The following is a 57,671-nucleotide window of genomic DNA, read 5'->3' as shown; positions in this document are numbered from 1 at the left end:
CTGCGACGATAAATGAGGCAGTGTTTGTAATGCGGCGACAATATCTGGCAGTAAATAAGGGTGTGAACCGCGGATCTCTAATGTGAGTCCAGCTCGGAGTTTTTCAAGCGCATCTTCCGCCGAAGTTAATTCGTGATCGGAGGTGACGCCTGCAGCTAGATAAGCTTGTAAATCTGCGCCTTTTAATCCCCTAGCATGACCTTCAATGATTTTTCCGGAACTTAAGCCAGCATCGAGGATCTCTTCCATGCGTTCACTACCATTGAGTACACCGAACATGTCCATGACTTCTGCAACCCCACGAACTTCCGGCCAACTCAGCATGGTGGTCATCTCTTGTCCGGCAAAGTCTGCCCCCGACATTTCTAATCCGGGAGTTGAAGGAACAGAAGAGGGAGCTGCAACCATCACGTCTAACGGGAGATTACGACTGGAATCAATGGCATAACGAACGCCCTCTAAGCCCAGCACATTCGCCAATTCATGGGGATCCCAGAATACGGCGGTGGTTCCTTGAGTGAGCACGATTTCGGCATAGCGAGCTGGGGGCAGATGAGAACTTTCTAAGTGAACATGGGTATCAATAAAGCCAGGCGAGAGATATAAGCCGGATAAATCATGGGTTTCATGGCTATCATCGCGGCTACCTGTAGGGTGAACACTGGCAATAAGGCCATCGGTAATACCGACATCAGCAGGACGAATTTCCCCAGTCACCATGTCAATAATATTGGCTTTAGTGAGTAACAGGTCAAAAGGAATTTCGCCTTTAGCTGCCTGTATAGCACGACGTCGAGTTTGCGTTGTTAGCTTCATAAAATACCATCACTGCGGATTAATGTTGGTTACTTTATGGGGTGCGCAAACGTTTGCCAAGATGATAAAATTTATCACATCATAAAGAGAGGTTATAATAAGCTCCATCATCATAATAAAAACAAACAGATTCAATGGGGATATCAGTATGAGTCAGCCTTGGCAGCGTCTTCCTGCACTTACGTTAAAGCAGCTCCAATACTTTGTGACGTTAGCTCACTTGCGTCATTTTACGGAAACAGCTAACCGTCTTGCGGTCAGTCAGCCGGCTCTAAGTAGCGCATTGCGACAAGTTGAAACCATCATTGGAGGTAGGCTGATTAATCGAACCGCCGCATCGGTTACGCTCACTGAGTTAGGTGCGGCTATTTTGCCTCACGCAGAGCGAATTTTAAGTGTGTCTCAGCGTGGGTTTAGTGATATCCAAAAAATTATCGAAGAGGGGGGAGATGGAACATTACGTATTGGGCTAGTTCCTTCCGTGAGTTCTCTGCTGTTTCCGTTAATTCCGCAGCAACTTAGCCAGCATTTTCCTCGACTCAATGTGGAATTCTATGATCAAACCAATGACTCGTTGATCAATAAGTTAGTTAACAATGAAATCGATTTTGGTATTGGCGTTATGGATAGTTCGGTACCTGCGGAGTTAACGTTATATCCATTGCAAGATGACCCATTTGTTGTGGTCGCTCATCGAGATGAAATTCTGACGGAGAATGAGTTTCATCTACCTTGGAAGCATTTAAATCATCGAGATATTGCGATATTTTCCAAAGGCAATATTAACCGTTTGGTGACGGCAACCATTGAAAGTAATCGGCTTAATACTCGCATTCGCTATCAAGTCGACTATATTGAAACCTTGTATGGATTAGTGAGATCAAAACTGGCTATCGGAATTTTACCTCAGTTATATACGGTACATTTGCGGGATCCAGACCTTAACGTTTTACAGTTGCAGCAGCCTGCATTAACGCGATCAATATCATTAATGCGCAATAGTCAGATACTGACACCCATGATGGAATCTGTGTTTCAGTTATTATTAAAAGTGTTACGCAGTAATCACACGGATAAGCCTTAAATTAAGCTAGTTTATTAGTTAGTTTTCATATTTATCTATTATTATTTAGTTTTACAATGATAAAGAGTTGAAAGCACTTATAGTAAAAATAATTTTATTAAAATGAATAAGATTATTGCCCTTGACTTATTGTATCTATTTTATTGAAAAAATTAATGGGATGTTGGGGGGATTAATGAAAACTATATTGAAAATAAGTTTCTTCACGGCGGCAATGATGTTGCTAACCGCGTGTGATGGCTTCGATATTGTCGGGAATAAAGGGAAATTTTATTATAGTAATCCAACAGAGCAGGCTTTTTCATTTAAAGTAGATGGCAAAGATTATCAGGTGGAGCCACGCCAGTTTGGGACTATAACGTTAACGAGTGGCGAACATCGATTGGAAGACGAATCCGGTAATGTCACCCAATTTATGGTATATGAACATAATTCTGGTGGGATTTTAAACCCTCATCATGGGGTCTATTATGCCTTATCAGAAGTCTATTCTAATGATGAAAAAAATAAAGGTTATCAACCTGCTAGCCGCGATGTAACCATCTATGGTCATGAGTTAAATTTGCCCATTAAAAGCACGAATGCCACGGTGATTGATGGCAACATATTAAGATGTACTTATCCCATTGGAAAGCCATACCCTGAGCCTAAAAATAATCCAAATAAACAAGAAGATATTAAATCTAAATGTTTTGATCAGGCAGAATTAATTGAATATTTTGCAAATGTATACGATAAAAATTTAGTTCCAAAAACAGAGTTTAATGAAAACAATAATTCGCTAAATATTAATTTAAGTTACCAAATTCCTGATGTGAAATTTGAAGATCCGCAAGTTCAGTCTATTGCTCAAAATATTATTGATTTAACTCAGCAATTGAAACAGTCAAATAAAGTCGATATTCATCAGGATTTAAATAAACAATATCACCAGCTGATTGTGAGTTTAGTGGAAAGCTATTCGGAAAGTCCATCCAGTAACGTACCGACTGAATACATCAAGCTAAATGAGTTTATTCAAGAGATAAATCAACTTCGTAACTATGGTGTTTGGGTGAAGTAGGTCTATTGATGTAATCCCCTTCAGTATGAATAAATTTAAGAATTTGCTTATAAAACAAACAGAGTAATCTTATTTGATATCCCGCATAAACAAGGAAGATAGAGGATAATTTCATCGAGATATTATCATAAGGGGCTAGCTGATGAGTTTATCTAAGACGTCATTTTGGACAGTGATATCGACCGCTTTTTTATTACTCTTTTCTAGTGTATCAAGCAGTAAATCCATAGTTGAACCTAAGAAAGATTCTGAGGTTTTAGATTTAGTGTTCATCTTGGATAAAAGTGGATCAATGTCCGGCTTCGAATCAGACACCATTGGTGGATACAATAGCGTATTAACCGAAAACAGAAATAAATCAAACAAAACATTTATCACCACCATTTTATTCAATAACAAAACTAGCTTGCTACATAATAGAGAACCTATTGATAAAGTTAAAAATATTACGCTTGATGATTATCAAGTCGGTGGAAATACAGCGTTATTAGATGCGATCGGGAATAGCATTGTAAAAATGCGCGAGAATCGCAAAATCACGAAGAACAATAATGTGTTATTCGTGATTATTACTGATGGCGAGGAAAATAGCAGCCGTGAATATAGCCAAGAAAAAATTAAATCGATGATTAAGTCTGCCGAAACGGAAGACAATTGGGACTTTATTTTCCTTGGCGCCAATATTGATGCGATTTCAGAAGCGAATAATATCGGAATTAAAAGTTCTAACGCCACCGGATATGTTCAGGATGATACCGGTTACGGTAAAGCCTATAAAGCGGTGAATAAAGCCGTAGAAGCAAAACAGAATGCCGCACCAATATCAGAGGAATGGAAACAGGAAGTTGAGCAAGACGCGAAGGATCGCAAAAAATAATAAGATGTAAACCTAGGAATATTTTATTAACTTAACAAGTCAATAAAGGTCGGTAATCGAAGCCCCAATAGTGATATTGGGGCTTTTTTATAAGCATTATTTCTGTGATTTTAACGACTCAAATAACCCTTTCGCTAGTTGGTCTTTTTCAGATTGAATGCCGGGTAGCACAAAATAATAACCACCGCCAAATGGCTTGATATAACGCTCAAGAGGTTCACCATTAAGGCGTTTTTGGGTATCAATAAACCCCGTTTTCAAGTTTTTTTGATAGGAGACGAAAATCAATCCCATATCAAGTGCCCCATTATCGGTTAATCCTAATGAGTAACTGTAGCTACGGCGTCTGAGTTTAGCCGTATAGCGGCTTGGGTTTCTTGGTTCAGCACGGCGCATGTGGGAATCAAATAGCACGCGATCTCCGTGGGGATCTTTTTCAAACGCGGGGTCATCCATTTCATGTTTCATTCCCATCGGAGCACCGGTTTCTTTATGGCGACCAAAATCATTCTCTTGATCTTCCAATGGGGTTCTATCCCAAAATTCTAGATTAAAGCGAATTAGGCGTACCGCTTGGTATGTTCCACCAATACACCACTCCGGTTCTTTGGCTTCAGATGTGACCCAAATCAGCTCATTCATCAGTTTGCTATCATCCGTTGGCGCATTACCTGACCCATCTTTAAACCCAAACAGATTGATTGGTGTAGAGCGGCGATCAATATCCCGTGACGGTAAGAAGCCGTCGATTTTCCACAGAGGAAACCAAAATGGTGAAGTATGGCGTAGGATATCTCGAAGCGCATAGATTACACTTTCTTGGCTGTTGGCACAGATTTGTAATACCACATCACCCCCACACCATTTATCTTCTAAACGGTCATTTGGGAAGCTGGTCATCTCTACAAGATAACGTGGTTTCAGTTTTTCTAAGCCGAAGCGTGAATCGAATAAGGTATCACCAAGAGACACGGTTACACTGAGTGAATCCGGTTGTGCCAGTGATCCTAAAATCCCAGATTCCGCAGGGGGCATTTTATCATTCTGATTAGGTGTGGTTTTCTGTACTTGGGTTAGATGAGCAATGCGCTGGGTGAGAATGGTAAATAGCGTTTGTAGCTCGTCGATGGATTGTGTGGTGATATGAAAAGCAATAAATGAGGCATTTTTCTGTTCTGGCGTGAGTACCCCAGGTTGATGCTCGCCTAAATAGTTGATAGCTTTATCATAATTTAGCTGACAATCGGCGATAGATGCCTGAGCACTGAGGGCTGGGGCAGCTAAAATTGCTCCGCCCATCGCGAGAGTTTTCAATGCACTACGTCGAGATAAATTCACCTGTTGTACGTCGCTTATTGGTTTATTTTGCATAAAAACATGCCTTAATATTTGTAGTAAACATCAACATCGAGTTGGGCGCGTAAAGTGGCCAATAGCTCCGCTTGTTGAGTTAACAGTGAATAGAGCGTCATTTTATCTTGTCGTTTTAATTGGCTATAAGGCGCATATTGACCTTTAGCTAATTGATATGACTGCACTATTTTATTAATTTTCTGGTCATTTTCTTTTATTTGGTCGAGGGTTTTTATCTCAACAAATGGGCTGATTACTTCAACAATCGCTTGTGAACCTTTCGCGTTGGCGGCGATATCAGTGAGGTCTGATTGGCTATAAATATTCTCTTGTCCCGACAATTTTGTCTCAAGGATCATTTCCATAAAATCAGCGGATGCTTGCACCAACTTGGGTATTTCGATGGTTTCAGTCAAGACTCGCTTATGCAGGTCACGCCCTTTCAATAACAGTTCATCAGCGGCAGGAAGTGCGGCTTTAATATCTTGTTGGGAAAATAATTGGTATTCGACCAAATGGAATCCGGTAAAGCGATAATCTTTTTCTTTATCCAGAAAATAGTCAGCGCGAGGATTAATGGTTCTATCGGTATTCCCAAATAACATAATGATAGGGCGAACGGTTTCATAGTGTTGGTGGGCTTGAATATACGCTGATTTAGCTTGCGCTAAGTGACCTTTTTTCAAACACTGATTGAGAATATCGAGTTGCTCTACCATTTCGCCCAGCTCATTCGTGACAAAGGCTAAATAATTTTGGATTGCGGGCTGGTATTTTTCAGGGGTAGGAATATCCCCTTTCGCAATGACAATATCATCCCCTGTTTGCACAGGGGATCTTAAGGCTTTGCCATGAGCGGTGGATATGATGAATGTCGCTAAAAACAAACTCAGTGTTATTTTGGTCATATTACGCATTTTGTAAACGCTGTTTAGTTGCATGATGTTTACCCCAAGCAAAGAGCGTGATAACCACAACCCAATAGACAACAAAAGTAATGACGCTGAGCCAGATAGGTTGTGAGCGGTAGGCAAAGAATGACGAGATAAAATTGCCTGCTACGCCAGAATCATCAAGAAATGCGGTCGTATCCCAAGCGGGATAAATTAAGAATTCAGGAATGGGGTAATCAAACTCGATCATCAAGTTTGAAATTTCTTCAACACCTTTGAGTAACAAAGAGAGTGCGAGGAACAGTAAAATCACGCCAGTAACTTTGAAGAAGATATTCCATGAAATAATACGGTTTGTGAGAAGAAATGCATACAGGGTCATAGCTGCAATCACAATTCCCGTCGCGACTTCAAAGATAAATTCATTCGAATTTTCTGCGGTCAGGGACATGATGAAACTTGAAAGGAAAACCACAATTTCGCTGCCTTCGCGAGCAATGGCAATCGCAATAATCAATGTTGCTCCCCACCAACTATGGTGCTGAGCGTTACGGTTAATTCCCGATTCAATTTCCGTTTTCATGGATCGACCGTTTTTGTTCATCCAATACACCATTTGGACGATCAATATACAGGCGAGGATCTCCATAAAGATCATGAAAATGGATTGCCCTGTATCATCAAGGACGTTGAATACACCGTAGATTAACAGTGCTAATAAAATAGAGGTAACGATACCGAGAGCGACACCGCCCCACAGATATTTCATCCCATTTTTAGCATCGGGGTGGCGTTTTATCCACGCATAGATGATGCCGATAACTAATAGCGCTTCAAAGCTTTCACGCCAAACAACAAACAGAACCTGCCCCATATTAAATCCTACTATTTAGCAATGATCTCGCCTTTTGGGTGAGAGAGGTGGAAGTCGTCAAAAAAGCTATATGTTCCTGGTTTTAATGGTGCAATCACCACTACCGAGCTAGCTCCCGGAGCTAAAACTTTTTCTTTTCTTAATTGAATGCTTTCGAATTCTGCAGGTTCAGTGCCGGTATTGGTTATTTTGATTCGAATAATGGTTTTGGCAGGGACTTCGAGAACGCGAGGAATTAAATCCCCATTTTTCATTTCTAACTCTACGGTGTATTTTTCAGCACTAAGCGCCGATTGAGGGAGCAATGCACAAACAAAAACCAGTAAAGCGCTCAGTAATGTTTTCATTTTTAGCTCAAATCTTAAAGAATTGGTAAAGACCTATGAGCGAAAAAGGGCTTACGTAGAAGTTTAACCCCACGAAAGCCCTTAATGCATAGGATGTAAATTAGTAACTGCCTTTGCGACCTATGCCTGCATAGTCAAAGTCCCAAGAGACTTCAAACGGCTCAAACCATGGAGCAACGCCAGTTTCTTTATCAATATGGCGTCCAAAAGAGGCTTGTTTATTATGGGAAGGCGGATAGATTTTATACGTTACACGGTATTTACCATTACCGTCTAATTTAATATTTTCGCCATAGTGTGGACCATCACTTGCCACCATTGGCATGAATGTACCCGTTTGAGTTTGTGGCTTATCGCCTAATTTGGTAACGGAATACTCAACGGTCAAGTAAGGCATCCAATCGCCTTCAGCGAATCCATTTGGGTTTTCTTCTACTGCATGAATATCGGCTTCTAAGTGAATATCTGCTTTATCCGCAGCCAGGTGCGCCATTGCATGGTGACCTTCTTCTGTGTCCATGGTGATAGGTTGTAAATAAACACCTTGGATTTCCATCCCATTTTTAATGACTGGGTGACCGAGAGGATACTCTTGAGCAAAAGCGGAAATAGAGAACAGAGCTAAACCTGAAACGGCAGCCTGATACGCAAATTTCATTGTGACATCCTTACCTGATAAAGTTAGAAGCATAATGATAATCATTACTATTCATAAATGACAAGGGGAATATTTTACCTTCTTCATTAATGTTAAAGAATGAATCATTTAAATTTAATATTAATCAATATGTTAATTGGTTCTTTTTTAGAGTTGAAAAATAAGTTAAAGAAAGGTGATTTTGCTCTGGGATAGCATTTAAATTTATCTGGTATATTGAAATAACAAATCGACGGTCTTTCTCTAACTGTAGGTAAAGGGGTTGCCAATGCAAAAACGTTATCTGGATTGCTCTGCATCCGAAATCGCCCAATTAAATAAGAAAGGGTTATTGGAAGCGATTAAGGCGAGTGAAGGGCGCTTATTGGTCAGTGAAACTATCGGAACGCTTCAACCAGTATTAATGACTGTAACCAATGCTGAACTGGCGGCAAGTCAGGGAGCCGATATCCTGTTGTTGAATGTCTTTGATGTGAACAATCCAGTGGTACAAGGGCTACCGGAGGGGACGTTACCAGAAGAGATTATTCGGACGCTAAAGCATTTAACGGGTAGAGCCATTGGCGTCAATTTAGAACCCGTTCCCGCTGGATTTAATAATCCGCACCAAGATAAGCAATGGAAAATATCCGAAGGTCGATTGGCGACGGTAAAAAATGCCCTGAAATTAAAACAGATGGGGGTCGATATTATCGTCCTAACCGGTAATCCCGGTAATGGTGTCACAAACCAAGAGATCAACCAAAGCTTAAAGGAACTCAAAGCCGTGGTGGGTGAGGAGATGGTTTTAATCACGGGAAAAATGCACGCAGCGGGCGTGTTAAATGCTTCTGCTGAGCAATTGATTACCGAAGACGATATTCGTTCTTTTATTAGCAGTGGCGCGGACATTATTTTATTGCCTGCACCGGGAACCGTACCGGGAATTACATTAGAATTTGTGCAGAGAATGGTGAGTTATTGTCACTCTCAAAGAGTGATGACGATGACTGCCATAGGGACGTCTCAAGAGGGGGCGGATACTCAAACGATTCGTCAAATTGCGTTAATGTGTAAAATGGCAGGTACTGATTTACATCATATCGGTGATTCAGGCTACAACGGCATAGCACTCCCCGAGAATATTTTGAATTACGGGATTGTGATCCGTGGAGTGCGGCACACTTACGCCCGCATCGCGCGTTCAATTAACCGATAATCTCTGCAATTTATCTGGGCGAGGTCCTGTTATTATTATGTTTAGGATCTCGCTCGAAATGTTATTTACACCGCTAAAAATTTATACAATTCCCATTATACTTCAGGTAAAATTTCGCCCATTTTTCTAAAAAAATAAAAGAAGTGAGTTATGTCGCAAAATACTAATTCGGTGCCTAAAATTGGCTTCGTTTCACTCGGCTGTCCCAAAAATCTCGTTGACTCAGAGCGCATCTTAACCGAGTTGCGTACTGATGGTTATCAAGTCGTTCCAAGCTACGATGATGCCGATTTGGTGATTGTGAACACCTGCGGTTTTATTGATAGCGCAGTACAGGAATCGTTAGAAGCCATCGGTGAAGCTCTGAACGAAAATGGTAAAGTGATTGTGACAGGATGCTTGGGAGCGAAAGAAAACCAAATCCGTGAAGTTCATCCTAAAGTGTTAGAGATCACCGGACCACATAGTTACGAACAAGTTCTGAACCATGTTCATCACTATGTACCAAAACCTGAACATGACCCGTTCTTGAGTTTAGTCCCCGAACAAGGTGTGAAGTTGACGCCAAAACATTATGCCTATTTGAAAATATCTGAAGGCTGTAATCACCGTTGCACATTTTGTATTATTCCATCCATGCGGGGTGATTTAGATAGCCGCCCAATTGGGGATGTACTCAATGAGGCTAAACGTTTAGTCGAATCAGGCGTGAAAGAGTTATTGGTTATTTCTCAAGATACTTCTGCTTATGGTGTGGATGTTAAGCATCGTACGGGCTTTTGGGAGGGGAAACCGGTCAAAACGAGTATGGTGGGGTTATGTGAACAACTCGCCTCTATGGGGGTATGGGTTCGCTTGCATTATGTGTACCCTTATCCGCATGTGGATGAGGTGATCCCGTTGATGGCTGAAGGGAAAGTCCTTCCCTATTTAGATATTCCACTTCAACATGCCAGCCCGAAAATTCTGAAGCTAATGAAGCGTCCTGGTGCAGTAGAAAGAACATTAGAGCGGATTAAACGTTGGCGTGAGATTTGCCCTGAGCTGACTTTACGTTCTACATTTATTGTCGGTTTCCCGGGGGAAACGGAAGAAGATTTCCAAATGTTGCTCGATTTTTTACAGGAAGCCAGACTTGATCGGGTGGGTTGTTTCAAATATAGCCCGGTCGAAGGCGCAAAAGCGAATGAATTAGCTGATCAAGTCTCTGAAGAAATTAAAGAGGAGCGTTACCATCGCTTCATGCAGCTGCAGCAAGAAATCTCAACGCAAAGATTACAAGAAAAAGTAGGGCGCAAATTATGGGTCATCATTGATGAAGTTGATGATGAGGGGGCGGTAGGGCGCAGTATGGCTGATGCTCCTGAAATCGATGGTATGGTGTACCTTAACGGGGAATTTGACGTTAAAGCCGGGGATATTGTCAACGTGCTTATCGAGCATGCTGATGAATATGACTTATGGGGAAGCCTTGTTCCTGAGTCATTTTAAGGTGATTTTTAGCCTGCTAACGTTATTTTTTAGCAGGCTAAAAAATGGGAATATCATATTTTGATTTCTTTATATTTCGGTAATTTGATCTACATCATCCCGCGAATATCTATCAAATCATAACTTGATCTAGAATATGAAAATTAAATATCAAATAGACATAATCAGGGGTAATACTTATCGATGAATAAGGCTGGTTATGACGATTGACTTCACTATCCCTAAGCTTGCACCGCTTACCGAAAAATCCTCATGCACTATTAGTCTCGATCTATTAACTCAACTTGCAAGCACCACTATCATTGATGGTTTAAAGCCGATCAGTGATCTTAATGCTGGGGCGTTATTACTGAATAGTTATGGGTGTGTTTTATGGTCCAATAATCAGCAAGGAATGCTCGAAAAGGCCTCAGAGTTATTTTTAGCAAAAATGGGGCAAGGTACTCAATCTTTGCAACCAATAGAGCTACAGGGAGAGTTTTACTATTCGGCGCTTATTTATGATGAAAGTCGCTTGTTAGCCGTTGTGATGATTACGGCAAGTCAGATCAAGAGCAATTTATTGTTGGCACTTACCTGTTCTTTGGGACGGGAAATTAGTGAGAAGCTCAAGAGTTACTTTTATTGGCAGAAATTATCAGATAAATCTGAAGAACACACGTTGTTCAATAACTTGAATATTCATGATGTAGAGAAGGCCCTGATCATTGAAGCCGCATTAGCGTTTGGCGGAAAAATACAGGAAATGCACCAAGCCCTCAACATGGGGCGAACGACATTATGGCGAAAGTTGAAGCAGTATCAAATCGATATTCGAGATTACAAACTATAGACCCCTTAGATAAAAAAATCGCTTCTACTATTTTTTGGTAAAAAGTAAAAAAGTTCGAAGCGAGCAATTCACACTACCTTTGCGGTAAGGACTAAGCTTATCTCCTCAGATAAATGAGGAAGGCTTTGTCACGCCTATTGGCGAATTATACGAAAGAGAAAAAATGAAAAGAGATAGGATTATCGTCTATTTAGAGAGATAAGTATGTTGATCTTGGTCTTCATTTTTTAGAATTTCTTATTAATTTTTATTATAGATTTTTATTTTAGAAATGCCCTTTACTCGCAGCAGTAGTAGCACGAATTATGAATCTATATAGTTTTATATTTTTAATTAAAGTAAATTTATTAATTTATTCATTTCTAATAAGTGATTTGTTTAGTTGTTTTCGTGTATAAAATATTTTCATCCTATAAAATCATAGTACGGATTATTTATCTTGCCACTTTCGATTTGAAATTAAGATGTGAGTTCTATAACCTAAATTATGAGGGTTGGCTCAGGTTGAATATTTAAGCTAATATTGAATATGAGATTGGAGTCTATATTTTGTACTGATGTGTTTATTTGGCTATTTTATTTAAGATGACAATCGGATGGTTTAAAATTAAACCATCCGATAAGTGGAGATAGGGGATAATAAGTATTAAGCGTTAGCTGAATAGGTATTGATATATTCATACTCTTGGATTAATTGCGGTAATGATTTTATTCCTAGTTTGGTATAAATATTTGAGCGATGTACTTCTACCGTTCTCGGTGATAAAGATAATTTCTCCGCGGTTTCTCTGCTGGTATTACCGTCTAAAATCATGTCCATGATTTCACGTTCTCTAGCCGATAAACGGTCGAATTTATCTGAAAGGAATACATATTTTTTATGATTTTCATGTGCTTCAGAGAAGTAGATATGAGCACTTTGTATTGCACTCAATAATTCATGGTCATTAAATGGGACCACGTGAAAATCGAATGCACCTGCTTTAAAACAGTCTCTGCATAGTACCGTAGAGGACTCTTCTGAGATAGCAATAATAGGTATAACTCCTAGAAGATGAGTAATATTTTTTAATTTATGAATACGAGCAATATCATTATTTAAAAATAACAAAACACAGTCCGTTGCATTTTCTTCTAACGGATAGGTATAAGTACTAATAAATACCTCTTCGTTATTATAAAATTTAAATATAAAATCAAAAGATTCCATCTTTAATTTCAGTTTATTCTTAAAGACATTATCATTTTCTATAATTACGTGAATGGTGCTGTTCATCACCAAACTCCTGTTAACTGATTTGACATGCAAATTAACGTAATGAAATAAGATTAGAAAATAATTACCAAGCAAAATGGCAATCATATTTCCAATTGTTCTTTCTTCTTTATAATTTATTGCTGAACGTAAAGTATATTAAAATTTGCCTAGACATGATTTTAATATAAAAAAGAAACAAAGGTTAAAGTTTGTGTCAAAACGTAACATTTGATTAATGTTTTGTAACAAGATAGAGATTTAAACTTGTTGCACTATTATTATGTGTATCGATAACATAAAAATAAATGTTATTTTGATAAGTAATAATATCGTAAAAGAGTAATCATAAAAAGCCCATATTGGTAATTTTATGATATTTCCTAATTAAAAATTTAGATTGGTTTGCAGCTTATGAGACGTGAAATTTATTAATATCATGGTAAAATTCCATTTTATACTTAATAGTGAGTGAATATACTTAATGGCTTCTTTAAAAGATGTAGCACAACTTGCTAATGTTTCATTGATGACGGTCTCAAGAGCGATTAACAATCCCGAGCTGCTAAAACCTGAAACATTGAAACAGGTTCAGCAGGCAATTGAAGCTCTTAATTATATTCCCGATTTTTCTGCGCGAAAAATTCGCGGAAAAAATTCTCGTGTTTCTACCTTAGGGGTTTTAGCGCTGGATACAGCCACCACACCATTTTCAGTTGAAATGATCCTGTCAATTGAAGATACCGCCAGAAAATATGGGTGGAGCAGTTTTGTGGTGAACATGACGTCTAATCTTGATCATGACCGAGCTGTTCGTCAATTATTATCACAGCGTCCTGATGGAATAATTTATACCACCATGGGATTAAGGGAAGTGGATATTCCGAGCGCGTTATTTAGCCATTCTGTGGTACTTGCTAACTGCGTAGCGAAAGACGGGAAATTTCCGACATATATTCCTGACGATTTTAATGGGCAATATCACGCAGTTTCTAGATTGATAGAGAAAGGATACCGACGCCCTTTATGCTTGTATTTACCTCAACAAACGATTGCGGGAAAAGTACGTCGAGAAGCGGTGGAAGAAGCATGGAAACAAGCGGGATTACCACTAGAGTCATTAACGCAATATCACCTTGAATGGGGTGATGAACATTATCGGGATGTAGTCGCGCTGATTAATCAACATTTTTCCCCTGAACGTGCTGATTTTGATGTGGTAATTTGCGGTAATGACCGAATTGCTTTTCTTGCTTATCAAGTCTTATTAGGGAGGGGGTTACGGATCCCCGAGGATATCGCCGTGTTGGGGTATGACAATATGATTGGGGTGAGAGATTTATTCTATCCACCATTAACGACGGTCGATTTGCCTCATTATCAATTGGGGGAGCAGGCCGCCTTACATATTATTGAAGAAAAACAAGATGTAGAATGCCATTATATTCCATGTAATCTACTGGAGCGTGATTCTGTATAGTTTGCACGATAGCCTAGGATATTTCATTTATTGGGGTATGATAGATACGAGTTTAATCATACTTTTGTACGGATAAATTATGTTGCTGCGTTCAGGGGTAGCTTTAGCTATCTTTTCTTACATATTATGGGGGATCACCCCGCTATTTTATCGTTTGTTACCTGATGCACAAGCAATGGAGCTGTTGGCTCAGCGGCTTATTTGGTCTATTCCCTTCTTATTTATCATTCGATTAGCGATCAAAAATAAATCCCTATGGAAGCAGGTTTGGGCTGACAAACGTTCAATTCTATTATGTTTATTTAGCTCCTCGATTATGGCGATCTCTTGGACCGCATTTACCTATGCATTGACTCACGGTCAAGTGCTGGCTGCTAGCCTTGGTTATTTTATTAATCCACTTTTTTCTATTTTACTCGGCGTGATTTTTTTACGGGAGCGCTTAGTTTTTTCAGAAAAAATGGCAGTGCTGTTTATTTTTGCCGGGGTGATGTATCAAATTTTTCAATACGGCGAATTACCTGCGCTAGCGTTAGTGATGGGCAGTGCATTTGCGGTTTATGGATTGATCCGTAAATTTATCCGTTTTGATGTTATTACGTCATTATTTATCGAGGCGCTGTGGTTATTGCCATTGGCGATCGGGATTACGTGGTGGCTATCGGCGAATAATATGAGCGCAGTTATGAATGGTGATTGGCAAACTAAAATTCTGTATATGTTGGCTGCGCCAGTCACTATTATTCCACTCTTATTTTTTACGGCTGCTATTAAGCGTACAACGTTAACTGTCATTGGATTAGCCCAATATATCGAGCCGACCATCCAATTTTTGCTGGCAGTATTCCTATTTAATGAATTGTTCGATTGGGTGAAAGGTGTCAGTTTTTCACTGATTTGGATAGGTTTATTATTCTGCATCTTAGCGTTAATTCATAAGCGTTATGCCAAAGGGCATGAGCGACAACCTTATGTGACTGGACGAGATAACCCTCCTAAAATTTAGTCAATAATTTAAATGTATTAGCCTTAATTTATAAAGTCTAGGGGACATATTTTATGTTTCTATTATGGTCAGGGCAAACGATTGCGTATATAATCTCAGCCAGATTTTCACGACACCAAAATTCACCTCTTGGGATATAAGGTCACTATCATGAGCCAATTAGGTACGGCACTTTGTGCTTCAGCGACAAAAGTAATGCTTCTCGGATCTGGCGAGCTAGGAAAAGAAGTGGCCATTGAGTGCCAGCGTTTAGGAATTGAAGTGATTGCCGTTGACCGCTATGACAATGCGCCAGCCATGCATGTTGCTCATCGAAGTTACACCATTAATATGCTGGATGGTGAGGCTATCCGCCAATTAGTTGAACAAGAAAAACCGGATTTTATTGTTCCTGAAATTGAAGCCATTGCAACGAAAACATTGGTGGAATTAGAGCTGCAAGGGCAAAAAGTGGTACCTTCGGCAAATGCGGTATACCTAACAATGAATCGTGAGGGTATTCGTCGATTAGCGGCAGAGGAGCTACAGTTACCGACGTCAGAATATCGCTTTGTTGAAACACAGGATGATTTTATTGCTGCGGCAACTGAAATTGGTTTCCCATGTATCGTGAAACCGGTGATGAGCTCATCCGGCAAAGGGCAAAGTGTGATCCGTTCGGATGAACAGCTGCAAGCCGCATGGAGTTATTCGCAAGAAGGTGGGCGAGCAGGGCAAGGACGTGTGATTGTCGAGAAAATGGTGAACTTTGATTTTGAGATCACTTTGCTAACGGTGAGTGCGGTTGATGGTATTCATTTCTGCGCTCCTGTAGGACATCGTCAAGAAAAAGGCGATTATCGTGAATCTTGGCAGCCTCAAGTGATGAGCGAAAGCGCACTGAAAAAGGCACAAGACGTTGCGGCTAAAATAGTGACCGCACTTGGGGGATATGGATTATTTGGGGTGGAATTATTTGTGTGTGGTGACGACATCATTTTTAATGAAGTTTCTCCTCGCCCCCATGACACCGGAATGGTTACTTTAATTTCTCAAAATTTATCTGAATTTGCGCTACATGTTCGAGCTTTCTTAGGATTACCGATTGGGTCGATTCGCCAGTATGGCGCGAGTGCGTCAGCGGTAATTTTGCCAGAATTACATAGCCACAATGTGGTTTTTTCTGGGCTCAATGAGGCGTTAAGTTCAGATATCCAACTGCGCTTATTTGGTAAACCGGAAATTGCGGGTACCCGCCGTTTAGGTGTGGCTTTGGCGATTGGGAATAATATTGAACATGCGTTAGCGATGGCAAAAACAGCCGCTGCTCGCGTACAAGTTAAAGGCTAAATGCATCCTCAGTAAATTCCCTGCAGGAGTTGGCTATTTTGCAGGGAATTTATTTAGAGTAAAAATAGTTATGTTCTATCTTCAATAATCATTGCGGCAGCGCGTTCCGCAATCATGATTGTTGGCGCATTAGTATTGCCGCTTGGGATTTCAGGCATGACTGAACAATCCACCACACGTAAATTATCAATACCATGTACTCGTAAGCGTAAATCGGTGACTGAATTTTTGGGGTCAGTTCCCATACGGCAGGTTCCCACGGGGTGATAAACTGTTTTACAGAAATTACGCACAAACTCTTCTAACTCAGTATCATCATATCGAACTGGCTCTGGGGGCATTAAAACGTCTTGGCTGACAGCTTGTAAAGATGGGGAATTTAACACATCCAACCCAAATTTTACGGCACGTTTGCAGCCTTCCATATCTTCGGGTGAAGCTAAGTAATTAGCATGGATTTTTAACGGTGCAAGGGGATCTTTGCTACGTAGTAATATTTCCCCTCGAGATTTTGGTTGAAGATAGCCTACCTTTAGTGAAAAACCATGGGTGGCAGGAAGTGGTTCCCCGGGAACATCATCCCAGCTATCTAATATGGGTAGAAAATGAATCTGGACATCAGGGCGGCCTTGACCGCAACTATCTTTAAATGCCGCACCTTCCAGAACGTTATAGGCCAATAATCCGCTACGGAATACCATCCATTCCACCCCGTGCTTTATGGCTGCCAATCCTTGATCTGCACCAAATAAACTCACTGGTTGTTTGGTTGTCACGTTAATTGACATATGCAAGTGGTCGTGGAAATTTTTACCGACAGGCAAGTTAGCGAGCGTATTAATACCGAGGGTTGAAAGGTGCTCCTCAGGACCAATACCTGAGAGCATGAGTAATTTTGCGGAGCCCATTGCACCAGAACAGATAAGGACTTCATCTGTAGCAAATGCTTCAACTTCGTGACCATTTTTCCCTTGATAAGCGATACCCACCGCGCGCCCATCTTGGATAATAATGCGATTAACTTGGGTATTCAGTTTTAATGTGAGTTTGTCGCTATTTCGTACGGATTTGAGATAAGTTTTTGAGGTGCTGGCTCTTTCGCCATTAAGTGTCGTAGTCTGGTAAAAACTGGTACCTTGCTGGCTTTCACCATTGAGGTCGTTGATATAAGGAAGCCCATGTTCTTGAGCCGCACGAATAAATGCCATGGATAATGGGTGTCGGTAACGGTTCTCGCTAACGGGAAGGGGTCCTTCAGTTCCATGGTATTCACCTGTTAGACTTTCATTTCGTTCAGCTTTTTTAAACCATGGCAGCACATCTTTATAGCTCCAGCCTTCACAACCATAATTTTGAGCCCAATTGTCGTAATCCTGCTTTTGACCACGAATATAAATCATGCCATTTACTGAGCTACTTCCTCCAAGAACTTTACCTTGTGCAATTTGCATTTTACGGTTATTGGCGTGAGGTTCTGGGTCAGTTTCATAAGGCCAACTTTTTTGCGCAATAATTTTAGCGACACCCGCAGGCATACGGATAAATAGATGATTATCACTTCCCCCCGCTTCGAGGAGTAAAACACGAGATTGGGTTTCTTTAATTAGGCGAGCGGCAAGAACACACCCTGCGGAGCCTGCACCGACTATAATGTAGTCATATTTTTCAGCATTCATATAGCGCTTTTCTCACTCAATAAAGTAACAATAAATAGTCATTTTATTAACAATAGCGCCTTTGGTTTGTTAATGTATGAATAATATTTTATTAGTGTGATTTGAATCAAAAATAATTTCCAGAGAAACTATTTTTATAATTTAATTGTTATTGTTTATTAAGGAGAAATATTAAGTAACTATGAATTTAATTTATCTCTTTATTTTTGTTAATAAATTAATGTTATTTTTATTAAGTCTTTTTAAAGGGAGTGATGGATCTAAAGATTAGTGACGTTAGCTTTAATCGCTAAAGTTGGTAATTTGTTGTGTGTATTTTTGTATTATTTAACAATAATTACATCTTTTGTTTTAATTTAATATTTACTTAACTTATTGAAATGGCTTTTATTTGTGATGCTAAGCACACTTTTAGAGACTTTATCACCCCATCAAAACCATTCACCGTAAAAAAGTAACCGCTTAATTCTGTATGTCACCGCTTAAGAGAACTTTTCCTTTTATTGAGCGTAATTTCTTACCATAGCCACTATGGCAGATCTCAATTATTGACTAACAAAACAACTCAACCACTGCCTATTAAAAAGTCATTTATTGTCTATCGAAAGCAACCAAAGACAGGGCTTTCAATTTTTAATAAATGGTAACTAAGTATTAATGGCATGTTCGTTTTTACCTCAGAAAGGTGTTCTATGAACAAGAATGGTATTTTAAAGCACGTTCCTTGGATGATCCTTGGGATCATCGGTGCTGTCTGTTTGGGCGTTGTGGCGCTTAGACGTGGAGAGCATATCAGTGCTCTATGGATAGTGGTCGCCTCTGTGGCGGTTTATCTTATTGCCTATCGTTACTACAGCTTATATATCGCGAAAAAAGTGATGAAGTTGGATGAAACACGGGCAACACCAGCGGTCATTAATAATGACGGCTTGAACTATGTTCCAACCAACAAAAATGTTCTGTTTGGTCACCACTTTGCGGCAATTGCGGGTGCGGGTCCATTAGTTGGTCCGGTACTTGCGGCCCAAGTTGGTTACTTACCGGGAACATTATGGTTGCTGGCAGGGGTTGTCCTTGCAGGGGCAGTTCAGGACTTTATGGTACTGTTTATCTCTTCTCGTCGTAATGGCGCCTCATTAGGTGAAATCATAAAAGAAGAGTTAGGACCGATTCCGGGTACGCTGGCATTATTTGGTTGCTTCCTGATTATGATCATCATCCTTGCGGTACTGGCATTGATCGTAGTTAAAGCACTCGCTGAAAGCCCATGGGGGGTATTCACCGTTTGCTCAACCGTTCCGATTGCCCTATTTATGGGGGTTTATATGCGATATATCCGACCAGGTCGTGTCGGTGAAATCGCGGTTATCGGTATTGCATTATTAGTTGCTTCTATTTGGTTCGGTGGTGTTATTTCTCAAGACCCATACTGGGGTCCAGCACTGACATTCAAAGATACAACTATCACCTATGCGCTGGTGGGATATGCGTTTGTTTCGGCATTGCTGCCTGTATGGTTGATTCTTGCGCCTCGTGACTACTTAGCTACCTTCTTGAAAATCGGTGTTATTGTCGGTCTGGCTGTAGGAATTGTGATCCTTAACCCAGAACTGAAAATGCCTGCGGTCACTCAGTTTGTTGATGGTACTGGTCCAGTTTGGAAAGGGACACTATTCCCATTCTTGTTCATCACGATTGCTTGTGGTGCGGTGTCAGGTTTCCACGCATTAATTGCTTCGGGTACAACACCAAAACTGTTAGCTAACGAAAAAGATGCTCGTTACATCGGTTATGGTGCGATGTTAATGGAATCTTTCGTTGCTATCATGGCATTGGTTGCAGCTTCTATCATCGAGCCAGGTCTGTATTTTGCGATGAATACACCGCCTGCGGCTTTAGGTATCACCATGCCTAATCTGCATGAACTTGGTGGACCTGATGGCGCAGCTATCATGGCTCAATTGAAAGATGTTTCTATCCACGCGGCTGCAACGGTGAGTTCATGGGGCTTCGTTATTTCTCCTGAGCAAATCATGCAAACCGCAAAAGATATCGGTGAGCCTTCGATTCTTAACCGTGCGGGTGGTGCACCAACACTGGCGGTAGGTATTGCCTTTGTTTTCCACGAAATTATGCCTGCTGCCAATATGGGCTTCTGGTATCACTTCGGTATTCTGTTTGAAGCACTGTTTATCTTAACAGCGCTGGATGCGGGAACGCGTTCTGGCCGCTTTATGCTGCAAGATTTATTGGGTAACTTTGTTCCGTTCCTGAAAAAAACTGACTCACTGTTTGCCGGTATGATTGGTACTGCGGGTTGCGTGGGTCTATGGGGTTACTTACTGTATCAAGGTGTTGTTGACCCACTGGGCGGCGTTAAGAGCTTGTGGCCTCTGTTCGGTATCTCGAACCAGATGCTGGCAGCAGTGGCGTTAGTTCTGAGTACAGTCGTATTGATTAAAATGAAACGCAGCAAATATATCCTTGTAACGGTATTACCTGCGGTATGGTTATTAATCTGTACTACATGGGCTCTGGGTCTGAAATTATTCAGCGATAATCCACAACTGGAAGGTTTCCTGTACTTAGCGAAATCTTACAAAGAGAAAATCGCCGCAGGTGGTGCAGATTTAACAGCACAAGAAATTACTAATATGAATCACATTATTATTAATAACTACACCAATGCGGGTCTGAGTATTCTGTTCTTAGTCGTGGTTTACGGTATTATCTTCTTTGGTATCCGTGTTGCGATGAAAGCCAGTAAAGACCCAAATCGTACTGATAAAGAAACCCCTTATGTTCCGGTTCCAAAAGAGGGTGTGAAAGTGTCATCTTCACACTAAGGAATCAAAAATGATTCGAGGTTTGTATTACTCGAAACAATAAGGGAAGCCCTGCATTGTGTAGCAATACAATGTAGGGCATTTTACCTTTGGAGAAGGCTATGTTTGGAAATCTGGGAAAGACGGGTAAATATCTCGGGCAGGCCGCTCGGATGTTGGTGGGGATCCCTGACTATGATACCTATGTACAGCATATGAAGGACAACCACCCCGATAAGCCGATGATGACTTATAAAGAATTCTTTCGTGAGAGACAAGATGCTCGCTACGGCGGTAGTGGTAAAGGCGGATTTCGCTGCTGTTAACTGATGAAGTGACGAGGGCAATAATGAAACCAATCAATGTAACGATTTTAACGGGTTTTTTAGGGGCAGGGAAAACGACACTATTAAGCCATATTCTGCATGCAGATCATGGGCATAAAATTGCAGTGATTGAAAATGAATTCGGTGAAGTTCCTATCGATAACGCGTTGATTGGCGATCGTGCCACGCAAATCACCACATTAAGTAATGGCTGTATTTGTTGCAGTCGTTCCAATGAATTAGAAAATGCACTGTTGGATTTATTAGATGGGCTGGACAGTGGAAAATTAGATTTTGAGCGCCTTGTGATTGAGTGTACGGGAATGGCGGATCCAGGGCCGATTACCCAAACATTTTTTTCCCACGAAGTGCTGTGCGAACGTTATTTATTGGATGGCATCATTACGTTAGTCGATGCGGTTCATGCTGATAAACAGTTGGATGATTTTGCTATCGCTCAAGCACAGATTGGTTATGCTGATCGTATTTTACTGACCAAAACGGATATCGAGCCAAATAACGATGCGTTGCTTGAACGCTTACAACGAATTAATGCTCGAGCGCCGATTTATCCTGTGATCCACGGGGATATTAATCTGGATCTGTTGTTAGATATTGAAGGCTTTTTGCTGGATTCAAGATTAAATGTTAAACAGCCAACGTTCCGTTTTGCACCTAAGCAGCAAAATGAAGTGGGTTCTATTGTGTTGGAGTTTGATTACCCTGTAGAGCTGATGGCGGTGTCCCAAGTGATGGAAGACTTACTGCTCGGTTTTGCGGATAATTTATTACGTTATAAAGGTATTTTGTCCATCATCGACGAACCAAAACGCCTGTTATTCCAAGGTGTCCAGCGCCTATATAGTGCAGACTGGGACAGAGATTGGGAGGAAGACGAAAAGCGCAGCAGCGTGCTCGTTTTCATCGGCATCGATCTTCCCGAAGCTGAAATTCGCGAAAAATTCGCCGCGTTAGAAGCCTAAAATTAAAAATCAGAAATCAAAATTAAACTCAAAGTTATTAGCGCTGAAGGAAGGCGACAAACGCCAGCTATCCCTAGGAGCATACAAGAGTATGTGACTAGGGTAGCTAAGAGAAGTCAACGCACCAGCAGCGTTAAGAACGAAGAGTTTTAGAGGACATGATCTCGATGATTTGAATATCCGTATAACGCATTGACCCGGTCGCCAACGAACACAAATTCGCTATCGACTGATCCACATCATCAGACACAATCCCATCGGAACCTCTAACACAGCTGTTATCAAGCGCCATCAATACCGCTTTGTAAGCAGCACTCGCACCTGTCGATACTTTCATTGCACAACTGTTAGATGCGCCATCGCAGATCATGCCGCTAACATCGCCAATCATGCTAGAGATTGCCATCGCAACGACTTCATATCGCGCTTCGAGTAACCACGCAATCCCAGCAGCCGCACCCATTGCTGCGGTCGTTGCGGCACACAGTGCGGATAATGCGGGCAGCTGGTTATGAATATAAATTGCCATTAAATGAGATAGCATCAGTGCACGCGCCAGCTGTTCTTCTGTTGACTGTAGATAGTCAGCGGTCACGAGTACAGGCATTGTGGCTGCAATACCTTGGTTACCTGAACCTGAGTTGCTCATTGCTGGTAATACAGCTCCGCCCATACGTGCATCTGATGCCGCAGAGGTACGGATCATGATGTCAGATAACAAGTCTTTGGATAATAACCCGCGGTCACGTTGAGTTTGTAACGTTTTACCAATATGCAAACCATAGCTATTGCGTAAGCCTTCTTGGGACAATGCATCGTTCAAGTGCGCAGCTTCTAGAATAAAACGAATATCGTCTAATGGTGCTTCAGTTGCAAATTGATAAACCGCTTTAGCAGTGACTTTGGGTAAGCTGACTTCAGTTCCACAATCCACGGGATCACTGGGTTGGCTCTCGCTAACTGTGATATCAAAAAGAACGTCGTCACCATGGATTATTTTTACAATATGGGTATGTGAACCTGCAATCACCACGGTTGCAGAGTCATTTTCGCTATAAACTGTGGCTTCAGAATAAATAACATCATCACAAGGGGATTTAATATCCACGGTGACCAAACCTTCTGCGAGCATTCCTTTACTGCGGGCAATTGCTTCAGGGGAAGCCGCTTTTAGCACTTCCAATCCAGCCTCACCATCACCACCAATAGCGCCCAGAGCAGCTGCAATCGGTAATCCCACCATGCCAGTACCTGGAACAGTTACACCCATCCCATTTTTCATTAGGTTAGGAGAGACAAACGCGACCACTTTTGTGATTGGGTTTTGTAGGTAAGATGCGGCTTTTGCAGCAGCATAAGCGAGAGAAATTGGTTCAGTACAGCCTAATGCAGGCTTAACGTCCTGTTTAACTGCATTAATAAAATATTGCCAAAGTAATGATTGAGTTTCAGTCGCCATGATTGAAGTCCCTAAATGTAATGTGGTGATGGGATTATTTTAAAGAAGAGATGGGAGAAAAACTTCACAATGTTTGACGAGATATTGTGGAGGTGGAGAAAATTAATCTCTAAAATTTAATGATGGAGTAAAAAAATTCTCAATATGATGCTCGTCACAAAAATCCCACCTATAACCCTAGGTGGGATCTGTGTATTAAATGATGAATTAGTTTTCCAGATCGAGGCGTTTACTTTGCCATTTACGAGAGCGCCAACGCCAAGCATTGGTTAACCCGCGAACCCACTCGTCAGCAAAGAAACCGATCCAAATACCCAGTAGCCCCATCTCCATTTTTATGCCGAGGAAATAGCCTAATGGAATAGCGATCCCCCACATAAATAGAATGGCAGTAAGTAGCGGAAATTTGGCATCTCCCGAAGCACGCAAGGCGTTAACCATTACAATATTAATGGTACGTCCCGGTTCTAAAAAGACAGAGAGTAAGAAAATTGGCAGCAATAATTGAATAATGCCTTGGTCATCTGTGAGGCTGTCTAAAATCGGTGAACGGAATAACCAGAAGACGAAAACTACACCGATGGTGACATAGAAGCCCCATTTTAGGCTTTTGAAAGCTCGTCGATAGGCATCTTCAAAGCGTTTTGCACCTACAAGGTGCCCAACCATAATTTCGTTCCCAATACTGATTGAAATCCCAAACAGCATAATGAACAGTGATAACTGGAAATAAAGGGTTTGTGCGGCGAGGGCGGTTTCTCCCATTAAACCAATAAATGCAGAGGCGGTCATAAAGTGTAGGATCCACACTAAGTTTTCACCTGCGGCGGGTAGTCCGATATGCAGAATTTTGTTCAGCATTTTACGGGACCAGCGTATGAGCATCATTGGAACAAATTTAATTCTTAACCCATAGAACAGCAGACCGAACAGTAAAATTACTGCGACAATACGCCCAACAACCGTTGACCATGCGACGCCTTCCAACCCATATTTTGGTAAACCAAAGAAGCCGTATAACACGATCATATTACCAATGACAGTAATGACGTTGGCAATCAATGTCACCCACATCGCAGGTTGTGCTTTACCATACACACGTAAACACGCTGCGAGAATAATCGTAATCGCTTCGGGAATTAAACAGATACCTAAAATATGCAGATAAGTATAACCATCATCCATCAGGTGGGATGGGGTATTCATAATCGCGAGAATTTTATAGCCAAAAAATAGGGCAATTAAGGCGCTGGAAAAACCTAATATAAAGTTAAAGGCGATAGAAATATGAATCGCTTGGCTCGCTTTATCACGGCGTCCGGCTCCTAAATATTGAGCGATAACAACACTACAACCGACACTAATAAAGTTAAAAATAGTAATAAATAGGTCAAATACCTGATTCCCCACCCCCATTGCAGCGAGGTAGGCTGTGGATACATGGCTAACCATGTAGGTATTAATCAATAAGGTGGCCAAATGAAGAAAAATATCAATAAAAATTGGCCAACTGAGGGAATAGAGAGACCTCTCAGTGACATCGGACTGATGCATTAAGAACCTTTATACGCGTTAAATAGAGGAAAAAGACTAATTGGCTGAATTCTACCTCTAATTGCTGGGTGAACCTAGTTATAAAAGCCGGATATTTTTAGATAATTAGGCTTTGTTTAATTTATCTAAATTTGTTATTGATATGTATCTTGTATTGAAAATATGACATCAGAATGACCGAGGAGTAATAATGTCAAAAATTAAAACAGTAATAGTGGGATACGGAAATATAGGCCGTTACGCACTAGAAGCTGTTCAAGCCGCTGATGATTTTGAATTAGTCGGAATAGTCCGTCGTAATACCCAAGATATTCCGGCAGAGTTATCTCATTATATTGTGGTTGATGATATTGAAAAATTAGGCAAAGTGGATGTGGCATTACTGTGTTCTCCAACTCGAGCTATCGGCGATTTAGCAGAGAAAATCCTCAGTCTGGGTATTAATACCGTTGATAGTTTTGATGTGCATTCTGATATTGTCGCGTTGAAACACCGACTCGATAGCGTCGCGAAAAAATATAATAGTGTGTCTATCGTTTCGGCAGGTTGGGATCCGGGTTCTGATTCTATAATGCGTACCTTAATGTTAGCGATGGCACCTAAAGGCGTCACCTACACCAACTTTGGTCCCGGTATGAGTATGGGGCACAGTGTTGCGGCTAAAGCCGTTGAAGGCGTAAAAGATGCGCTGTCAGTGACCATTCCTCTGGGAACGGGCATTCATCGTCGTATGGTGTATGTAGAATTAGACGCTGGCGCGAACTTTGATGATGTGGTGCGTAGTATTAAACAAGATAGTTATTTCTCGTCTGATGAAACCCATATTCGCCAAGTTGACAGTATTGATGGGTTAAAAGATGTGGGACATGGCGTGCAGATGACCCATAAAGGGGTTTCTGGTGCGACACATAATCAATTATTTGAATACTCAATGCGCATTAATAACCCCGCATTAACGTCACAATTTATGGTCTCCGCGGCAAGAGCCACCATGAAGCAGCCCGCAGGTGCTTATACAGTGATTGAAATCCCGCCCGTGAACTTCTTGCAAGGTGATTTAGATTCACTGATCGCAAAATTAGTCTAATTTTAAGTTCTTTCTTAATGGTACGGAAAGTAAAATTTCGTACCATTTTCTTTTCCCACTTTTTTAATTATGACAACCCAGAATAACGCCATGATTTAGGATGGGAACAATGTATTAATTAATGGAGAAGAATGGATGGAGACGCCAAAGAAAAATATACCGAAAGTAAAAAAGAAAAAAGGTGATAAATCTGCGACAGCGAGTTTTTTCCCTAAGAATAAAGCGGTAAAAAAAGGACAAGAAAGTCGCCACTCATTTAGTTTATTGCGTGCCTTTTCTAAACTGGAGTGACAGATAGTTGGATCTTTCAAGAGGAACTTTAAGCTAAATTACGCTATTCTGTTTTTCTTAAGGAAAACACGAAAGGAACCTCGTCATGTCAAATAGAAATATTCCAGAAGTCGGCGAATGCCAATTTGTTTCTTATCATATCCCTAAATGGAAAGAAGACGGAACATGCCATTGGAATGATGTTCAACTTCAACCCAAATCCTTCAATGCCGAAGCGAAGTGTATTTTACCTCCGAGAAAAGTTATTCCTGTTATTTTTCTTCCTGGGATCATGGGAACGAATTTAATGTCAAAAGGAGATGATAAAAAAGAAATGTGGCGAGGGGATGCAGGGTATGAAATTTTTTTACAATGGGCAGAAAGAACCGGCCATGAAAGAAAAAACATATTAAACCCTAAAACAACAACCGTTGATAACAGAGGCTTAGTTGATAAAGAAGTCTATACGCCCTTTTCTGATGATGGATATCTATTTCCCAAACGTCATGATAGAGGGTGGGGAGAAGCACTTAATTATAGTTATGGTCGTTTCTTGAGTGTTTTTCAGGCGGCATTAATTAATGACTGGCAGAGTAATGTTCTTAATTTCGAACGTCTAAGTAAGGGTGATATTAAATTACCATATGTGAGTATTCTAAATGAATTTGTCGAGAAACCACTTGGAACGGAAGAAAAAGAAAATGAACAAACGTTAACCCAAAAAGAGCTTGACCATTTTAATCGCTTTTTATTTCCATTACATGTTTTTGGCTATAATTGGCTTGCTGATAATGCTGAATCAGCATCTAAGCTTGTGGAGTATATAGATAACGTTATTAAATTATATCGTTGTCATGGATATGGTTTAGCAGTGGAGAAAGTTATTTTAGTGACTCATTCCATGGGAGGGTTGGTGGCTCGATATGCAATGAATCCTACCCCTGAGTCAACGTTTGATGGGTGCCAGAATAAAGTATTAGGCGTTGTTCATGGAGTGATCCCTGACTTAGGATCTCCTGCTGCCTATAGACGAATGGGGACGGGGGCGAGTGAGGAAGGTCATACTGCGGGACACATTCTGGGGTGGTCTGCTAAAGAATTAATGCCAGTCCTAGCGCAATCTCCAGCGCCTTTGCAATTGCTTCCTTACCCTTCCTATAAGTCACCGTGGTTATTTATCCCAGAAGAAGGTAGTTATCCTCAAACAATCGATCCTGAAACGGGAAAACCTGATCCGTTCAAAGATATCTATCTTAGAAATGATGTTTGGTGGAAGCTTTATAGGCCGGATATTCTAGATAAGGATTCTGTGGTAATAGATAATAATTGGCTTGCTTATCAAGACATTATGGATGATACGGTTCGTCAATTTATGTATCACCAAGAAAAAAAACTATACCACCCAAATACTTATGTTTTTTATGGTAATCAAGTTGAATCGGATGGCTATCTTGATTGGGTACCAACGAAGTTAACTGTAAGTCCATATGTATTCTCCCAAGGCGAACCTCATTTACCGCCAACAAATAGACAAAAACGAGAAAAAGGTCAACTAGCGAAAGAGCTTAAATTAAATTCATCAAAAACGGCTGGTGATGGCACTGTACCTATCGAGTCGTTTTCGGCTATTTACGCTCATCGGTCAATCAAAAGTATTTTAGCAACAAATGTTGATCATCAAGATGCTTACAAGGTCGATGATATAGTCGATATAAAAAGCAGACCGGCAATTCAATTTACATTGAGAGCGATTATTAAAATGGTTATGGATGTGCCATTAAATGATTAATAAGTATCTAGGCTTACTGATTGGTTTGGTTTTTTTTTCGTTCATTTTTTTAGGCTTGGTTGTTTATGACAAAGAAAGCCGTTTAACTGAAAAGGATTATATTTTGATAGATGCATTCTTTGAAAACGTAAAACCTCAATGTGTTGGGCGATTTGCTATTGATATTCCCATTCCATTTAACAATATGAAAGATAATCAAGTGTTTATCGATGATTTTCATATTGAAAGTAAATTTATTTATCCTCCTGCATTTAAGCAACGAATTGAATTGCGAGAGCAAGAACTTCGCAATGGAAAAACCAGTGAAAAAAATGCGCCTGTATTAAAAGAAATTATCCAATTACCGGATGGCAAAGGTGTTATTTTCGACAGGAATAAATCAGGTTCTGATGACTCTTATCGAACACTAGAGGCCCATGTGTACACTGAAATGATTGCATTTGTTATTACAACAAATATTAGAGACTTTTCTGATAAAAAATATGAAAAGAAGAAAATTGATTTTTTGGCTAGAGGGTTAAGTGAAATTCAGACTAATGAAAAACCGACTAAATTAGCTGCGATGCAATCACTTATATCTCGATTATCGGGACGAAAAAATGAAGATATTCCCGTTGATAAAGGCGTTTGCATTCCCAATGGATTTATTGCCGATGATGGAAATCAACATAAAGAAATTATCTCATTTACTTATGAGAATGATGATTTTATTTTAGGGTTTAGATCCGATAATACGGCTGTTGGTTCTGATGACACGTTGTTTAATCGAAGCCCACAAATCAATGAAGCTATGTCATTAGCTAAGAAAAGTACCATTAAAAAAGAAAAACTCTCACCAAACGGAATTCCATCTCTAGAATGGCTAATGATAGGTAAACAGAATAAGCAAGAAGATACGAATATGTTTGAATTTATTCTGTATTCAAATGAAATGATCGCCGATTCACAAAAACCGTTGCTATATATTGGGTTAAACAATGCAGACAAAAACACCCAATATAGCCAGTGGCAATTGGTTGAAGTTTGGGATCGAATTGTCAATTCATTACGTTATAAACCGAATGCATTTTAAAAATTTAGCTTCCGATGTAAAAAAGTTCCTTTTAAGTAGAAAGGTCGGATAGGCAAATGGCACTAAAAGAAAACATCGCCTTGATACTGTCGCGAAAAAGCAGCCCGCGGGAGCTTATACAGTGATTGAAATTCCACCCGTGAACTTCTTGCAAGGTGATTTAGATTCACTGATCGCAAAATTAGTCTAATTTTAAGTTCTTTCTTAATGGTACGGAAAGTAAAATTTCGTACCATTTTCTTTTCCCACTTTTTTAATTATGACAACCCAGAATAACGCCATGATTTAGGATGGGAACAATGTATTAATTAATGGAGAAGAATGGATGGAGACGCCAAAGAAAAATATACCGAAAGTAAAAAAGAAAAAAGGTGATAAATCTGCGACAGCGAGTTTTTTCCCTAAGAATAAAGCGGTAAAAAAAGGACAAGAAAGTCGCCACTCATTTAGTTTATTGCGTGCCTTTTCTAAACTGATGAATTATGGTTTTTCTCTATTTTATGTGGGCTTTATTATTTCAGTTTGGTTTTTTCCTGAAAACTACAGTGTCGAAATTATTTATAACCTCACTTTGATCCTCATCTTCGAATTTATTTTGGTGCATTCTGGCGTATTTATGTCAGTGTTCCAAAATATCAAAGTGCTTTTAGGCTTTGCATTATTTTACGGTGTCTTTGCTCTGGCGATTAATGCCGCTGTGCTGGGGGACTCTCCGGTGATCCTTTATTTATACAGTGCGACGGTTATCAATCGCATGCTATTTGGGATAACCAGCCGGACCGACAGTGAGCGCCAAGAAAATTTGCTGTATTCTGCCTTAATGGCCGTGAATTTTATGTTTAGTATTTTTTTCACGATGTTTTTATCATGGTTGGTGCCTTATGGTGGGCTTACTCCTGAATATCTTGAATCTATCCATTATTTAAACTCAATTGGTTCGGGTGGGGAATTTCCTGAAAAACCGCATGTTGCTTTTGCCTTTGGTGTCCTTTATTTCTCTTTACCGGTTGTGTTGCCTGCGCTGTTTGGCTGGATAAATTGGCGGAATAAGCGAAAACATTTGGATGTTGAACTGGAAAATTAAAGTCGTGAATCCAGACAAAGAAAAGCGCCTACCGAAGTAGGCGCCCTGGTGTTGGCAAAAAATAAAAAAGAATAAAAAACTAGCGAGTAATTGATTTAAATTTTTGAGTAGTTTCTGTTAATGCAACTTCAGTTGGTAAACGTTCCATAGAACTCGCGCCATAAAAGCCGTGGCAGTCTGGGCAATTTGCTAAAATAAACTCAGCATCTTCAGGAGTCGCAATAGGGCCACCATGGCACAGCACGATGACATCATCGCGTACAGATTTTGCTGCTGTCGCCCAATCATTTATTAGCGCCACACAGTCTTGCAGTGTAACTGCGGTTTCTGCACCAATGTTGCCACCGGTTGTCAGTCCCATATGTGGCACGATGATATCGGCCCCCGCTTCTGTCATGGCAATGGCATCTTCACGGCTAAAGATATAGGGGGTAGTTAATAACCCTTTTTGATGAGCCATGCGGATCATATCCACTTCTAAGCCATAACCCATTCCCGTTTCTTCGAGGTTAGCTCGGAAGTTGCCATCGATTAGACCGACAGTTGGAAAGTTCTGGACGCCCGCAAAGCCAGTCGCTTTGATGTCATCGAGGAATTTATCAAACTGGCAGAATGGATCGGTACCGTTTACGCCAGCAAGGACAGGCGTGTGTTTTACGACAGGTAGCACCTCTTTTGCCATATCCATGACGATTTCGTTGGCATTACCATAGGCCAGCAGACCTGCTAAAGAACCGCGTCCTGCCATGCGATAACGACCTGAGTTATAGATAACGATAAGGTCAATGCCTCCAGCTTCTTCACATTTAGCTGAAAGCCCCGTTCCAGCACCGCCGCCAATAATTGGCTCGCCACGGGCTACCATCGCTCTGAATTTATTCAGTAAATCTTCGCGATTATGTTTCATGTATCAACCTCTACTTATTGACAAATTTCCTGGTGTAATTCAATGACCTGTTCACAAAATTCAGCAGAATTAATGTGATATGGACTTAATATTAATTGACGTTTTTCTGTTGTTATTAGGTTTTCAGTTAATGCGTCGATAAATGCGCTATCAGCTTTGGGATCCCAGAATGGAGCCCCATCAATATCTAAAGCAGAGAAGCCAGCCGTAGGGATAATAAAACGAATTTGTCCCTCACATGCATTCAGTTTCTCTGCAATCCAATACCCCATCTGGCGGTTTTCTTCTACCGTGGTTCGCATCAGTGTGACTTGCGAATTGTGGTGATAAAACTGCCTATTTTTATATTGTTCTGGCACGGAAGATGGGCGACCAAAGTTCACCATGTCCAATGCGCCACATGACAGCACACACGGTGTTTGTGTTCGAGCAATGGCACCAAAACGGTCTTCATCACAAGCCAAAACGCCGCCAAATAAATGGTCACAAACTTCAGTGGTGGTGATATCTAAAACTGAATCCAATAAACGACTATCAATCAGTTTTTCCATCGCTTTCCCACCGCTGCCCGTTGCATGGAAAACTAAACAATCATAGTCGTGCTCTAATTTTGCCGTTAATTGTTGGACGCATGGGGTTGTAACCCCGAACATGGTTAAGGCAATCGCAGGTTTAGACTCGACGGCACTGTCTTCGCCATCATCAAACCATACGGCTCCTGCAATTTGATTAGCTGCATTTTTCAGGACTTTTCGAGAAATGACATTCAGGCCAGAGACATCGGTAACGGAGTACATCATCGAGATATCACTTGCGCCGATATAACCTGAAATATCCCCTGATGCCATCGTGGAAACCATCAGCTTAGGGATGCCAACGGATAATATTTGCATGGCTGGAGTAATTAATGCAGTTCCACCTGAACCTCCCAATCCGATAATGGCGGCAACATCGGTTTGAGCGGCAAGGTACAGGCTAAATGCCTGAGCCATTGCTTCAATAGCTCTACCTCTATCACCACAAAATACCGCATCAGTCCCTTGAGGATGGAAACTCGCGATTTCGGTTGAAGTCACATCAGCCTGTTTTTCTAATTGTGTCGGTTGGGTCGTTAAGTCAACAGTACGTACTGCAAGCCCTGCTTTTTTTATTAATTCACTGACATAAAATAGCTCAGCGCTTTTGGTATCGAGGGTGGTTGCAACATAAATAAAGCCCTGGTGTTTTGGCATAGAAAAATCCTTTTGTGTAGGGTGTTTAGTTGAATTTTTCATCTCATTGAGACTAAAGTATCATTTTTTATTAATTAAAAATGAGACTGTAGTCTCATTATGCTATTTTCTTACTTGGATAATCGGTGCGTGAACTGTATCTTATTGATTAAACATAATAATTATTATATAAAAAAGCATTAAACATAAATTATAATAATGTTTTTCATCAGTTTATATTTTAATATAATAATTTATTGCATTGTATTTATAGCTTAATTTTATAAACTAACACAGCTGAATAAGTAATTAATGAGTAAAAATGCTTATCGACGAATAGGTATTGTTAAAGATATTGTCTAAACTCATTTGAACGGCGGATTTTAAGGATAAAGATATGCCACAAAGTCATCTTGTGCCTGATTATAAAGGAACACGCAAACGCACTTATAACCTTTTAGTGTCGACGGCGGTCGAATTGTTTGAAAAAGGGGCGATGCCATCAGTTTCTGAACTTGCCATTGAAGCGGGTGTTTCTCGTGCTACCGCCTATCGCTATTTCCCAACTCAAAGTGATTTAATCGCCGCGACAGTGAATGTCAGCTTAGGTCCTATTTTGACGTGGAAACCTGAAAGTGAAAAAACGGAAGAGCGCATTGATGAGTTACTGCGTTATGCTTTTCCTCGAATGTTTGAACACGAAGGCGTATTGAGAGCTGCGTTACAGACTTCTTTACAGCAGTGGGCGCTAGGTCGTTCATCACCCACACCGGCTCCAAGAGATAAACGTCTTGAACGTGGAAATCGTAAAGACATTTTGGCCATGGTCACTTCACCGATGAAATCGGAATATCCCGAAGAAGTGATCGATAAAGTGATCAAGGCATTTTCTGTTATTTATGGTTCTGAAATTTTTCTGGTATTGAAAGATATTTGGAAGTTAGATAATGAACAAGTGACGGAATTAGCGCAATGGATGGCAAAAGCAATTATTAACCAAGCCGTTGCCGATAAGCAGCAAATCGAAAAATAAAGGGTGGGGAACGACCAATACAGACTTAAATATTCGTCTATATTTGAGGGCGATTTTAAGTACAAAATCTGAGAATAGGTCAAACCCCAGCCAATAATCCCTATGATAAGTAATTCAGCACACTCAGCCTCAACCTTTTGCATTATTGTGATATAAATTATTTTAATTACTCATAATCTCAATGGTTAATGCGCGATGATCAAGCTGATAAAAATGATAGTGGGCATTGCTATCTGTGCCGTTGTGGGTGGTGTATTGACCTATATTGGCATTCCATTAGCATTAATGTTTGGTCCGATCATCGCCATCATCATTTTTAATCGCTTGGGTTTTTCATTTCCGATCCCCAAACATACCATCACTTTTGTTCAAGTTACGTTGGGCAGCTCCGTCGGTTTGATGTTTAATCAAGTTTCTCTCAAAGAGGCAGATAATTTATTACTGCTTTTGATGACCTTGGTTATCTGTTTGGCGGTGCAGTTTTCATTTAGCTACTTTTGGTTTTATCGCAAAGTTGGCTGGACAAAGCAAGAAGCCATGCTCGGTTCGGTACCAGGAGCAATGGCGGCGATCCTTGCTTTAACTGACCATACCCACACGCCACCTCAAAAAATTGTTATTTCCCATACGATTAGATTAATTATTCTTATTTTACTGGCGGGAATTGTGGTGGGAAGTGAGGGAGATTCTCAACCTCTATTTGAGTTACCATCATTAACGCTAGAGTCAACTTTCTGGCTATTGGTCATAGTGGTTTCAGGCTTCATTGCTGGATTAGTTTTACAGCGTTTAAGAGTTCCAGCCCCTTTTATGCTGACATCATTGGCAGCAGCCACATTCATTCAAGGTTGGATTGATATTCAGCTTAGTTTTCCGCTGATGCTAACGGAACTCAGTATGGTACTGATTGGAATGAATATCGGTAACCACTTTATTGTTTTTCCGTTATCAGCCCTAATAAAAAATATTTATTCCTCTGCCCAAGTGGTAGTTATTAATATCATCTTGACGTTTTTTATCACGGTCTTTGCCTCATGGCTGACGGGGTACGATATTGCGGTGTTATTGCTGGCTTGGGCGCCGGGCAGTATGGAGGCCATGACGTTTGCCGCAATTACCATGAATTTAGATGCTGGATTTGTGATGTCGAATCACATTATTCGTATGGTGATTATTCAAACAATCCCATCGGTAGTGTTATTTTTGCAGGAGAGAAAAAATAAGCGGAAAGAATAAAGGGAAACACGTTGGGTAAGGTCACATGTTTCCGAAGCTTTAACGTTTAACTTACTTCACGTAAGCAAATAGCCCTAAAGAGTCACGCGCTAAAGATTGGCATTTGAAGTCTTGAGCTAATGGGATCCCTTTCAGATCATCATAACTTTCTTTGTTCAATTTGCTCATTTTGTTGGAGTTATAGTTGCTCAAGTCCCATTTATTGCTTTTGGCAAAGTAAACAATCGCCCGTTCAATTTCACGATCAGGGATTTGGGTATACCCGCAATCATATTTTAAATAAATAAAAACCGCGGTGAGGTCGGCGAGATCTTCGGCTTCGTTCGGCGCAAGGGCTTTCGCTGAGTGAGTCACACCAAGCAGCATCATGAAGTAGGATATTAATATAAATTTTTGCATTCGCTATTCTATCTGTTTTTTATATCAAGTTACATTAGCATAAGAACATAGCCACGATACATCAAGTTACCCTATTTTTTTAAGGTAATTATGTAAGTCTAATTATTTAATGTATAGAACTGTTAGGCAATTCTAACTTTCTTAAAGCTATGTAATAAACCCATATTAATATCGTGGATTTATTGACCTTCCTGTAGGGGGAAGCTTTATCATTATCAGCATTAAAACACGTTTTGCTTGGAAAGGGCAATTTCTGCCTTGTCATCCTGTGCTCACTGATTGTTGATTCTGGTAAAGAAAAGGAAGGTTATCTATGTTACGTCGTGATTTTCTCAAGCTGAGTGCAATAGCATATGCTGCTAGCGCATTACCTGTTTGGAGCCGCGTTGCTGTCGCCGCAGGGAATTATCCAACTCTCGCTATTCCACCATTAGTTGAGCCAGATGCGCAGGGTAATATCCAAATTGCTATCAAGCAGGGCATTTCACAATTTGTCCCCGGTAAGAAAACAACAACGTGGGGATATAACGGCGATTTACTTGGACCTGCATTAAGCCTGAAAAATGGTCAATCTGTTAATATCAACATCACTAATCAGCTACCGGAAGAAACTACTGTGCATTGGCATGGGCTAGAAATTTCGGGTGAACAGGATGGTGGACCTCAAGCGATTATTGCTCCTGGGGCTAGCCGAAAAGTCAATTTTACTGTTGATCAGCCTGAAGCTACTTGCTGGTTCCACCCTCATACTCACGGAAAAACTGGCCACCAAGTGGCGATGGGGCTGGCGGGATTAGTGGTAATCAAAGATGAAAATAGCTCAAAATATGGGTTGCCAAGTACATGGGGCGTGGATGATATTCCGGTTATTTTGCAAGATAAGCGCCTGAAAGATGATGGACAAATCGATTATCAACTGGATGTAATGAGTGCGGCTGTGGGTTGGTTTGGGGATATGATGCTCACCAATGGTGCGGTGTACCCTAAGCATGTAGCACCAAAAGGTTGGATCCGCCTAAGACTTCTCAATGGTTGTAACGCCCGTAGTTTAAATGTGTCCACCAGTGATGGGCGCAAAATGTATGTCGTCGCAAGCGATGGTGGTTTACTTGCAGAGCCTATTGCATTAACCGAGTTACCAATCTTAATGGGCGAGCGTTTTGAAGTCCTCATTGACGTATCTGATGGTCGCGCTTTTGATCTTGTGACTCTACCCGTTAAGCAAATGGGCATGACAATTGCGCCATTTGACCAGCCACTTCCTGTATTGCGTGTCGAAACGACGTTAAGTGCAGGTGATGGGAAATTACCGACAGAATTAGCTGCACTTGCTGCTATCCCTTCATTGACCGGGCTTAACCGTCGTAAATTCCATTTGATGATGGATATGCGTTTGGATATGCAAGGTATGATGATGTTGCGTGAAAAATACGGTGCTCAAGCTATGGGGGGCATGGGCGGCCATGGTGGCATGATGGGCGGTATGGATCATAGCAATATGGGAAATGGAAACATGAGCCAAGGTAACATGAACCACGGCAATATGAGCCAAGGTAAGATGGGCGGAATGCAAGGTAATGGGGGGCATTGCGGTACCGGCACTGGTGATTTAGATATCCACAATGCAAATACTATCAACGGGCAAGTTTTCTCGATGACGCATCCTGCCTTTGATACGCCGTTAAATCAGCAAGAGGTTTGGGTTATTTCGGGTCGTGGAGACATGATGCTGCACCCATTCCATGTGCACGGTACGCGCTTTAGAATTCTGAAAGAGAATGGGCGTCCTGTAGAGCCACATCGCCAAGGCTGGAAAGATATTGTTAGAGTTGAAGGGCAGGTGAGCGAAGTGCTGGTGGAGTTTAAGCATAAAGCAACGCCTCAACATCCTTATATGGCGCACTGCCATCTGTTGGAACACGAAGATACTGGCATGATGATGGGCTTTACTGTGAGTTAATCGTGATGGTTGCAGTGGCTGCAATGTCACTGCAACTTGTTTTGTCATCGCGTCTTGGTGTGGCTTATGTTAAAATTACGCGCTTTCCATTCCCATACATGCGTAATTGAAGATGAAACATACTCTTGATGTAATGATCTCTGAAGAAGAGATTGCTCAACGAATTAGTGAATTAGCGGACAGCATTAGTGCTCACTACCAGAATGTTAACGGTGAGTTAGTGCTAGTTGGTCTGTTAAAAGGCTCCTTTATTTTTATGGCGGATTTATGCCGTAAAATCACCGTTCCTCATGAAGTCGATTTTATGACGGTATCCAGCTACGGCAATGCTATGACGTCCAGCCGTGATGTGAAAATCGTTAAAGATTTAGACGAAGATATTCGCGGTAAACACGTTCTGATCGTGGAAGATATTATCGACTCTGGTAACACGTTAAATAAAGTTCGTGAAATTTTTGAATTGCGCGGTCCAGCCTCTGTCGCAATTTGTACTCTTTTGGATAAACCTTCTCGTCGTGAAGTCGATGTTCCCGTTGAGTGGATTGGTTATTCCATCGAAGATAAGTTTGTTGTCGGTTACGGTATCGACTACGCCCAACAGTATCGCCACCTGCCATATATTGGACATGTGACCTTGCTGGAAGAGTAATAGGCATTGTTGAACCATAAAAAAGAGCAGCCAAGGCTGCTCTTTTGCTATCTAACGACAGAGAAAATATTATTTTTTCTGGGTTAATTTAGCGATAGATTCACGGTAACACAGTTCTAATTTTTCACGGCTATCTGCGGTGATATGCAGGTCATGTAAACGGCCATTGTTAATTCCGTATACCCAGCCGTGGATCATGATATTTTGACCACGTTTCCATGCAGATTGCATAATGGTTGAGTGACCCAAGTTGTAAACTTGTTCAACTACGTTCAGTTCACACAAGCGATCTAAACGTTCACAAGGTTTGAGTTCACCCAGCATTGAGCTGTGTCGATACCAAATATCACGGATATGTAATAACCAGTTATTGATTAAGCCTAATTCAGTGTTATCCACTGCCGCTTCAATACCGCCACATCCATAGTGACCGCAGATGATAATGTGTTCAACTTCCAGCACGTCAACCGCATATTGAATAACAGATAAACAGTTTAAGTCAGTGTGAATGACTAAGTTTGCTACGTTACGGTGAACGAAAAGATCACCTGGCGCCGCGTTGATCAGTTTTTCAGCAGGCACTCGACTGTCTGAGCAGCCTATCCATAGAAATCTTGGTTTTTGAGCTTTTGATAATTCTTTAAAGAATTCAGGATCTTTTTCTTTTACAGACGCTGACCATGCTTCGTTATTAGCAAACAGCTCTTCAATTTTTCTCATCATGACTTGTAGCCTAATTGTGTGACTTTGCGATAAAATCTTATACAGTATTTATTGATTAAATAATAATTAGTTATACTAATTTCATTTCTATGATGAACCACTCATTTGAACATGACAACCCTCAATTCAGAGGATGTTAAATAATCTCACATTAAATTATTATCACTTTTCTGCATAACATCGGACAGGAAAAAGTGGCATCATTAGGCTATATTGCTCCCAAACAGCCCCAAGAATAAAGGTATTTTTAATATATGACATACGCACTCGAGTTATCGCAGCTGACCAAAACCTATGCGGGTGGCGTGAAAGCTTTGCGAGGAATTGATTTAAGCGTTGAAGATGGTGATTTTTATGCCTTACTGGGTCCAAATGGCGCAGGCAAATCAACCACAATCGGTATTATTAGCTCGTTAGTGAATAAAACCAGTGGCTCAGTGAAAGTCTTTGGCTATGACCTAGATAAACAAGTGGTACAAGCTAAAACACAACTGGGATTGGTACCACAAGAATTTAACTTTAACCCGTTTGAAACGGTATTGCAGATTGTTTTAAACCAAGCTGGTTATTACGGTGTGCCGAGAAATATTGCTAACCAACGTGCTGAGCAATATCTCACGCAGTTAGATTTATGGGAAAAACGCGATGAGCGTGCTCGTAATCTTTCTGGCGGCATGAAACGCCGCTTAATGATTGCTCGGGCGCTGATGCACCAGCCAAAATTGTTGATCCTTGATGAACCTACCGCAGGGGTGGATATTGAATTACGTCGTTCGATGTGGACGTTCTTACAGAAACTAAATGCCCAAGGCACAACGATTATTTTAACCACTCACTATTTGGAAGAGGCAGAAATGCTGTGCCGTAATATCGGTATTATCCAGCATGGTGAACTGGTGGAAAATACCAGTATGAAGCATTTATTAAGCCAATTAGAGTCAGAGACCTTTATCTTTGACCTTATGCCCAAAAGCCCGCTCCCAAATTTAGTGGGCTATGCATCTCGGCTTGTTGATACCTCGACCCTCGAAGTGGATGTGAAACGAGAGCAGGGGCTTAATGGGGTATTTAGTCAATTGAGTGACCAAGGGATCCAAATTTTGAGTATGCGCAATAAAGCTAATCGCCTTGAAGAGTTATTTGTGAGCTTGGTGAAAAAAGAGAGCCAAGAAGCTCAAGTGAGGGGCGAATAATGTTTTCACTGTATTGGGTTGCATTAAAAACTATCTGGATTAAAGAAGTAACCCGTTTTGGGCGTATCTGGGTACAAACACTATTACCACCCGTGATTACCATGTCACTTTATTTTGTGATTTTCGGGAATTTAATTGGTTCGCGAATTGGTGAGATGGGTGGCGTAGACTATATGCAGTTTATTGTTCCTGGCCTAATCATGATGGCGGTGATCACTAACTCTTATTCTAACGTTTGCTCGTCATTCTTTGGTTCTAAATTCCAAAAGAATATTGAGGAGTTGTTAGTCGCACCAGTACCGACCCATGTGATTATTGCAGGGTTTGTGGGCGGTGGGGTTGCCCGTGGTATTTTAGTTGGCTTTTTAGTCACGGTTGTCTCATTGTTCTTTATTCCACTACAAGTGCATTCATGGTCAATGGTCGTGATTACTTTGCTGTTAACTGCAATTGTATTTTCCCTTGCAGGGTTACTGAACGCTATCTTTGCTAAGACGTTTGATGATATTAGTATCGTTCCGACTTTCGTATTAACGCCGCTAACTTATTTGGGTGGGGTATTCTATTCGTTATCTTTATTACCACCATTCTGGCAGGCGGTTTCTAAGCTTAATCCAATCGTCTATATGATCAGTGGCTTTAGATATGGATTTTTAGGTATTGCTGATGTTTCTATCGTAATAACCCTTAGTGTATTGATGGTGTTTTTAATCGCCTTTTATTTATTAACTTGGTATTTAATAGAACAAGGGCGAGGATTAAGAAGTTAGTAGAATTACGTTCAAATTAATTTAAGTAACTATACTGAAAATAAATAAGACCACTCTTAAAAGTTGATTTTAAACTTATTAAAGAGTGGTTTTTTTATTGGTAAATAAATGACAATGATTTTATTATTTCTATTGTTATTATTTTATATAAGTATATATACTCATTTTAAAGATCGACTTTTATTATATCAATCCATTGATAAATAAAAATAAATTGATTTATTGCAATAAGTCGTTACACATCAAAATATAATATAAAATTTAAGTTTACAAATAATGTTATCGTTAACAAGTTATTATTTTCTCTATTTTTGGTTTTTTATTCTACTCTAATTGCGAGTTATTGGTTTTTATCTATATATAAAACCAATTTAATCCGAATATACAATTATAATGGGTAATATGGATAAACAACAAAAAGGTTTATATACTGAATGCATATTGAATACATATCGCACATTTAATTCACCATTCTTTATATTATTCACTGTGTAGGTATTTAAATTTTAAAAATCCATTAAAGGGGTCTGTTATGACTTTAAAGAAAACTTTATTAGTTGCTTCTATTTTTGCAGCATCTTTTGCTAGTGCAGCAATTGCGGCTACGGGTTCTGGTAACACAACAGGTACAATCCATTTTAAAGGTCAATTTATTGATACTACCTGTACTGTTGATACTAATAATGAAAATAAAAGTGAAGGTACTGTTCAATTAGGAACTTGGATCACAGGAACATTTACTGCGGCTGGTGAAACTACCGATGCAGTTCCATTTACCATTGGCTTAAGCAAGTGCCCTTCAATTATTAATAAGGCTCGCGTTTATTTTAACGGTACTGCTGATGCGACACCGGCTCTCTATAAAGTTGATGTAGCAAAAGGGGTTGGTATCGGTATTTCTGGTGAGACCGCTAAGGGTAATTACTATACGCCAGGTACAGAAGCGAAAAGTATTGATTTAACGGGCGACTCAGGTTCACAAACTTATTACGCACGATATGTGACCACCGCAGATACTGTAACGCCAGGGGCTGCAAATGCAGACGTTACGGTAACGATTGAATATAACCAATAACGATAAAGTGAGGGGAAATAGACATCCCCTCTGTTTCTATTTTTATGGGAAATTTGGGTTCTATGAGAAATATTGTGAATAAAACGCTGATTATTTTCTCTCTTTTTTATTTCATCGCAATCAACGCGAATGCCAGTGTTGTGCTAGGAGGAACAAGGGTAATTTATGAAGGGGATAAAAAGGAAGCATCCATCACTGTTAGAAATGATGAAACCAGTGCTTTTTTAGTGCAATCTTGGGTTGATAACTTTGATGGTAGCAATCAAAGCAAGCCCCCTTTTACCGTTACACCCCCCCTATTTAGAATTGAACCAGAATCTGCGAATGCAATACGAATTGTACTTACCGATCCTCGGCTGCCTGCGGATAGAGAATCCGTATATTGGTTGAATGTAAAATCAATTCCGCCATCCGATCCTAATGCAACCAACAGCTTAACTATCTCAATTAATAACAAAATAAAACTTATTTATCGTCCGAGTGCATTACCGTCATCGGAAGCAACGGATGCTTATGAAAAACTGAGTTTTGAAAAACAAGGTTCACTTTTAAAAGCCAAAAATCCGACACCATATTATGTTTCTTTCGGCAAATTAGTTGTCGATAGCAAGGAGTTTGATAATCCGGGAATGGTACCTCCGATGGGGGAAGCCTCATGGAATATATCCGGTATGCAAGCGGGTAAAGTGACTTGGAACTCAGTGAATGACTATGGCTCGATGACTAAATCAAAAACTCAGCCATTAAAATAATCAATGGAAGATGACCCATTATGCGTCCCATTAAGAAAAAACTAAAATTATATCAACCCACTCATAGAGTCGAAGTGGGTGCGTATAATGGGGTGCTTAACTTCCAACTGAAAAAGATAGTCAACGCTGTAGCCACCATTTTAGTGACAGGTATTAGCCTTAATCCGGCGATTGCTGCCGATTATTTTAATCCAAACTCATTAAGTATTGTTGAAGGGCAAAATATTGCTCAACTGCAAGATTTAGAACAATTTTCTAAACCGGGTGGGCAGATTGCTGGGGATTATAGGGTCGATGTTATTCTCAATGGTAACTCTATTGAAACAAAAGAAATTAAGTTTATTGAGGATAAGGAAAATAACCAATTAATTCCTGTTTTAACGAAACAAGAGTTAGCGGATTGGGGCGTCAAAGCCGATGATATTCCTGCCTTGCGTTCGTTATCATCCACGCAAGAAATTGGTGCACTTAGTCAATATATTCCTGATGCCAAGTCAACATTGGATCTGCCCCAGCAGCAACTGATTATTTCCATTCCTCAAATTGCGATGAATCAAGTGGCATCAGATGCAATTCCAATGAGCCAATGGGAAAACGGTGTTCCAGCATTGGTGATGAATTACTATTACAGTGGTTCAAATAATTGGAGCCAAAATGGTGGGACCGATACTAATTCTCAATATGTAAATTTACGCAGCGGTTTAAATGTTGGCCCATGGCGATTAAAAAACTATTCAACCTATACAAGTAACTCAGATCAACAAAGCTGGCAAAGTATTGAAACTAGCTTAGAGCGTGGAATAAATAGCCTAAAATCACAATTAATATTGGGGGATACATCAACCCCGAGCGAAATTTTTGATGGTATCCAATTTCGCGGTATTCAATTACAAAGTGATGAATCGATGTTACCTAACTCAATGAAAGGCTTTGCGCCAGTTGTTCGAGGTATTGCTCAAAGTAATGCAGAGGTAACAGTTAAACAAAATGATTATGTGATTTATCAGTCTTATGTCTCTCCCGGTGCTTTTGAAATTGATAATCTTAACTCGATAGGCAGTGGCGGTGACTTAACCGTTACCATTAAAGAAGCTGATGGTTCTGAGCGCTCCTATATTGTGCCGTTTTCATCGGTTGCCATTATGCAGCGAGAAGGGCAATTTAAATATTCATTAACGGGCGGGAAATTTAAATCTACAGATAAAGGGCATGAACCTAATTTTATCCAAAGTACCTTTATTTATGGCTTACCTAAAGGTATTACGGGATATGTGGGCACAATCCTATCTGAAAATTATCAATCTTATGCGCTCGGTGTGGGAATTAATTTAGGGGCTTTAGGCGCATTATCCACGGATGTAACTCAAGCAAGCACTAAAAATTTAAGAGGCAAATATGATTCGAGTACAGGGGAATCATATCGTTTTCAATATACAAAAAATATGATGGCAACGGGAACCTCCGTCACACTGGCAAACTATCGCTATTCAACCGAAGGCTATTACACGTTTACGGAAGCGAATAGTGATATTAATCAGCTATATCGTGATAATAAAAAAAATCGTTTTCAAATAACCCTGAGTCAGTCATTGAAAGAGTTGGGAAGCCTTTATTTTTCAGTATATCAGCAAGATTATTGGAACCGTTCTGGCTCCGAACGTACCATGAGCACGGGTTATAATAATAACTTGGCGGGTATGACATATAGCATCAATTATAACTATTCAATGAGTCCGTATAACCAAAAGGCAGATAACCAATTCTCTATTTCACTCTCGATTCCATTAGGTGATAAAAAGAACTCCGTATCACTGAATACCAGCATGACTACCGATAATAGCGGGTATACGGATGCGATGATTGGCGCTAGCGGTAGCCTACTTGAAGATAATAATTTGAACTATACGGTTCAGCAGTCATATGGGAATAAAGGCGCTAAAGCGAGTGGGAATGCATCAGCATCTTACCGAGGTAGCTTTGGTATCGCGAATGTGGGTTACGGCTATGATAAAGATAATCAACGGGTTAATTACGGTTTAACGGGAGCCATTGTTGCTCATCCCTATGGTGTGACATTAGCTCAACCAATCTATGACTCATTCGCTATTATCCGTGCGCCGGGTGCTGATGGCGTTAAAGTCGCGAATCGTACTGGTGTTTTAACTGATTCCCGTGGTTATGCCATTGTTCCATATTTAAATGCTTATTCGAAAAATGAAATTGCTCTAGATATTGATACATTGCCAGACAATGTGGAATTAAAAACCAACTCCAAAACCGTGGTTCCTACCAGAGGTGCGGCAATTCTTGCTAACTATGAAACCCATGTGGGATATCGTTTATTGTTCAGTGTGACTCATAATGGCAAGCCCGTTCCATTTGGTGCAATGGCACAACTAATAGGCAGTAACGATAAGGCATTGAGTACTGCAATAGCGAATGAAAATGGTGACATTTACTTGAGCGGAATGCCAGAACGTGGGCGTATTCAAGTGAAGTGGGGGAAATCAGAACAAGACCAATGTATTGCTGATTATCAGCTCATGCCAGAGCATTTAAACCAACATTTGCCTATTTTATCCGTGGACTGTCGTTAATTATCAATAAGGCTATATAGATGAATATAAAGAAAATAATGACCACTATAAGTCTTATGCTGTGTTCTATTGACGCACTAAGCGCTGAAACATTTCGCGTTAACTTAGGGGAGTTAAAAGTCGATAACGCTGCGCATAAATTGCCTCAAACAGCGATCCTCGGAAATGGCTGGAAGACATTTGATCCCAGCTCGAATAATGAATTATGCACGGCTAGTCATGCCGGTGATTTTACATTTTTACCGCAAACGAGCGCCCAAACATCGGGGATATCATTCAAAGACAGTTCAGGGGAATATCCAATCTTTAAAACCAATATCGAAGGTATTGGCTATGTTATGGGAATTCGGCAGCAAGGAACGAGTCGCTGGTATCCGGTAACAGGGAATAATAGCCCAATTAATGGCAAAGAAGCGTCTTCGGGATTACGGCTTGAAGCTCGTATGCTATATGTGAAAACGTCGGCGGGCAGTATTGAACATAAAGAAAATGAATCTATTCAATTTCAGCCGGTGGTAGTCCAGTGCATGGGAAATCTAGATTGGCATAATGTGGTTGGGGAAATACAACCGATACCAACATTAGTGAAATGGGCTCAACGTACCTGCGAAATAAAAAATGCGAATCAAAATGTTAATTTAGGTGTTCATAATTTAGCGGATATACGAGCGTTACAAGTCGGGCAAACATTCGGGTATGCCCAGCAGTCAATTACGATTGATTGCCCTAGCCAATTATCTGTTTTTTATGGTATTGCTGATAATTTACATCTGGCAAATATCGACTCAAATATTATTTATTTAGAGAATAATAAGGAAGATCCTGGATTCGCGGTACAAATATTTGAATCGGGAAACTCCACAGCATTAAGGCTAGGTGGTGATAGAAGCCTATCAACCAGCCATTTATATTCATTGGTGAATACTGCGAGGTCAACGCAAATTATTACTAAGACCTTTGATTTTAAATATATAAAAACCTCAAACGATGTAAAAGCGACTGAGGGAAATGCACAGGTGACAGTCACCTTAGTATACAAATAAAGCGGGCGTATAAATAATGAATCGTTTATTTGTGTTGTTGATATTTTTTGTGTTGCCCAGTTTATCATTGTGCAGCTTTGCCTCTGTCAACATAGGCACGGTTAAAGTTAATTTTTCCGGTTCCATTAGAGGCACATCTTGCAAAATTGTCACTAATAACCTCAATGTTGATTTAGGGGTTTGGCTTACCTATGGTAAACCTAAAAACAGCACCACTGAGTGGGAAGAATTTGATTTAGAGTTTAATTGTACTTCGGGCAGCCAAGTTGTCGGCAAATTACAAGGTGTAACCGCGAGTGATGGGCGCTCGTTTGCCATTGATTCGGGTAATGGTGCCGCGACAGGAATGGCAATTCAAATCGAAGCCTATTCCAATAATCGCTGGGAATTGAAAAAAAATAATGATGTCACCGTATTATTGAATTCAACGGCAACAACCAATGGATCGAACAAAGTTAAATTTAGAGCTAACTACAAAATATTAAGTGATAGCGTCACGGCAGGAAATGCCAATGCCACAATAACGTTTGTCGTAGAAAATAACTAAGGAATAGAAATGAGATCAAACAAAGCTGTCTATACCTATTTAATTTCTATTTTTATGTTATTTTTTTCATCAAACTCAATGAGTTATGATGCTGTTTTTAATGTTTCTGGGCGAGTTCAAGCAGGAACGTGTTCAATAAAATCAAGTAAAAATCAAAATGTTAGATTGGGCGATCACTCTATAAACTCAAGTTTTGGAATGTCTAAAGGCTCAAAGACTCGCGCTGTAAGATGGTCATTAGAGTTCGATTGCGCGCAAGGTGTAGGTATTGATGCGATGGCTGGCGGAAGTGGATCGCTTGGAGGATCGGTATTAGGGCTAAGTGGCAATGATTCGGCTAAAGGCATTGGAATAGAAACCGTATTTTGGATGAGTAATTACCATAGTATCCCTGTTAGATTTTATGTTACATCACCGCTATTTTCTGGGGGAACACAAGGTATCAAAGTGGTTAATTTTGATTCGTATTACATACAAACAGAGGATAAAGTTACCCCTGGCTCAGCTAATGCTGTTTTAGATTTGGATATCATGTATTACTAATATAAATCAAAAAATACCCCAGCTAATTCACTGAGGCATTCCGTAATATTCAATTAAGCCACCTGAACAGGAACCGCTTTGGCAATTCGGCTCATGGTATTATTGGCATCAAAGTAAGCAACTTTAGGCTTATGCTGACGAGCTTCTTCTTCGGTTAAATGCCCATAAGTGCAGATAATCAGTTTATCTCCCACCGCCGCACGACGTGCTGCAGCACCATTAACGGATATAATTTTAGAACCGCGTTCCCCTGCAATTGCATAGGTCGAAAAACGTTCGCCATTATCCACATTATAAATATCGATAGCTTCATATTCTAAAATGCCAACAGCATCTAAGAAATCTTGGTCGATAGCGCAAGAGCCTTCGTAGTGAAGGTCAGCTTGGGTGACAGTTGCACGGTGGAGTTTTCCTAGTAACATTTTTCTTTGCATTTATTCTTCCTCATTCAAGCCACAGCGTTGTTAGCTGCGTAGTCACATACTTATGTATGCTCCTAGGGTCGTGTTTACTTGCCGCCTAGCTGTGACATAAATGAGTTTGAATAAATTTTAGATGATTCAAACTTAAATCTAGGCGAAAGTGTTTTGTCATTAAGCGATATCGAGCGGTAACTCGACTTGCAGATTGTCGATTAAACGGGTTTGACCTAACCATGCCGCCATTAAAATGACAGCGCGACGGCTGGAAACTGTTAATTCACCAAGGTTATCTGCATCTCGAATAAATAGCGCATCAGGAGTAAACCCTGCTTGACGTAAAGACTCTTCCATTTCGTCAACTAACCCGGTTGCTGATGCAGGTGACTCCGCGAGTTTTTCACCGGCTTTTTGCATAATATTGAATAGCTGAGGCGCGATTTTTAATTCTTCAGCAGACAGGTTATTGTTACGAGAGCTAAGTGCTAAACCATTTTTGGCTCGTACAATCGGTACGCCAATAATTTGAATATCAAAAGAAAGATCGGCGACTAACTTTCGAATAACCTTGAGTTGTTGGAAATCTTTTTCACCGAATAACGCAATATCAGGCTGAACTAAATTAAAAAGCTTCGTGAGAACTGTTGCGACACCACGGAAATGTCCCGGACGGCTTGCACCTTCTAGCATGGTGGAGAGCTCTGGCACTTCAACGAAGGTTTGGTTTTCCATGCCAGCAGGATAAAATTCAGTGGCAGAAGGGGCAAAAATTAAATCCACATGACGGCTTTTTAGTTTTTCACAATCTTCTTGTAATGTACGCGGGTAGTTAGCCAAATCTGATGGTCGATCAAATTGCATTGGATTCACAAAAATAGAGGCGATCACGATATCCGCTTGCTGTTTAGCTTGGTCAATCAGAGTCAGGTGCCCATCATGTAAATTACCCATGGTAGGAACAAGAGCAATGCGCTTACCTTCTTGCTTCCAGCGGCGAATTTCGCGGCGCAGGATCGGCGAGGTTTCAACGATTAGCATACTTTTCATCCTTATCATTATTTTTATAGCGAATTAAGAAAATGAGTGGGACTCATTCGGATAAATGCCTTGCTCAACTTCTTGAATATATAGGCGAATTGCATCATGAATATTGCCAGCTTCTGAGAGGAAGTTTTTAGCAAATTTGGGTGGCTTAGCGGTAATGCCCAGCGCATCATGCATGACTAAAATTTGTCCATCAGTGCCATTACCCGCACCAATACCAATAACGGGTAATAGTAATTCTTCAGTAACTTGATTGGCTAATGAGGTCGGAACACATTCGAGAACCAATAGCTGGATCCCTGCATTTTCAAGGGCGATAGCGTCTTTTACTAATTGGTTGGCAGAGACTTCATCACGACCTTGGACTTTATAGCCGCCGAGCACGTTAACGGCTTGTGGGGTTAATCCGAGATGGCCGCAAACAGGAACAGAGCGCTCACACAACATTTTGACGGTATCACACAGCCAACTTCCACCTTCAATCTTGACCATATTAGCCCCAGCTTGCATTAATATAGCGGCATTTGTGCAAGCTTGCTCTGGGGTGGCGTAACTCATAAATGGCATATCGGCGATAACAAATGCATCTGGTGCGCCTTTGCGAACACAACGAGTATGGTAAGCAATTTGTTCAACGGTGACAGGAAGGGTGCTGGACTCCCCTTGAATGGTCATGCCGAGGGAATCACCGACTAACATAACTTGAATACCTTGCTCTGCAAAAAGCTGAGCAAAACTGGCATCATAGGCAGTCATGGTCGCAAATTTGTATTTATCTTGTTTGTATTGGCGTAAATCAGCGAGAGTAATGGGTTTCATTAGAATAACCTCCGGAAATGATTTCGCTTATGACCATACCTTGAATGAGATTATTCATTTTAGGTATTTATTCCCAAAATGTTAGGCCATTGCGAGGGACATGATTGAGCCTGTCTGAAAGTAATTCACCGTCAGGAAAAATCAGGGAAGGGGTAATATCACTGAGCGGGTATAGCATAAATTCCCGCTCTTTTAATCCATAATGTGGGACCGTTAAGCGTTCAGTGCTGATCACTCGATTGCCAAATAACATAATATCGAGATCTAAGGTTCTCGGTCCCCAACGTTCGTCTTTACGGACTCGACCTAATTCTAACTCAATTTTTTGAGTATGATTCAGTAGCTCTTCAGGTTCAAGGTCGGTTTCAAGCAGGACAGCCATATTAAGATAATCTGGCTGATCCTGTGGTCCTAAAGGTTTTGTACGATAGATGGAGGACGTCGCCGCAATTCGACTTTGCGGGATGGCATCTAAGGCTGCAATAGCTTGCTGAGCTTGTTTTAGTGGCTCACCTAGGTTGCTACCAATCGCAATATATACTTGCTCCATTTATCACTCTCTCTACGATGACTTATTTGGCTTTTTATTACCTGACGGCGCTGAACGATTTGGACGATGGCGACGACGGGTTGGAGCCGAGCCTAATTCCGAGATCATTTCACGCTGTTTTTGCGCATTAGCTTGTTGGAAATCGGCCCACCAGAGGGAGAGTTCCTCTAACTCATTACGATGTTCAACATTCGCTCTTAGCTCTAATAAATCAAAAGCAGCACGGAATTTCGGGTGCTCCATTAATTTATTGGCTCGACGACCTTGGCGACGTGGTAAGCGCAATTGCAACATCCAAATATCACGCATGGTGGTGGTAATACGTTTTGGTATTGCAATGGAACGGCACTGTTCATCCAGTACGTCATTCATGGCCAGTGCAAAGGCATCATAATAAGCAAGTCCACCTTCTTGGGTTAACTTCTCAGCATGCTCAGTGACGGGATACCATAACATGGCCGCAAATAAAAATGCAGGGTTAACTCGCTTATCATTTTTGAGTCTAAAGTCAGTGTTTTTTAGTACTTGCTCAATGATTTTTTCCATTGGCGAGTCATTATTCTCCGTGAAGCGGTCGGCAATCACTGGGAATAGTTGCTCAAACAAATGGTACTGTCTCAGCATTTTATAGGTGGAATAACCATAGCCTGATTGAAGCAGTTTCAATGACTCTTCAAATAAGCGGGCAGAAGGAATTTCACCTAGCAATGGTGCTAAACGAGGGATTGGCTCTGCGGTATTTGGCTCAATACGCATATTGAGTTTACAGGCAAAACGTACTGCTCGGATCATTCGAACGGGATCTTCGCGATAACGCGTTTCCGGATCACCAATTAAACGGATCACGCCATCTTTTAAATCTTGTAACCCATTGACATAATCACGTACGGAAAAATCATCAATATTGTAATACAGGCTATTGACTGTGAAATCGCGACGAATCGCATCATCTTCGATAGATCCGAAAATATTATCTCTGAGCAGCATGCCGTTTTGGGCTTGAGACGACAGGTTTTTATCGTCAACTTCTTGGTCATGATGACCGCGGAAGGTCGCTACTTCAATTATTTCAGGGCCAAACATGATGTGCGCAAGGCGGAATCTACGCCCCACCAATCGGCAGTTGCGGAATAATTTGCGGATCTGCTCAGGGGTTGCATTGGTCGTGATATCAAAATCTTTTGGCTTCAGACCTAGCAGTAAGTCACGGACACCACCACCCACTAAATAGGCTTCATAACCGTTTTTATTCAGGCGATAGAGAACTTTCAGTGCATTATCACTGATGTCATCGCGTGAAATCGGATGTTCTGAGCGGGGGATAACGGTGATATGTTCTTTTGTCGTCATTGGCGATCGCTTCTGTGTTTGAGCATCGGCACGCTTAGGATGACGAACCGTATTTTTCATTTGCTTAGTGTTATGCCTGCCGTTTTCAGCCGCAGCAGAATGAGTGACTTGCCTTTTACCGGCTGCCTGAGAATCTCGCGTAACACGTTTTGGCGCCGAATCCTGCTCTGAGGTCGATGCTTGTTCATTGCGCGATAAAATATTGCGGCAGAAATTTGCTACTCGGTTAAAAATAGTACACCTCGATGTCATTACATATATTCATTAAACAAAATAAGCGGCTAATCATAGCTCACTGAAGTTTCTTTGAGAATGGTTAAACGAATAAAAGTCACGCCTAATTATTTTTTATATTAATAAAACTTGCAAATATTATGTATGCAGAGGCTTTGGCTAGGGGATTAATCCGACGAGGTAAGCTGGAATATTACGAATATGCGGTTTGTTACACGAAGGAATTTAAGGGTTTTTTGGGGTGAATTCCTACAACGGCGCAGGGTTAATGCGCCGTTAGGGACTCCAAAAATAACACTTAGCCGGCCATCTGCTTTTCGCGGATTTCTGCTAGTGTCTTACAGTCGATGCATAAATCAGCGGTTGGGCGAGCTTCCAAACGACGGATGCCAATTTCCACGCCACATGATTCGCAATAGCCAAAATCTTCATCTTCAACTTTTTTCAGCGTCTTTTCGATTTTCTTAATCAGTTTACGTTCGCGGTCGCGGTTACGTAATTCGAGGCTGAATTCTTCTTCCTGAGCCGCTCTATCAACTGGGTCTGGAAAGTTAGCTGCCTCATCTTGCATATGAGTAACAGTCCGGTCCACTTCATCTCTTAGTTGATTGCGCCATGCTTCGAGAATGAGCTTAAAATGCGCCAATTGGGCGTCGTTCATGTACTCTTCGCCAGCCTTCTCATGATAGGGTTCAACCCCGGCAATGGCTAGAATGCTTAAGGACGATGTCTTACGTTTTTGCCCTTCTTGCATAATGCTTCTCCTACACACGCAAATTTTACAAAAACCCCAAGGGGGAAAATTTAAGGTCGCTATAAATAGCAGAAGACTGCCGTCTTGGCAATCGTTCATGCAATGAGTTTTGTAATGCTGTGAGGGCAAGCGTGTTTATTCCCTTTTTAGCGCCCATAACTCGGTGACCTCGTTTAAATATCGACTAAATAGAAATTATTCAGTCTAGGTAAAGCTTATTGATTTCCCTATTTGCATTTTTTGTTCAGATATATCCACTTGATAACAAAAAACTTCAACGCCACTCTTAACTGCTTCATCTAATAGTGCTGCATATTTGGGATCAATATGCCGTGCTGCTGAAACTACGTGAATGCCACTATGTAAAATGACAAACATAAGTATGGCTCGTTTTCCTTCTTTAGCAATCTGAGTTAGCTCTCTAAGATGCTTTTGCCCTCTTTTTGTTTCAGTATCAGGGAAATACCCGTGATTGCCTTCCAGCAAAGTAACGGATTTTACCTCCATAAAACAATCAACCAATCCATTTTGAGTCAGAAAAAAATCTATTCGACTATTTTCCGCCCCGTATTTGACTTCAGGAGTCACATTATTGTAGTCAGATAATTCTGGAATATGTTTTTTTACCAATGCTTCTGCTATTAATTGGTTTGCTCGCAACGTATTGATACAAATCAGATGGTTATTTTTAGTCTGTGTTAATTCCCAGCTATGAGGGTATTTTCGCTTGGGATTGTCAGATGTTGAATACCATATCGTATCACCGGGGGTCGCACAGCCCGTCATCGCCCCCGTATTAGCACAGTGTATCGTCATTTCTTTTCCTTCAGATGTGACGACGTCCGCTAAAAAGCGCTTATAGCGCTTAATTAGAATCGCTGATTGTAATGGGGGGATAAATTCCATGTTCTCTCCGATAAATTGTTTTTATAGTCCATTCTTGTTTTTATAGTGAGTACAGTATTAATACGCATTATTTGTTAATGCTACAATGGTTAACTTTAAAAGTTAAATATCCACGGAGTGATCCCTTTAGTGCTACCAATCTTAGAAGTAAGTGATGACTTACTTTCAGCGTTAGCTGAAGCCCCCCAAGTTTTACTGCATGCGCCAACTGGTGCAGGTAAATCAACGGTATTACCTCTGGAGATTCTAAACAGCGGAATAATCCAAGGGCGTATTATTATGCTCGAACCCAGACGTATTGCGGCACGTACTGTTGCGACTCGTTTGGCTCAGCAGTTAGGGGAGCAAGTTGGCGAAACGATTGGTCTGCGTATGCGTTCAGAAAGCAAAGTGAGCAAACAGACACGCTTAGAAGTCGTGACTGAGGGGGTGCTAACGCGTTTGCTTCAAAATGACCCCATGCTTGAAGGGATTGGTCTGGTTATTTTGGATGAGTTTCATGAGCGTAATCTGCAAGCAGATTTGGGGCTCGCACTATTGCTCGACGCTCAGCAGGCATTGAGGGACGACATAAAAATTTTGTTAATGTCAGCAACGTTGGATAACCACGGACTTAATCGATTATTTCCTGATGCCCCGGTCATCCGCTCTGAGGGTCGAGCTTTTCCGGTACAACGTGAATATAAGCCAATCAGCCCGAATAAGCCGTTTCATCAGGAAGTTGCTAGCGCAGTTTGGCAATTAATGCAGCAGCAAAGTGGCTCGCTATTACTCTTTTTGCCTGGAGTAGGGGAAATAGAAAGGACGCGTACGGAGCTGGCAAGGTTAGTGAGTGAGGACATACTTTTATGTCCGCTATACGGCGCTTTATCTATTCAAGCTCAACAGCAAGCTATCTTACCTGCGCCGGAGGGGAAACGTAAAATTGTACTCGCGACTAATATTGCGGAAACCAGTTTAACTATCGAAGGTATACGCTTGGTCGTGGACAGTGGTTTTGAGCGTGTAGGCCAATTTAACCCACGTTCGGGGCTAACTAAACTAGTAAAAAAGCGGATAAGCCAAGCTTCCATGACTCAGCGTGCCGGACGTGCTGGACGCTTAGAAGCCGGTGTTTGTTGGCACTTATTTAGTTCAGAACAAGCGGAGCGTGCGGCTCAATTCAGTGATGCAGAAATCAATAATAGTGATTTAAGTGGGTTATGGCTGGCATTACTGCAATGGGGATGCCATGAGGTTTCTCAATTACAGTGGTTAGATATACCGCCAGAAGCCTCTCTGTCCGCAGCTAAAAGTTTACTATTTAAACTGGGTGTGACCGATTTACACGGTAAATTAACGCCTATGGGCGTTAAGATGGTGGGAACGGGCAGTTCTGTACGTACCGCCGCTATGCTATATCACGCTCAGCAAACCAATAATAAGCAAGTTATTCAGTTAGCGTCTTTATTAGTGGCGATTATTGAAGAGCCACCACGTGGTGGCGAAACCGATCTTCACTATCATCTCGAGCATCCTACAGAAAGCTGGTGTAAGCGAGCTTCAATTCTGAGTGGGGATAAAGTCACCAGCGCTACAGTTAAAACCTCTGCAATGATTAGTGAGTGGTTACCAACATTATTAGCTGCTGGCTTTCCGGACTTGATTGCAAAGACTCGAGATAACCAAACTCGCTACCAATTAGCGAGTGGGTTAGGCGCATCGTTAAATGAAAATGACCGCCTGATGGGGAACTCATGGTTGATGGTTGCCGCGCTTTGGCAGTCTGAATCCTCGGCAGATGCACGGATTTCATTAGCCTATCCCATTGAGATTGACAAATTACAGCAGGATTGCCCCCAACTATTTAGTACCCAAGAAACCGTTGAATGGGATGAGCAGCGAGGCAGTTTATTGGCATGGCGTCGCTTGCAGTGTGGGCAATTGGTTGTGAAATCCCAGAGATTAACCAATCCTGACCAACAGGAAATTAAAAATGCGTTGGTTCACTGGTTACAGCAAAATGGTCTACAACAGCTAAATTGGCAAGAAAATGCACTTCAATTACGCATTCGTTGTCAGTTAGCTAAGCGCTATTTTCCTGATATCACGTTGCCTGCGATGGATGATGATACTTTACTCGAAACATTAGATGAGTGGCTGGCACCTTACCTTGATAAAGTCACTAATAAGAAAAAATTACTCGAAATTGATTTAATGACTCTATTACTAAACCGATTTGATTGGCAGCAGAGGCAGTGGTTAGAAAGTCAGTTTCCTGTCACATATCATGCTCCATCTGGTAGTGAGGTAAGTATTCACTATGCACTGGATAAGCCCCCTGTAGTTGAAATTCGTTTACAGGAAATGTTTGGCGAAAAGGGCAATCCAACCATTGCCAATGGAAAAGTGACATTAACCCTATCTTTGCTCTCACCGGCAAGGCGGCCAATTCAAATTACTCAAGATCTTGGCGCATTTTGGCAAGGAAGTTATAAAGAGGTTCAAAAAGAGATGAAAGGGCGTTATCCCAAACATCCTTGGCCAGATGACCCGATAAACGCAGAGCCAACAAGACAAACAAAAAAAGCGATGATGAGTGCGAAATAACCTAATTTTGTGCTCTAATAACGGGCTGCAAAATAGGCAATGGGTAAATAAAGGCGAAGTAAGGAAGTGTAATTAAGCGCTTTCTACAGTGAAATTCTTTGAAATATGAGCCAAAATTAGCCTTGTAGTAGATATCTACATATGTTTAGTTAGATTTTAATGCCTATTTAGGTATAGGTGATATGGAGCGACCATGTCCGGTAAAGATTTAGAACCGATTGGTAGACGTAAAAAACGATCTGCTGAGAAAAACTCATCGTCATCACGCCGCCGTAGAAACCGCGATGATTATGACGATGATTTATATGATGATGAAGATATCGATGACGAATATCTCGATGACGAAGATGAAGAAGAGCAAATGACGACGAAAAGCTCAAAAAAGAATAAAAAACGTAAGAGTAAATGGCGCTGGTTCTGGCTACTTATCAAACTAATGCTGGTGCTTGCTGTGATCCTTGCGGCTTACGGTTTTTATTTAAATCAACAAATTAAAGAACGCCTTGACGGTAAGGTGTGGGATCTCCCAGCGGCAGTTTATGGGCGTATGGTCAATCTTGAACCCGGTATGGATTATAGCCAAGGGGAAATGAGTAACCTGCTCGAAGGAATGCAATACCGTAAAGTCAGCAAAATCACCACGTCAGGTGAGTTTGTGGTGAAAGGCAATACCATTGAAATTTTACGTCGCCCATTTAATTTCCCAGACCAAAAAGAGGGGCAAGTGCTTGCTCGTTTAGTCTTTGACAATGGCATGCTGAGTAAGATTGAAAACATTGAAAGTGGTCGCTCATTTGGATTCTTCCGCTTAGATCCCAAGCTGATCACGATGATGCAATCAGCCAATAATGAGCAACGTTTAGTCTTGCCACTGGCAGATTTCCCAGAGTCTCTGGTGAAAATACTGCTAGAAACCGAAGATAGAAACTTTTATGAGCATGATGGCGTTAGCTTATATTCTATCGGTCGTGCAGTGGTTGCTAACGTCACCGCAGGGCGTTCAGTGCAAGGGGGAAGTACTTTAACCCAGCAGTTAGTGAAAAACTTATTTTTAACTAACGAACGGACACTGAAACGGAAAGCGACTGAAGCCTATATGGCGCTGATACTGGATTATAACTACAGTAAAGAACGCATTCTGGAGCTGTACCTTAACGAAGTTTATTTAGGTCAAAATGGTAATGATGAGATCCGCGGCTTCCCGTTGGCGAGCCTGTACTATTTTGGACGTCCGATTAATGAATTAAGTTTTGACCAGCAAGCACTGTTAGTGGGCATGGTTCAAGGGGCATCGACGTACAATCCATGGACTAAGCCACAAAATGCGATTAAACGTCGTAATATTGTGCTGAAAATCCTCGAAACTCGCGGTGTTATCGACAACGAAATGTATCAAGTTCTGAGTGCTAGACCGCTTGGTGTAAAAAACAAAGAAGGTTTAGTCGCTTCCCAGCCTGCTTTTATGCAGATGGTCAGATTAGAACTGAACGAGAAATTGGGCGATAAAGTTAACGAATTATCGGGAGCTAAAATTTTCACCACTCTCGACCCTGTGGCACAAACTGCGGCAGAAAATGCGGTGGAATCTGGGGTCGCTGATTTGCGTAAGTCACGTAAATTAGATGATATCGAAGGGGCGATGGTGGTGGTTGACCGTATCAATGGTGAGATCCGCGCCATGGTTGGC

General features: G+C 40.9%; 52 protein-coding genes and 1 pseudogene (2 of these 53 only partly in view). 32 read left to right on the top strand and 21 right to left on the bottom strand.

Features of this window, described 5'->3' with window-relative positions; genetic code table 11:
* Positions 1–816: the start of an adenine deaminase gene (locus PROVRUST_RS12520; RefSeq protein ID WP_006815206.1), read on the bottom strand. Its footprint begins 993 nt before the window's first position; only the first 816 of its 1,809 coding nucleotides appear in the window; the start codon lies at positions 814–816; the stop codon falls past the left edge of the window.
* 148 nt (positions 817–964) lie between these two features.
* Here PROVRUST_RS12520 and PROVRUST_RS12515 point away from each other — a divergent pair, with 148 nt between their 5' ends.
* From PROVRUST_RS12515 to PROVRUST_RS12505, 3 genes are all read left to right on the top strand, one after another.
* Positions 965–1,900 carry a LysR family transcriptional regulator gene (locus PROVRUST_RS12515; RefSeq protein WP_006815205.1) on the top strand — a complete coding sequence of 312 codons (936 nt, stop codon included), beginning with the start codon at positions 965–967 and terminating at the stop codon, positions 1,898–1,900.
* Positions 1,901–2,075: 175 nt separating this feature from the next.
* On the top strand, positions 2,076–2,963 hold the full coding sequence (locus PROVRUST_RS12510; RefSeq protein WP_039855192.1) for a hypothetical protein: 888 nt from the start codon (positions 2,076–2,078) through the stop codon (positions 2,961–2,963).
* Positions 2,964–3,105: 142 nt separating this feature from the next.
* Complete coding sequence (locus PROVRUST_RS12505; protein ID WP_006815203.1) at positions 3,106–3,840, top strand: vWA domain-containing protein; 735 nt, start codon at positions 3,106–3,108, stop codon at positions 3,838–3,840.
* 96 nt (positions 3,841–3,936) lie between these two features.
* Here PROVRUST_RS12505 and efeB read toward each other — a convergent pair whose 3' ends face one another.
* The 5 genes from efeB to PROVRUST_RS12480 all read right to left on the bottom strand — a co-directional run bounded on the left by efeB (position 3,937) and on the right by PROVRUST_RS12480 (position 7,965).
* A complete protein-coding gene (efeB, locus tag PROVRUST_RS12500) occupies positions 3,937–5,211 on the bottom strand; it encodes an iron uptake transporter deferrochelatase/peroxidase subunit (RefSeq protein ID WP_006815202.1) in 1,275 nt (424 codons plus the stop codon).
* A gap of 11 nt (positions 5,212–5,222) precedes the next feature.
* Positions 5,223–6,110, bottom strand: coding sequence for an EfeM/EfeO family lipoprotein (locus PROVRUST_RS12495; RefSeq protein ID WP_006815201.1), 888 nt, complete (start codon positions 6,108–6,110; stop codon positions 5,223–5,225).
* Positions 6,103–6,960 carry an FTR1 family iron permease gene (locus tag PROVRUST_RS12490; RefSeq protein WP_006815200.1) on the bottom strand — a complete coding sequence of 286 codons (858 nt, stop codon included), beginning with the start codon at positions 6,958–6,960 and terminating at the stop codon, positions 6,103–6,105. The genes PROVRUST_RS12495 and PROVRUST_RS12490 overlap by 8 nt, the downstream gene beginning before the upstream one ends.
* Positions 6,961–6,971: 11 nt before the next feature.
* The gene (locus PROVRUST_RS12485; protein WP_006815199.1) at positions 6,972–7,307 is read right to left on the bottom strand and encodes a cupredoxin domain-containing protein; all 336 of its coding nucleotides are present in this window, start codon (positions 7,305–7,307) and stop codon (positions 6,972–6,974) included.
* 100 nt (positions 7,308–7,407) lie between these two features.
* Positions 7,408–7,965, bottom strand: coding sequence for an iron transporter (locus PROVRUST_RS12480; RefSeq protein WP_039855189.1), 558 nt, complete (start codon positions 7,963–7,965; stop codon positions 7,408–7,410).
* 268 nt (positions 7,966–8,233) lie between these two features.
* Between PROVRUST_RS12480 and PROVRUST_RS12475 the strand changes: the two genes are divergently transcribed.
* The 3 genes from PROVRUST_RS12475 (at position 8,234) to PROVRUST_RS12465 (ending at position 11,486) form a co-directional block, all read left to right on the top strand.
* On the top strand, positions 8,234–9,163 hold the full coding sequence (locus tag PROVRUST_RS12475; protein ID WP_006815196.1) for a DUF7916 family protein: 930 nt from the start codon (positions 8,234–8,236) through the stop codon (positions 9,161–9,163).
* A 150-nt stretch (positions 9,164–9,313) separates the two neighbouring features.
* Positions 9,314–10,654, top strand: coding sequence for a 30S ribosomal protein S12 methylthiotransferase RimO (gene rimO, locus PROVRUST_RS12470; RefSeq protein ID WP_006815195.1), 1,341 nt, complete (start codon positions 9,314–9,316; stop codon positions 10,652–10,654).
* 199 nt (positions 10,655–10,853) lie between these two features.
* Positions 10,854–11,486, top strand: coding sequence for a helix-turn-helix domain-containing protein (locus PROVRUST_RS12465; RefSeq protein WP_006815194.1), 633 nt, complete (start codon positions 10,854–10,856; stop codon positions 11,484–11,486).
* A gap of 646 nt (positions 11,487–12,132) precedes the next feature.
* On the opposite strand, the gene PROVRUST_RS12460 is transcribed toward PROVRUST_RS12465, so the two are convergent.
* On the bottom strand, positions 12,133–12,762 hold the full coding sequence (locus PROVRUST_RS12460; protein WP_039855186.1) for a response regulator transcription factor: 630 nt from the start codon (positions 12,760–12,762) through the stop codon (positions 12,133–12,135).
* 463 nt (positions 12,763–13,225) lie between these two features.
* Between PROVRUST_RS12460 and PROVRUST_RS12455 the strand changes: the two genes are divergently transcribed.
* The 3 genes from PROVRUST_RS12455 (at position 13,226) to purT (ending at position 16,556) form a co-directional block, all read left to right on the top strand.
* Positions 13,226–14,221, top strand: coding sequence for a LacI family DNA-binding transcriptional regulator (locus PROVRUST_RS12455; protein WP_006815192.1), 996 nt, complete (start codon positions 13,226–13,228; stop codon positions 14,219–14,221).
* 79 nt (positions 14,222–14,300) lie between these two features.
* On the top strand, positions 14,301–15,227 hold the full coding sequence (gene rarD / locus PROVRUST_RS12450) for an EamA family transporter RarD (RefSeq protein ID WP_006815191.1): 927 nt from the start codon (positions 14,301–14,303) through the stop codon (positions 15,225–15,227).
* 150 nt (positions 15,228–15,377) lie between these two features.
* Complete coding sequence (gene purT, locus PROVRUST_RS12445; protein ID WP_006815190.1) at positions 15,378–16,556, top strand: formate-dependent phosphoribosylglycinamide formyltransferase; 1,179 nt, start codon at positions 15,378–15,380, stop codon at positions 16,554–16,556.
* Between the two features lie 68 nt (positions 16,557–16,624).
* Here the strand turns inward: purT and PROVRUST_RS12440 are convergent, their stop codons facing one another.
* Complete coding sequence (locus tag PROVRUST_RS12440) at positions 16,625–18,232, bottom strand: GMC family oxidoreductase (protein WP_006815189.1); 1,608 nt, start codon at positions 18,230–18,232, stop codon at positions 16,625–16,627.
* 692 nt (positions 18,233–18,924) lie between these two features.
* Between PROVRUST_RS12440 and PROVRUST_RS12435 the strand changes: the two genes are divergently transcribed.
* The 3 genes from PROVRUST_RS12435 to yjiA all read left to right on the top strand — a co-directional run bounded on the left by PROVRUST_RS12435 (position 18,925) and on the right by yjiA (position 22,366).
* On the top strand, positions 18,925–21,078 hold the full coding sequence (locus PROVRUST_RS12435) for a carbon starvation CstA family protein (RefSeq protein WP_006815188.1): 2,154 nt from the start codon (positions 18,925–18,927) through the stop codon (positions 21,076–21,078).
* 101 nt (positions 21,079–21,179) lie between these two features.
* Positions 21,180–21,383: a YbdD/YjiX family protein gene (locus PROVRUST_RS12430; RefSeq protein WP_006815187.1), complete on the top strand. Its 204-nt coding sequence runs from the start codon at positions 21,180–21,182 to the stop codon at positions 21,381–21,383.
* Between the two features lie 23 nt (positions 21,384–21,406).
* The gene (yjiA, locus tag PROVRUST_RS12425; protein ID WP_006815186.1) at positions 21,407–22,366 is read left to right on the top strand and encodes a GTPase; all 960 of its coding nucleotides are present in this window, start codon (positions 21,407–21,409) and stop codon (positions 22,364–22,366) included.
* A gap of 133 nt (positions 22,367–22,499) precedes the next feature.
* On the opposite strand, the gene PROVRUST_RS12420 is transcribed toward yjiA, so the two are convergent.
* Both PROVRUST_RS12420 and PROVRUST_RS12415 read right to left on the bottom strand, forming a co-directional pair.
* Positions 22,500–23,825, bottom strand: coding sequence for an L-cysteine desulfidase family protein (locus tag PROVRUST_RS12420; RefSeq protein ID WP_006815185.1), 1,326 nt, complete (start codon positions 23,823–23,825; stop codon positions 22,500–22,502).
* A gap of 207 nt (positions 23,826–24,032) precedes the next feature.
* Positions 24,033–25,379, bottom strand: a complete 1,347-nt coding sequence (locus PROVRUST_RS12415) for an MATE family efflux transporter (RefSeq protein WP_006815184.1) — start codon at positions 25,377–25,379, stop codon at positions 24,033–24,035.
* A 190-nt stretch (positions 25,380–25,569) separates the two neighbouring features.
* Between PROVRUST_RS12415 and PROVRUST_RS12410 the strand changes: the two genes are divergently transcribed.
* From PROVRUST_RS12410 to PROVRUST_RS12395, 6 genes and pseudogenes are all read left to right on the top strand, one after another.
* Positions 25,570–26,466 carry a diaminopimelate dehydrogenase gene (locus PROVRUST_RS12410; protein ID WP_006815183.1) on the top strand — a complete coding sequence of 299 codons (897 nt, stop codon included), beginning with the start codon at positions 25,570–25,572 and terminating at the stop codon, positions 26,464–26,466.
* 135 nt (positions 26,467–26,601) lie between these two features.
* On the top strand, positions 26,602–26,757 hold the full coding sequence (locus tag PROVRUST_RS20555; RefSeq protein WP_006815182.1) for a hypothetical protein: 156 nt from the start codon (positions 26,602–26,604) through the stop codon (positions 26,755–26,757).
* An 85-nt stretch (positions 26,758–26,842) separates the two neighbouring features.
* Complete coding sequence (locus PROVRUST_RS12405) at positions 26,843–28,525, top strand: esterase/lipase family protein (RefSeq protein ID WP_006815181.1); 1,683 nt, start codon at positions 26,843–26,845, stop codon at positions 28,523–28,525.
* On the top strand, positions 28,518–29,597 hold the full coding sequence (locus PROVRUST_RS12400) for a T6SS immunity protein Tli4 family protein (protein WP_006815180.1): 1,080 nt from the start codon (positions 28,518–28,520) through the stop codon (positions 29,595–29,597). The genes PROVRUST_RS12405 and PROVRUST_RS12400 overlap by 8 nt, the downstream gene beginning before the upstream one ends.
* 97 nt (positions 29,598–29,694) lie before the next feature.
* Positions 29,695–29,787, top strand: a pseudogene (locus tag PROVRUST_RS20550) (diaminopimelate dehydrogenase); the annotation flags it as partial.
* A 135-nt stretch (positions 29,788–29,922) separates the two neighbouring features.
* A complete protein-coding gene (locus tag PROVRUST_RS12395) occupies positions 29,923–30,681 on the top strand; it encodes a hypothetical protein (RefSeq protein ID WP_006815179.1) in 759 nt (252 codons plus the stop codon).
* 79 nt (positions 30,682–30,760) lie between these two features.
* Here PROVRUST_RS12395 and PROVRUST_RS12390 read toward each other — a convergent pair whose 3' ends face one another.
* Positions 30,761–31,588, bottom strand: coding sequence for a phosphoenolpyruvate hydrolase family protein (locus tag PROVRUST_RS12390; RefSeq protein ID WP_006815178.1), 828 nt, complete (start codon positions 31,586–31,588; stop codon positions 30,761–30,763).
* 14 nt (positions 31,589–31,602) lie between these two features.
* The gene (locus PROVRUST_RS12385; protein ID WP_039855185.1) at positions 31,603–32,820 is read right to left on the bottom strand and encodes a Tm-1-like ATP-binding domain-containing protein; all 1,218 of its coding nucleotides are present in this window, start codon (positions 32,818–32,820) and stop codon (positions 31,603–31,605) included.
* 376 nt (positions 32,821–33,196) lie between these two features.
* On the opposite strand from PROVRUST_RS12385, the gene PROVRUST_RS12380 reads away from it, so the two are divergent.
* Complete coding sequence (locus tag PROVRUST_RS12380; RefSeq protein WP_006815176.1) at positions 33,197–33,832, top strand: TetR/AcrR family transcriptional regulator; 636 nt, start codon at positions 33,197–33,199, stop codon at positions 33,830–33,832.
* Between the two features lie 195 nt (positions 33,833–34,027).
* Positions 34,028–35,068: an AbrB family transcriptional regulator gene (locus tag PROVRUST_RS12375; protein WP_006815175.1), complete on the top strand. Its 1,041-nt coding sequence runs from the start codon at positions 34,028–34,030 to the stop codon at positions 35,066–35,068.
* A 51-nt stretch (positions 35,069–35,119) separates the two neighbouring features.
* Here the strand turns inward: PROVRUST_RS12375 and PROVRUST_RS12370 are convergent, their stop codons facing one another.
* A complete protein-coding gene (locus PROVRUST_RS12370) occupies positions 35,120–35,467 on the bottom strand; it encodes a YacC family pilotin-like protein (RefSeq protein ID WP_006815174.1) in 348 nt (115 codons plus the stop codon).
* A gap of 313 nt (positions 35,468–35,780) precedes the next feature.
* Between PROVRUST_RS12370 and cueO the strand changes: the two genes are divergently transcribed.
* Both cueO and hpt read left to right on the top strand, forming a co-directional pair.
* Positions 35,781–37,427, top strand: coding sequence for a multicopper oxidase CueO (cueO, locus tag PROVRUST_RS12365; RefSeq protein ID WP_006815173.1), 1,647 nt, complete (start codon positions 35,781–35,783; stop codon positions 37,425–37,427).
* Positions 37,428–37,539: 112 nt separating this feature from the next.
* The gene (gene hpt, locus PROVRUST_RS12360) at positions 37,540–38,076 is read left to right on the top strand and encodes a hypoxanthine phosphoribosyltransferase (protein WP_006815172.1); all 537 of its coding nucleotides are present in this window, start codon (positions 37,540–37,542) and stop codon (positions 38,074–38,076) included.
* Positions 38,077–38,145: 69 nt separating this feature from the next.
* Here the strand turns inward: hpt and can are convergent, their stop codons facing one another.
* Complete coding sequence (can, locus tag PROVRUST_RS12355; protein WP_006815171.1) at positions 38,146–38,799, bottom strand: carbonate dehydratase; 654 nt, start codon at positions 38,797–38,799, stop codon at positions 38,146–38,148.
* Between the two features lie 254 nt (positions 38,800–39,053).
* On the opposite strand from can, the gene PROVRUST_RS12350 reads away from it, so the two are divergent.
* From PROVRUST_RS12350 to PROVRUST_RS12315, 8 genes are all read left to right on the top strand, one after another.
* The gene (locus tag PROVRUST_RS12350; RefSeq protein ID WP_006815170.1) at positions 39,054–39,992 is read left to right on the top strand and encodes an ABC transporter ATP-binding protein; all 939 of its coding nucleotides are present in this window, start codon (positions 39,054–39,056) and stop codon (positions 39,990–39,992) included.
* Positions 39,992–40,762, top strand: a complete 771-nt coding sequence (locus PROVRUST_RS12345; RefSeq protein WP_006815169.1) for an ABC transporter permease — start codon at positions 39,992–39,994, stop codon at positions 40,760–40,762. The genes PROVRUST_RS12350 and PROVRUST_RS12345 overlap by 1 nt, the downstream gene beginning before the upstream one ends.
* Before the next feature lie 532 nt (positions 40,763–41,294).
* Positions 41,295–41,837 carry a fimbrial protein gene (locus PROVRUST_RS12340; RefSeq protein ID WP_006815168.1) on the top strand — a complete coding sequence of 181 codons (543 nt, stop codon included), beginning with the start codon at positions 41,295–41,297 and terminating at the stop codon, positions 41,835–41,837.
* Positions 41,838–41,899: 62 nt separating this feature from the next.
* On the top strand, positions 41,900–42,589 hold the full coding sequence (locus PROVRUST_RS12335; protein WP_039855450.1) for a fimbrial biogenesis chaperone: 690 nt from the start codon (positions 41,900–41,902) through the stop codon (positions 42,587–42,589).
* Positions 42,590–42,609: 20 nt separating this feature from the next.
* Positions 42,610–45,186: a fimbria/pilus outer membrane usher protein gene (locus tag PROVRUST_RS12330; protein WP_006815166.1), complete on the top strand. Its 2,577-nt coding sequence runs from the start codon at positions 42,610–42,612 to the stop codon at positions 45,184–45,186.
* Positions 45,187–45,224: 38 nt separating this feature from the next.
* Positions 45,225–46,229: a fimbrial protein gene (locus PROVRUST_RS12325; RefSeq protein WP_223844715.1), complete on the top strand. Its 1,005-nt coding sequence runs from the start codon at positions 45,225–45,227 to the stop codon at positions 46,227–46,229.
* A 16-nt stretch (positions 46,230–46,245) separates the two neighbouring features.
* Positions 46,246–46,776 carry a fimbrial protein gene (locus tag PROVRUST_RS12320; protein WP_006815164.1) on the top strand — a complete coding sequence of 177 codons (531 nt, stop codon included), beginning with the start codon at positions 46,246–46,248 and terminating at the stop codon, positions 46,774–46,776.
* A gap of 9 nt (positions 46,777–46,785) precedes the next feature.
* The gene (locus PROVRUST_RS12315) at positions 46,786–47,319 is read left to right on the top strand and encodes a fimbrial protein (protein ID WP_039855182.1); all 534 of its coding nucleotides are present in this window, start codon (positions 46,786–46,788) and stop codon (positions 47,317–47,319) included.
* A 53-nt stretch (positions 47,320–47,372) separates the two neighbouring features.
* Here the strand turns inward: PROVRUST_RS12315 and panD are convergent, their stop codons facing one another.
* The 7 genes from panD to sfsA all read right to left on the bottom strand — a co-directional run bounded on the left by panD (position 47,373) and on the right by sfsA (position 53,395).
* Positions 47,373–47,753, bottom strand: coding sequence for an aspartate 1-decarboxylase (panD, locus tag PROVRUST_RS12310; RefSeq protein WP_006815162.1), 381 nt, complete (start codon positions 47,751–47,753; stop codon positions 47,373–47,375).
* A gap of 159 nt (positions 47,754–47,912) precedes the next feature.
* Complete coding sequence (gene panC, locus PROVRUST_RS12305) at positions 47,913–48,776, bottom strand: pantoate--beta-alanine ligase (RefSeq protein WP_039855181.1); 864 nt, start codon at positions 48,774–48,776, stop codon at positions 47,913–47,915.
* 33 nt (positions 48,777–48,809) lie between these two features.
* Positions 48,810–49,601, bottom strand: coding sequence for a 3-methyl-2-oxobutanoate hydroxymethyltransferase (panB, locus tag PROVRUST_RS12300; protein ID WP_006815160.1), 792 nt, complete (start codon positions 49,599–49,601; stop codon positions 48,810–48,812).
* A gap of 67 nt (positions 49,602–49,668) precedes the next feature.
* Positions 49,669–50,151: a 2-amino-4-hydroxy-6-hydroxymethyldihydropteridine diphosphokinase gene (folK, locus tag PROVRUST_RS12295; protein ID WP_006815159.1), complete on the bottom strand. Its 483-nt coding sequence runs from the start codon at positions 50,149–50,151 to the stop codon at positions 49,669–49,671.
* A 12-nt stretch (positions 50,152–50,163) separates the two neighbouring features.
* Positions 50,164–51,753, bottom strand: a complete 1,590-nt coding sequence (pcnB, locus tag PROVRUST_RS12290) for a polynucleotide adenylyltransferase PcnB (protein WP_006815158.1) — start codon at positions 51,751–51,753, stop codon at positions 50,164–50,166.
* Between the two features lie 280 nt (positions 51,754–52,033).
* Positions 52,034–52,489 carry an RNA polymerase-binding protein DksA gene (gene dksA / locus PROVRUST_RS12285; protein WP_039855180.1) on the bottom strand — a complete coding sequence of 152 codons (456 nt, stop codon included), beginning with the start codon at positions 52,487–52,489 and terminating at the stop codon, positions 52,034–52,036.
* Between the two features lie 204 nt (positions 52,490–52,693).
* On the bottom strand, positions 52,694–53,395 hold the full coding sequence (gene sfsA / locus PROVRUST_RS12280; RefSeq protein ID WP_006815156.1) for a DNA/RNA nuclease SfsA: 702 nt from the start codon (positions 53,393–53,395) through the stop codon (positions 52,694–52,696).
* Positions 53,396–53,524: 129 nt separating this feature from the next.
* On the opposite strand from sfsA, the gene hrpB reads away from it, so the two are divergent.
* Together hrpB and mrcB are read left to right on the top strand one after the other, a co-directional pair.
* A complete protein-coding gene (gene hrpB / locus PROVRUST_RS12275; protein ID WP_006815155.1) occupies positions 53,525–55,984 on the top strand; it encodes an ATP-dependent helicase HrpB in 2,460 nt (819 codons plus the stop codon).
* A gap of 193 nt (positions 55,985–56,177) precedes the next feature.
* Positions 56,178–57,671, top strand: the 5' portion of a protein-coding gene (mrcB, locus tag PROVRUST_RS12270) for a bifunctional glycosyl transferase/transpeptidase (protein WP_006815154.1). It continues 1,035 nt past the right edge of the window; only the first 1,494 of its 2,529 coding nucleotides appear in the window; its start codon is at positions 56,178–56,180; the stop codon falls past the right edge of the window.

The sequence above is a fragment of the Providencia rustigianii DSM 4541 genome (assembly GCF_000156395.1).
GTDB classification, from domain to species: domain Bacteria; phylum Pseudomonadota; class Gammaproteobacteria; order Enterobacterales; family Enterobacteriaceae; genus Providencia; species Providencia rustigianii.
The sequence above is the reverse complement of the archived record's forward strand: the minus strand, read 5'-3'. Positions and strand labels throughout refer to the sequence as shown.

What these genes read in the sequence shown, in the direction of transcription:
- PROVRUST_RS12480 (WP_039855189.1), bottom strand. Translation starts at nt 7,965, where the DNA reads ATGAAATTTGCGTATCAGGCTGCCGTTTCAGGTTTAGCTCTGTTCTCT.
- PROVRUST_RS12475 (WP_006815196.1), top strand. Translation starts at nt 8,234, where the DNA reads ATGCAAAAACGTTATCTGGATTGCTCTGCATCCGAAATCGCCCAATTA.
- PROVRUST_RS12490 (WP_006815200.1), bottom strand. Translation starts at nt 6,960, where the DNA reads ATGGGGCAGGTTCTGTTTGTTGTTTGGCGTGAAAGCTTTGAAGCGCTA.
- purT (WP_006815190.1), top strand. Translation starts at nt 15,378, where the DNA reads ATGAGCCAATTAGGTACGGCACTTTGTGCTTCAGCGACAAAAGTAATG.
- PROVRUST_RS12515 (WP_006815205.1), top strand. Translation starts at nt 965, where the DNA reads ATGAGTCAGCCTTGGCAGCGTCTTCCTGCACTTACGTTAAAGCAGCTC.
- PROVRUST_RS12340 (WP_006815168.1), top strand. Translation starts at nt 41,295, where the DNA reads ATGACTTTAAAGAAAACTTTATTAGTTGCTTCTATTTTTGCAGCATCT.
- rarD (WP_006815191.1), top strand. Translation starts at nt 14,301, where the DNA reads ATGTTGCTGCGTTCAGGGGTAGCTTTAGCTATCTTTTCTTACATATTA.
- PROVRUST_RS12460 (WP_039855186.1), bottom strand. Translation starts at nt 12,762, where the DNA reads ATGAACAGCACCATTCACGTAATTATAGAAAATGATAATGTCTTTAAG.
- PROVRUST_RS12405 (WP_006815181.1), top strand. Translation starts at nt 26,843, where the DNA reads ATGTCAAATAGAAATATTCCAGAAGTCGGCGAATGCCAATTTGTTTCT.
- PROVRUST_RS12465 (WP_006815194.1), top strand. Translation starts at nt 10,854, where the DNA reads ATGACGATTGACTTCACTATCCCTAAGCTTGCACCGCTTACCGAAAAA.
- PROVRUST_RS12485 (WP_006815199.1), bottom strand. Translation starts at nt 7,307, where the DNA reads ATGAAAACATTACTGAGCGCTTTACTGGTTTTTGTTTGTGCATTGCTC.
- PROVRUST_RS20555 (WP_006815182.1), top strand. Translation starts at nt 26,602, where the DNA reads ATGGAGACGCCAAAGAAAAATATACCGAAAGTAAAAAAGAAAAAAGGT.
- sfsA (WP_006815156.1), bottom strand. Translation starts at nt 53,395, where the DNA reads ATGGAATTTATCCCCCCATTACAATCAGCGATTCTAATTAAGCGCTAT.
- folK (WP_006815159.1), bottom strand. Translation starts at nt 50,151, where the DNA reads ATGGAGCAAGTATATATTGCGATTGGTAGCAACCTAGGTGAGCCACTA.
- PROVRUST_RS12320 (WP_006815164.1), top strand. Translation starts at nt 46,246, where the DNA reads ATGAATCGTTTATTTGTGTTGTTGATATTTTTTGTGTTGCCCAGTTTA.
- PROVRUST_RS12430 (WP_006815187.1), top strand. Translation starts at nt 21,180, where the DNA reads ATGTTTGGAAATCTGGGAAAGACGGGTAAATATCTCGGGCAGGCCGCT.
- PROVRUST_RS12400 (WP_006815180.1), top strand. Translation starts at nt 28,518, where the DNA reads ATGATTAATAAGTATCTAGGCTTACTGATTGGTTTGGTTTTTTTTTCG.
- PROVRUST_RS12420 (WP_006815185.1), bottom strand. Translation starts at nt 23,825, where the DNA reads ATGGCGACTGAAACTCAATCATTACTTTGGCAATATTTTATTAATGCA.
- PROVRUST_RS12415 (WP_006815184.1), bottom strand. Translation starts at nt 25,379, where the DNA reads ATGCATCAGTCCGATGTCACTGAGAGGTCTCTCTATTCCCTCAGTTGG.
- PROVRUST_RS12435 (WP_006815188.1), top strand. Translation starts at nt 18,925, where the DNA reads ATGAACAAGAATGGTATTTTAAAGCACGTTCCTTGGATGATCCTTGGG.
- dksA (WP_039855180.1), bottom strand. Translation starts at nt 52,489, where the DNA reads ATGCAAGAAGGGCAAAAACGTAAGACATCGTCCTTAAGCATTCTAGCC.
- PROVRUST_RS12325 (WP_223844715.1), top strand. Translation starts at nt 45,225, where the DNA reads ATGACCACTATAAGTCTTATGCTGTGTTCTATTGACGCACTAAGCGCT.
- PROVRUST_RS12330 (WP_006815166.1), top strand. Translation starts at nt 42,610, where the DNA reads ATGCGTCCCATTAAGAAAAAACTAAAATTATATCAACCCACTCATAGA.
- PROVRUST_RS12335 (WP_039855450.1), top strand. Translation starts at nt 41,900, where the DNA reads ATGAGAAATATTGTGAATAAAACGCTGATTATTTTCTCTCTTTTTTAT.
- PROVRUST_RS12350 (WP_006815170.1), top strand. Translation starts at nt 39,054, where the DNA reads ATGACATACGCACTCGAGTTATCGCAGCTGACCAAAACCTATGCGGGT.
- panC (WP_039855181.1), bottom strand. Translation starts at nt 48,776, where the DNA reads ATGCTAATCGTTGAAACCTCGCCGATCCTGCGCCGCGAAATTCGCCGC.
- PROVRUST_RS12345 (WP_006815169.1), top strand. Translation starts at nt 39,992, where the DNA reads ATGTTTTCACTGTATTGGGTTGCATTAAAAACTATCTGGATTAAAGAA.
- PROVRUST_RS12455 (WP_006815192.1), top strand. Translation starts at nt 13,226, where the DNA reads ATGGCTTCTTTAAAAGATGTAGCACAACTTGCTAATGTTTCATTGATG.
- rimO (WP_006815195.1), top strand. Translation starts at nt 9,314, where the DNA reads ATGTCGCAAAATACTAATTCGGTGCCTAAAATTGGCTTCGTTTCACTC.
- yjiA (WP_006815186.1), top strand. Translation starts at nt 21,407, where the DNA reads ATGAAACCAATCAATGTAACGATTTTAACGGGTTTTTTAGGGGCAGGG.
- PROVRUST_RS12510 (WP_039855192.1), top strand. Translation starts at nt 2,076, where the DNA reads ATGAAAACTATATTGAAAATAAGTTTCTTCACGGCGGCAATGATGTTG.
- panD (WP_006815162.1), bottom strand. Translation starts at nt 47,753, where the DNA reads ATGCAAAGAAAAATGTTACTAGGAAAACTCCACCGTGCAACTGTCACC.
- PROVRUST_RS12380 (WP_006815176.1), top strand. Translation starts at nt 33,197, where the DNA reads ATGCCACAAAGTCATCTTGTGCCTGATTATAAAGGAACACGCAAACGC.
- PROVRUST_RS12385 (WP_039855185.1), bottom strand. Translation starts at nt 32,820, where the DNA reads ATGCCAAAACACCAGGGCTTTATTTATGTTGCAACCACCCTCGATACC.
- PROVRUST_RS12390 (WP_006815178.1), bottom strand. Translation starts at nt 31,588, where the DNA reads ATGAAACATAATCGCGAAGATTTACTGAATAAATTCAGAGCGATGGTA.
- PROVRUST_RS12395 (WP_006815179.1), top strand. Translation starts at nt 29,923, where the DNA reads ATGGAGACGCCAAAGAAAAATATACCGAAAGTAAAAAAGAAAAAAGGT.
- PROVRUST_RS12505 (WP_006815203.1), top strand. Translation starts at nt 3,106, where the DNA reads ATGAGTTTATCTAAGACGTCATTTTGGACAGTGATATCGACCGCTTTT.
- pcnB (WP_006815158.1), bottom strand. Translation starts at nt 51,753, where the DNA reads ATGACATCGAGGTGTACTATTTTTAACCGAGTAGCAAATTTCTGCCGC.
- PROVRUST_RS12410 (WP_006815183.1), top strand. Translation starts at nt 25,570, where the DNA reads ATGTCAAAAATTAAAACAGTAATAGTGGGATACGGAAATATAGGCCGT.
- hpt (WP_006815172.1), top strand. Translation starts at nt 37,540, where the DNA reads ATGAAACATACTCTTGATGTAATGATCTCTGAAGAAGAGATTGCTCAA.
- efeB (WP_006815202.1), bottom strand. Translation starts at nt 5,211, where the DNA reads ATGCAAAATAAACCAATAAGCGACGTACAACAGGTGAATTTATCTCGA.
- can (WP_006815171.1), bottom strand. Translation starts at nt 38,799, where the DNA reads ATGATGAGAAAAATTGAAGAGCTGTTTGCTAATAACGAAGCATGGTCA.
- PROVRUST_RS12315 (WP_039855182.1), top strand. Translation starts at nt 46,786, where the DNA reads ATGAGATCAAACAAAGCTGTCTATACCTATTTAATTTCTATTTTTATG.
- PROVRUST_RS12495 (WP_006815201.1), bottom strand. Translation starts at nt 6,110, where the DNA reads ATGCGTAATATGACCAAAATAACACTGAGTTTGTTTTTAGCGACATTC.
- panB (WP_006815160.1), bottom strand. Translation starts at nt 49,601, where the DNA reads ATGAAACCCATTACTCTCGCTGATTTACGCCAATACAAACAAGATAAA.
- PROVRUST_RS12375 (WP_006815175.1), top strand. Translation starts at nt 34,028, where the DNA reads ATGATCAAGCTGATAAAAATGATAGTGGGCATTGCTATCTGTGCCGTT.
- PROVRUST_RS12370 (WP_006815174.1), bottom strand. Translation starts at nt 35,467, where the DNA reads ATGCAAAAATTTATATTAATATCCTACTTCATGATGCTGCTTGGTGTG.
- PROVRUST_RS12440 (WP_006815189.1), bottom strand. Translation starts at nt 18,232, where the DNA reads ATGAATGCTGAAAAATATGACTACATTATAGTCGGTGCAGGCTCCGCA.
- cueO (WP_006815173.1), top strand. Translation starts at nt 35,781, where the DNA reads ATGTTACGTCGTGATTTTCTCAAGCTGAGTGCAATAGCATATGCTGCT.